General features: G+C 70.1%; 51 protein-coding genes (1 of these 51 running past the window's edge). 18 read left to right on the forward strand and 33 right to left on the reverse strand.

Annotation, left to right across the window (positions count from 1 at the left end; all coding sequences use genetic code 11):
- Positions 1–47: 47 nt before the first annotated feature.
- From D8Y23_RS01545 to D8Y23_RS01555, 3 genes are all read right to left on the reverse strand, one after another.
- Positions 48–608, reverse strand: a complete 561-nt coding sequence (locus D8Y23_RS01545) for a YceI family protein (protein WP_128216417.1) — start codon at positions 606–608, stop codon at positions 48–50.
- 149 nt (positions 609–757) lie between these two features.
- Positions 758–1,123 (reverse strand): FKBP-type peptidyl-prolyl cis-trans isomerase, encoded by a 366-nt coding sequence (locus D8Y23_RS01550; protein WP_077050208.1) that lies wholly within the window; start codon positions 1,121–1,123, stop codon positions 758–760.
- Between the two features lie 149 nt (positions 1,124–1,272).
- Complete coding sequence (locus D8Y23_RS01555; RefSeq protein ID WP_128216418.1) at positions 1,273–2,439, reverse strand: PrsW family intramembrane metalloprotease; 1,167 nt, start codon at positions 2,437–2,439, stop codon at positions 1,273–1,275.
- Between the two features lie 93 nt (positions 2,440–2,532).
- Between D8Y23_RS01555 and D8Y23_RS01560 the strand changes: the two genes are divergently transcribed.
- Complete coding sequence (locus D8Y23_RS01560) at positions 2,533–3,399, forward strand: fumarylacetoacetate hydrolase family protein (protein ID WP_128216419.1); 867 nt, start codon at positions 2,533–2,535, stop codon at positions 3,397–3,399.
- Positions 3,400–3,408: 9 nt separating this feature from the next.
- Here D8Y23_RS01560 and D8Y23_RS01565 read toward each other — a convergent pair whose 3' ends face one another.
- Together D8Y23_RS01565 and D8Y23_RS01570 are read right to left on the reverse strand one after the other, a co-directional pair.
- Positions 3,409–4,872: an aspartate ammonia-lyase gene (locus D8Y23_RS01565; protein ID WP_128216420.1), complete on the reverse strand. Its 1,464-nt coding sequence runs from the start codon at positions 4,870–4,872 to the stop codon at positions 3,409–3,411.
- 123 nt (positions 4,873–4,995) lie between these two features.
- On the reverse strand, positions 4,996–5,895 hold the full coding sequence (locus D8Y23_RS01570; RefSeq protein ID WP_128216421.1) for a phosphodiesterase: 900 nt from the start codon (positions 5,893–5,895) through the stop codon (positions 4,996–4,998).
- 93 nt (positions 5,896–5,988) lie between these two features.
- On the opposite strand from D8Y23_RS01570, the gene D8Y23_RS01575 reads away from it, so the two are divergent.
- From D8Y23_RS01575 to D8Y23_RS01580, 3 genes are all read left to right on the forward strand, one after another.
- Positions 5,989–8,103 carry a S9 family peptidase gene (locus D8Y23_RS01575; RefSeq protein ID WP_128216422.1) on the forward strand — a complete coding sequence of 705 codons (2,115 nt, stop codon included), beginning with the start codon at positions 5,989–5,991 and terminating at the stop codon, positions 8,101–8,103.
- Between the two features lie 154 nt (positions 8,104–8,257).
- Positions 8,258–8,467 (forward strand): hypothetical protein, encoded by a 210-nt coding sequence (locus D8Y23_RS16665; protein ID WP_164878099.1) that lies wholly within the window; start codon positions 8,258–8,260, stop codon positions 8,465–8,467.
- Positions 8,467–9,360 (forward strand): hypothetical protein, encoded by an 894-nt coding sequence (locus D8Y23_RS01580; protein WP_128216423.1) that lies wholly within the window; start codon positions 8,467–8,469, stop codon positions 9,358–9,360. Before D8Y23_RS16665 ends, D8Y23_RS01580 begins: the two co-directional genes overlap by 1 nt.
- A 227-nt stretch (positions 9,361–9,587) precedes the next feature.
- On the opposite strand, the gene D8Y23_RS01585 is transcribed toward D8Y23_RS01580, so the two are convergent.
- Both D8Y23_RS01585 and D8Y23_RS01590 read right to left on the reverse strand, forming a co-directional pair.
- A complete protein-coding gene (locus D8Y23_RS01585) occupies positions 9,588–10,616 on the reverse strand; it encodes a 6-phosphofructokinase (protein WP_128216424.1) in 1,029 nt (342 codons plus the stop codon).
- Between the two features lie 142 nt (positions 10,617–10,758).
- Positions 10,759–12,915, reverse strand: a complete 2,157-nt coding sequence (locus tag D8Y23_RS01590; protein WP_128216425.1) for a DEAD/DEAH box helicase — start codon at positions 12,913–12,915, stop codon at positions 10,759–10,761.
- Between the two features lie 243 nt (positions 12,916–13,158).
- Here D8Y23_RS01590 and D8Y23_RS01595 point away from each other — a divergent pair, with 243 nt between their 5' ends.
- A complete protein-coding gene (locus D8Y23_RS01595) occupies positions 13,159–14,526 on the forward strand; it encodes an MFS transporter (protein WP_128216426.1) in 1,368 nt (455 codons plus the stop codon).
- 35 nt (positions 14,527–14,561) lie between these two features.
- Here D8Y23_RS01595 and D8Y23_RS01600 read toward each other — a convergent pair whose 3' ends face one another.
- Genes D8Y23_RS01600 through D8Y23_RS01620 form a run of 5 tightly spaced genes read right to left on the reverse strand, consistent with a single transcriptional unit; the run spans position 14,562 to position 17,732 of the window.
- Complete coding sequence (locus D8Y23_RS01600; RefSeq protein WP_128216500.1) at positions 14,562–15,506, reverse strand: bifunctional riboflavin kinase/FAD synthetase; 945 nt, start codon at positions 15,504–15,506, stop codon at positions 14,562–14,564.
- Complete coding sequence (locus D8Y23_RS01605) at positions 15,503–15,922, reverse strand: hypothetical protein (RefSeq protein ID WP_128216427.1); 420 nt, start codon at positions 15,920–15,922, stop codon at positions 15,503–15,505. Before D8Y23_RS01605 ends, D8Y23_RS01600 begins: the two co-directional genes overlap by 4 nt.
- 45 nt (positions 15,923–15,967) lie before the next feature.
- Positions 15,968–16,336, reverse strand: coding sequence for a hypothetical protein (locus D8Y23_RS01610; RefSeq protein ID WP_128216428.1), 369 nt, complete (start codon positions 16,334–16,336; stop codon positions 15,968–15,970).
- Positions 16,333–17,226, reverse strand: coding sequence for a tRNA pseudouridine(55) synthase TruB (truB, locus tag D8Y23_RS01615; protein ID WP_128216429.1), 894 nt, complete (start codon positions 17,224–17,226; stop codon positions 16,333–16,335). The genes D8Y23_RS01610 and truB overlap by 4 nt, the downstream gene beginning before the upstream one ends.
- Positions 17,226–17,732 carry a hypothetical protein gene (locus tag D8Y23_RS01620; protein ID WP_128216430.1) on the reverse strand — a complete coding sequence of 169 codons (507 nt, stop codon included), beginning with the start codon at positions 17,730–17,732 and terminating at the stop codon, positions 17,226–17,228. The genes truB and D8Y23_RS01620 overlap by 1 nt, the downstream gene beginning before the upstream one ends.
- Before the next feature lie 53 nt (positions 17,733–17,785).
- Between D8Y23_RS01620 and D8Y23_RS01625 the strand changes: the two genes are divergently transcribed.
- On the forward strand, positions 17,786–18,652 hold the full coding sequence (locus D8Y23_RS01625) for an A/G-specific adenine glycosylase (RefSeq protein ID WP_128216431.1): 867 nt from the start codon (positions 17,786–17,788) through the stop codon (positions 18,650–18,652).
- A gap of 10 nt (positions 18,653–18,662) precedes the next feature.
- Here D8Y23_RS01625 and D8Y23_RS01630 read toward each other — a convergent pair whose 3' ends face one another.
- The 10 genes from D8Y23_RS01630 to D8Y23_RS01675 all read right to left on the reverse strand — a co-directional run bounded on the left by D8Y23_RS01630 (position 18,663) and on the right by D8Y23_RS01675 (position 31,805).
- Positions 18,663–19,646, reverse strand: a complete 984-nt coding sequence (locus D8Y23_RS01630) for a CPBP family intramembrane glutamic endopeptidase (protein ID WP_128216432.1) — start codon at positions 19,644–19,646, stop codon at positions 18,663–18,665.
- A 145-nt stretch (positions 19,647–19,791) separates the two neighbouring features.
- Complete coding sequence (gene rbfA / locus D8Y23_RS01635) at positions 19,792–20,241, reverse strand: 30S ribosome-binding factor RbfA (protein ID WP_128216433.1); 450 nt, start codon at positions 20,239–20,241, stop codon at positions 19,792–19,794.
- 196 nt (positions 20,242–20,437) lie between these two features.
- Positions 20,438–23,254, reverse strand: a complete 2,817-nt coding sequence (gene infB, locus D8Y23_RS01640) for a translation initiation factor IF-2 (RefSeq protein ID WP_205796721.1) — start codon at positions 23,252–23,254, stop codon at positions 20,438–20,440.
- A 94-nt stretch (positions 23,255–23,348) separates the two neighbouring features.
- A complete protein-coding gene (locus D8Y23_RS01645; protein ID WP_076490888.1) occupies positions 23,349–23,600 on the reverse strand; it encodes a YlxR family protein in 252 nt (83 codons plus the stop codon).
- Positions 23,601–23,634: 34 nt separating this feature from the next.
- Positions 23,635–24,624 carry a transcription termination factor NusA gene (nusA, locus tag D8Y23_RS01650; RefSeq protein WP_128216434.1) on the reverse strand — a complete coding sequence of 330 codons (990 nt, stop codon included), beginning with the start codon at positions 24,622–24,624 and terminating at the stop codon, positions 23,635–23,637.
- Between the two features lie 256 nt (positions 24,625–24,880).
- The gene (locus tag D8Y23_RS01655) at positions 24,881–27,385 is read right to left on the reverse strand and encodes a glycogen/starch/alpha-glucan phosphorylase (RefSeq protein ID WP_428844460.1); all 2,505 of its coding nucleotides are present in this window, start codon (positions 27,383–27,385) and stop codon (positions 24,881–24,883) included.
- A 101-nt stretch (positions 27,386–27,486) separates the two neighbouring features.
- A complete protein-coding gene (locus tag D8Y23_RS01660) occupies positions 27,487–28,308 on the reverse strand; it encodes an aldo/keto reductase (protein WP_128216435.1) in 822 nt (273 codons plus the stop codon).
- A gap of 29 nt (positions 28,309–28,337) precedes the next feature.
- Complete coding sequence (locus D8Y23_RS01665) at positions 28,338–30,134, reverse strand: proline--tRNA ligase (RefSeq protein WP_128216436.1); 1,797 nt, start codon at positions 30,132–30,134, stop codon at positions 28,338–28,340.
- Positions 30,135–30,168: 34 nt separating this feature from the next.
- Positions 30,169–31,260, reverse strand: coding sequence for a hypothetical protein (locus D8Y23_RS01670; protein ID WP_128216437.1), 1,092 nt, complete (start codon positions 31,258–31,260; stop codon positions 30,169–30,171).
- On the reverse strand, positions 31,257–31,805 hold the full coding sequence (locus tag D8Y23_RS01675; RefSeq protein ID WP_342672097.1) for a sigma-70 family RNA polymerase sigma factor: 549 nt from the start codon (positions 31,803–31,805) through the stop codon (positions 31,257–31,259). Before D8Y23_RS01675 ends, D8Y23_RS01670 begins: the two co-directional genes overlap by 4 nt.
- An 85-nt stretch (positions 31,806–31,890) precedes the next feature.
- Here D8Y23_RS01675 and D8Y23_RS01680 point away from each other — a divergent pair, with 85 nt between their 5' ends.
- Together D8Y23_RS01680 and pcp are read left to right on the forward strand one after the other, a co-directional pair.
- Positions 31,891–32,700 carry an NADH:ubiquinone oxidoreductase subunit 4 (chain M) gene (locus tag D8Y23_RS01680; RefSeq protein ID WP_128216439.1) on the forward strand — a complete coding sequence of 270 codons (810 nt, stop codon included), beginning with the start codon at positions 31,891–31,893 and terminating at the stop codon, positions 32,698–32,700.
- A 19-nt stretch (positions 32,701–32,719) separates the two neighbouring features.
- Positions 32,720–33,358, forward strand: a complete 639-nt coding sequence (gene pcp, locus D8Y23_RS01685) for a pyroglutamyl-peptidase I (protein ID WP_205796724.1) — start codon at positions 32,720–32,722, stop codon at positions 33,356–33,358.
- A 7-nt stretch (positions 33,359–33,365) separates the two neighbouring features.
- On the opposite strand, the gene D8Y23_RS01690 is transcribed toward pcp, so the two are convergent.
- Both D8Y23_RS01690 and ispG read right to left on the reverse strand, forming a co-directional pair.
- A complete protein-coding gene (locus D8Y23_RS01690) occupies positions 33,366–34,559 on the reverse strand; it encodes a benzoate/H(+) symporter BenE family transporter (protein ID WP_128216440.1) in 1,194 nt (397 codons plus the stop codon).
- Between the two features lie 68 nt (positions 34,560–34,627).
- Entirely contained in the window at positions 34,628–35,779 is a 1,152-nt protein-coding gene (gene ispG / locus D8Y23_RS01695; RefSeq protein ID WP_187288855.1) for a flavodoxin-dependent (E)-4-hydroxy-3-methylbut-2-enyl-diphosphate synthase, read from the reverse strand.
- Between the two features lie 204 nt (positions 35,780–35,983).
- Between ispG and D8Y23_RS01700 the strand changes: the two genes are divergently transcribed.
- Positions 35,984–37,882: an anthranilate synthase family protein gene (locus tag D8Y23_RS01700; protein ID WP_128216441.1), complete on the forward strand. Its 1,899-nt coding sequence runs from the start codon at positions 35,984–35,986 to the stop codon at positions 37,880–37,882.
- A 90-nt stretch (positions 37,883–37,972) separates the two neighbouring features.
- Here D8Y23_RS01700 and D8Y23_RS01705 read toward each other — a convergent pair whose 3' ends face one another.
- Positions 37,973–39,289: a M50 family metallopeptidase gene (locus tag D8Y23_RS01705; RefSeq protein ID WP_128216442.1), complete on the reverse strand. Its 1,317-nt coding sequence runs from the start codon at positions 39,287–39,289 to the stop codon at positions 37,973–37,975.
- An 87-nt stretch (positions 39,290–39,376) separates the two neighbouring features.
- Between D8Y23_RS01705 and D8Y23_RS01710 the strand changes: the two genes are divergently transcribed.
- A complete protein-coding gene (locus D8Y23_RS01710) occupies positions 39,377–41,035 on the forward strand; it encodes a Mur ligase family protein (protein ID WP_128216443.1) in 1,659 nt (552 codons plus the stop codon).
- A gap of 249 nt (positions 41,036–41,284) precedes the next feature.
- Here the strand turns inward: D8Y23_RS01710 and dxr are convergent, their stop codons facing one another.
- Both dxr and D8Y23_RS01720 read right to left on the reverse strand, forming a co-directional pair.
- Positions 41,285–42,367, reverse strand: a complete 1,083-nt coding sequence (gene dxr / locus D8Y23_RS01715) for a 1-deoxy-D-xylulose-5-phosphate reductoisomerase (RefSeq protein ID WP_128216444.1) — start codon at positions 42,365–42,367, stop codon at positions 41,285–41,287.
- 9 nt (positions 42,368–42,376) lie between these two features.
- Positions 42,377–43,342, reverse strand: a complete 966-nt coding sequence (locus tag D8Y23_RS01720; protein WP_128216445.1) for an FKBP-type peptidyl-prolyl cis-trans isomerase — start codon at positions 43,340–43,342, stop codon at positions 42,377–42,379.
- A gap of 159 nt (positions 43,343–43,501) precedes the next feature.
- On the opposite strand from D8Y23_RS01720, the gene D8Y23_RS01725 reads away from it, so the two are divergent.
- The 4 genes from D8Y23_RS01725 (at position 43,502) to dhaM (ending at position 46,637) form a co-directional block, all read left to right on the forward strand.
- The gene (locus D8Y23_RS01725) at positions 43,502–44,203 is read left to right on the forward strand and encodes a lysophospholipid acyltransferase family protein (protein ID WP_240663728.1); all 702 of its coding nucleotides are present in this window, start codon (positions 43,502–43,504) and stop codon (positions 44,201–44,203) included.
- An 87-nt stretch (positions 44,204–44,290) separates the two neighbouring features.
- Positions 44,291–45,286, forward strand: coding sequence for a dihydroxyacetone kinase subunit DhaK (gene dhaK, locus D8Y23_RS01730; protein WP_128216447.1), 996 nt, complete (start codon positions 44,291–44,293; stop codon positions 45,284–45,286).
- Positions 45,283–45,918 (forward strand): dihydroxyacetone kinase subunit DhaL, encoded by a 636-nt coding sequence (gene dhaL, locus D8Y23_RS01735; RefSeq protein ID WP_128216448.1) that lies wholly within the window; start codon positions 45,283–45,285, stop codon positions 45,916–45,918. The genes dhaK and dhaL overlap by 4 nt, the downstream gene beginning before the upstream one ends.
- On the forward strand, positions 45,915–46,637 hold the full coding sequence (gene dhaM / locus D8Y23_RS01740) for a dihydroxyacetone kinase phosphoryl donor subunit DhaM (protein WP_128216449.1): 723 nt from the start codon (positions 45,915–45,917) through the stop codon (positions 46,635–46,637). The genes dhaL and dhaM overlap by 4 nt, the downstream gene beginning before the upstream one ends.
- 12 nt (positions 46,638–46,649) lie before the next feature.
- On the opposite strand, the gene D8Y23_RS01745 is transcribed toward dhaM, so the two are convergent.
- Complete coding sequence (locus tag D8Y23_RS01745; RefSeq protein ID WP_128216450.1) at positions 46,650–47,615, reverse strand: sugar-binding transcriptional regulator; 966 nt, start codon at positions 47,613–47,615, stop codon at positions 46,650–46,652.
- 107 nt (positions 47,616–47,722) lie between these two features.
- On the opposite strand from D8Y23_RS01745, the gene D8Y23_RS01750 reads away from it, so the two are divergent.
- The 3 genes from D8Y23_RS01750 to glpK all read left to right on the forward strand — a co-directional run bounded on the left by D8Y23_RS01750 (position 47,723) and on the right by glpK (position 51,920).
- The gene (locus tag D8Y23_RS01750) at positions 47,723–49,441 is read left to right on the forward strand and encodes a glycerol-3-phosphate dehydrogenase/oxidase (RefSeq protein ID WP_128216451.1); all 1,719 of its coding nucleotides are present in this window, start codon (positions 47,723–47,725) and stop codon (positions 49,439–49,441) included.
- Positions 49,442–49,561: 120 nt separating this feature from the next.
- The gene (locus tag D8Y23_RS01755; RefSeq protein ID WP_128216452.1) at positions 49,562–50,320 is read left to right on the forward strand and encodes an MIP/aquaporin family protein; all 759 of its coding nucleotides are present in this window, start codon (positions 49,562–49,564) and stop codon (positions 50,318–50,320) included.
- Between the two features lie 88 nt (positions 50,321–50,408).
- A complete protein-coding gene (gene glpK / locus D8Y23_RS01760) occupies positions 50,409–51,920 on the forward strand; it encodes a glycerol kinase GlpK (RefSeq protein WP_128216453.1) in 1,512 nt (503 codons plus the stop codon).
- A 78-nt stretch (positions 51,921–51,998) separates the two neighbouring features.
- On the opposite strand, the gene D8Y23_RS01765 is transcribed toward glpK, so the two are convergent.
- Complete coding sequence (locus D8Y23_RS01765; RefSeq protein ID WP_128216454.1) at positions 51,999–52,469, reverse strand: OsmC family protein; 471 nt, start codon at positions 52,467–52,469, stop codon at positions 51,999–52,001.
- Between the two features lie 138 nt (positions 52,470–52,607).
- On the opposite strand from D8Y23_RS01765, the gene D8Y23_RS01770 reads away from it, so the two are divergent.
- On the forward strand, positions 52,608–53,591 hold the full coding sequence (locus D8Y23_RS01770) for an asparaginase (RefSeq protein WP_128216455.1): 984 nt from the start codon (positions 52,608–52,610) through the stop codon (positions 53,589–53,591).
- Between the two features lie 10 nt (positions 53,592–53,601).
- On the opposite strand, the gene D8Y23_RS01775 is transcribed toward D8Y23_RS01770, so the two are convergent.
- The 4 genes from D8Y23_RS01775 to yaaA form a co-directional block, all read right to left on the reverse strand.
- Positions 53,602–55,134 (reverse strand): APC family permease, encoded by a 1,533-nt coding sequence (locus tag D8Y23_RS01775; RefSeq protein WP_128216456.1) that lies wholly within the window; start codon positions 55,132–55,134, stop codon positions 53,602–53,604.
- 46 nt (positions 55,135–55,180) lie between these two features.
- The gene (locus D8Y23_RS01780) at positions 55,181–55,954 is read right to left on the reverse strand and encodes a PP2C family protein-serine/threonine phosphatase (protein WP_128216457.1); all 774 of its coding nucleotides are present in this window, start codon (positions 55,952–55,954) and stop codon (positions 55,181–55,183) included.
- Positions 55,955–56,117: 163 nt separating this feature from the next.
- Entirely contained in the window at positions 56,118–56,810 is a 693-nt protein-coding gene (locus tag D8Y23_RS16670) for a large exoprotein (RefSeq protein ID WP_164878101.1), read from the reverse strand.
- 116 nt (positions 56,811–56,926) lie between these two features.
- Positions 56,927–57,671, reverse strand: partial view of a peroxide stress protein YaaA gene (gene yaaA, locus D8Y23_RS01790; protein ID WP_128216459.1) — the 3' portion only. 5 nt of this gene lie beyond the right edge of the window; the window shows 745 of its 750 coding nt (coding positions 6–750); the start codon falls outside the window, past its right edge; it ends in the stop codon at positions 56,927–56,929.

Genomic DNA, 57,671 nt, shown 5'->3' on the forward strand with positions numbered 1-57,671 from the left:
GGGTCCCGGATGCCATGGCATCCGGGACCCCGCGACGGTTCAGGCGATCAGGCCTGGAGCGCGAACTGCAGGTCGAGCTCGATGGTGACGTCCTTGCCGACGAGCACGCCGCCGGTCTCGAGGGCGGCGTTCCAGGTGAGGCCGTACTCTTCTCGGTTGATGACCGTCTTGGCGGTCGCGCCGGCCTTGTAGTTGCCCCACGGATCGGTGCCGAAGCCGCCGAAGTCGATCGCGAAGGTGGCGGGCTTGCTGACGCCGCGGATGGTGAGCTCGCCGTCGACGAGGAAGTCGCCGTTCTCGACACGGGCGCCGGTGGAGCGGAAGTCCATCGTCGGGTAGGTCTCGATGTCGAAGAACTCCGCCGAGCGCAAGTGCTGGTCGCGGCCCTCGTCCTTGGTGTCGACCGAGGTGACGTCGACGGACGCCTCGACGGTGGCCTCGAGCGGGTTCTCGGGGGCGACGAGCGTCGCGCTCTTCATGCCGAAAGTGCCGCGGACCTTCGAGATCATCATGTGGCGCACGGTGAAGGTCACCTCGCTGTGCGAGGGGTCGAGCACCCAGGTGCCCGCCTTGTAGCCGGGGATCTCGAGCGTGGTCGTGTCGGTCATGTCACTCCTTGAGGTCTGGGGAGCCGGTTCGGCGTCCTGCCGATGCCCAACTCTCATTCATCCGAATGTATTCCACGATCACCGAAAAACACGAACCCGAGGGTGCCGCAGCTCCCTCGGGTTCGTGAACGGGCGGTGAAGACGCCGAGTCAGCCGACCTTGAGCAGGTCGATGATGAAGATGAGGGTCTTGCCCCCGAGGAAGTGGCCGCCGGCGGGGCCGTAGGCGAGGTGCGGCGGGATCACGAGTTCGCGGCGTCCGCCGACCTTCATGCCCGGGATGCCGTCCTGCCAGCCCTGGATCAGGCCGCGGAGGGGGAACTGGATGCTCTCGCCGCGCCCCCAGGACGAGTCGAACTCCTCGCCCGACTCGTACTCGACACCGGCGTAGTGCACGGTGACGGTGTCGCCGGGCTTCGCCTCGTCACCATCGCCGACGATGATGTCGCGGATGACGAGGTCGGAGGGGGCGGGACCGGTGGGAGCGTCGAACTCCGGCTTGGTGCGATCAGTCATGAGTCCATCCAAGCACGCGGGACGCCACCGGAAACCCCCTGGACAAAGACTCAGCGCCCGGTGCCGCGGCGATGCCTGCGTGTCTCCCGGGCGCTGAGTTGGCCTACATCGATGGTGCTCCCGGTCCGCGTCGCTGTCAAGACCCCCGGTCAGGGAGCCAGCAGGGCCGCACGCGCCGCCGTCGTCTGCTGCAGCAACGCGCGTTCCTGCGCGGCCGCGGTGGCGTCGCGTCCGGACAGCGCACGCTGTCGCGCGGCGGCGAGCGCCGTGGCATCCCGGATGAACGTCTTCATGACCGCGGAACGATCGCCCGGCAGGGAGCGCGCCCACGCCACCGACGACCGGCGTCCCGCGCCCGTGGCGAGCATGTCGACCTCGGACGCCGTGAACCAGCCCGCCGCGGCGTACTCGCCCAGCCGTGCCCGGGTGAGTCGCGCCTCCTCCCGCCGGAGAGCCAGGATGCCGAGGATGAACAGTACGAACAGGGGCACCTGCAGCGTCGCGTACAGCTCGAAGAAGTTGAAGAAGGTGGCCGAGCCGTTCCACAGCGCGTGGAGCACGATGGCCCCGACGAGCCCGGGGAGCGCGTACCGGAACGCCGCGCCCGTTCGCAGCGAACGCCGGGCGGCGAGACCGAAAGCGAACCCCGTGAGGCTGGTGAACATCACGTGGGCGAAGGGCGAGAGCACGGCACGCAGGAAGAAGACGCCGCTGACCTGGACCGCCCCGCCCTCGATGAAGCTGATCGCGAAGTACTGCACGTTCTCGGTGAACGCGAAGCCCGCGCCGATGAGAGCGCCGTACACGATGCCGTCGACCGGCCCGTCGAACCACCGACGCGCACCGACGTAGAGCAGCAGCAGGCCGATGCCCTTAGCTATCTCCTCGACGATCGGCGCCTGCACGACCGAGCTGAACGCATCACCCGGACCGCCGACGAGGAACGACAGGAGCGCGTCGACACCGAGCGCGATCGCGACGGAGGCGATGGCCCCCCACGCGACGGCGAACACCAGCAGTCGGCGGGGCTCGGGCTCCCAGCGATCGATCAGACGTACCGCGAACCACACGATCACGAACGGCACCGCCGCGAGGATCACCCCGACGATGGATGCCGCAGGCCCGAGGAACCTCAGGAAGTACAGCACGAGGAGCGCGAGGACGGGCACGAGCAGCGCCGCGACGACCCAGAGGAGCGCTCCCCTCCCCCGCGACCGCGCGGGGACGGCGACCGCGGGGGCGGCGGACGGCGGGGCGTCGGAGATGCGCGCGGGCTGGCCCGGCCCGGGCTGCCACAGCGGCGAGGGGTAGGTCATGCGCACAGCCTAGGGGCGCTGCTGCGCACTATCGGGAGGGTTGCCACGCTCCCGGACCGCTCTCCGCCGCGACCGGCCCGGTAGCGTAGAAGCATGCGCTTCGCCCACGTCCGTTCCCCGAAGGCGGCGGATGCCCCTCGCCTCGTCAGCGTCCACGGCGAGGAGTTCGCCTTCGTCGACGAGTTCTTCCCGGACGCGCCGGCGACTCTCGAGCACCTCATCGCGGGAGGCGACGAGCTGCTCGACCGGGTGCGCGAGGCCGCCGGCACCGCCCAGCGGCATCCGCTCGACGGGGTCCGATTCGCATCGGCCGTGCTCGCTCCCCCGACGATCCTCGCCGTCGGCCTCAACTACGCGGCGCACTCCGGCGAGCTGGGTCTGAAGACGGATGCCGGTCCCACGGTGTTCGTGCTGTGGCCGAACTCCCTGACGGCGCACCGCGAGACCACGTCGTGGCCGCGCGCGCTCAGCGAAGCGGTCGACTACGAGGCCGAGCTCGGCGTCATCATCGGCCGCCCCGGGCGTGACATCGCCGAAGCGGACGCGCTGGACCACGTGTGGGGATACACGGTCGTCAACGACATCACCGCACGCAACATCCAGTTCTCGGAAGCGCAGTGGTCGCGCTGCAAGTCCTTCGACGGCTTCACCCCGACGGGGCCCTTCGTCGTGACGGCCGACGAGATCCCCGACCCGCAGGACCTCCACATCTGGACGGTCGTCGACGGCCACACCGTGCAGGATGCCACGACCGGACAGATGGTGCGGTCGGTGGCGACGCTCGTGCACAAACTGTCGGAGTCGGCGACCCTGCTGCCCGGCACCCTGATCTCGACTGGCAGCCCCGGGGGCGCCGGCTACTCGCGCGACCCGCAGATCTTCCTTCGCGACCGCTCGACGGTCACGGTCGGCATCGACGGCATCGGCGAACTGACGACGCACTGCCGCATTCTCGACTGAGCGCCGAGCTCAGTCCTCCACGACGCTGTCTGCGGCGCGGATCACCGGGATCGCCTCGGTGATCGCCTGCAGGCCCGACAGGCGTGCGGGAGAGATCTGCTTCGTGACCTCCTCGCGGGTCATGAGCCCCGCCTCGACCACGAGGTCGGCGACGTTGCGGTGTGTCAGGAGCGCCGTCTTGGCCAGCGCGGCGGCAGCGGCGTAGCCGATGAACGGCGTGAGGGCCGTGACGACGCCGACCGACGAGCCGACCATCGCGCCGAGACGCTCACGGTTGGCCGTGATGCCGTCGACGCAGTTCACGCGCAGCGTCCACATCGCCTGTCGCATCCACGTGATCGATTGGAAGATCGAGTGCGCGATCACGGGCTCGAACGCGTTGAGCTGGAGCTGGCCACCCTCGACGGCCATGGTGACGGTCATGTCGGCCCCGACGACCGAGAACGCGACCTGGTTCACCACCTCGGGGATCACGGGATTCACCTTGCCGGGCATGATGCTCGAGCCCGCCTGGCGGGCCGGCAGGTTGATCTCCCCGAGACCGGCCTGCGGCCCGCTGGAGAGCAGACGCAGATCGTTGCAGATCTTCGACAGCTTGATCGCGTTGCGCTTGAGGGATGCCGAGAACGACATGAACGCGCCGGTGTCGCTCGTCGACTCCACGAGGTCGGTGGCGGTCTCGAGGTCCAGGCCCGTGATCTCCCGCAGGTGGCGCAGCACCGCGGGCCCGTACTCGGGATGTGCGGTGATCCCGGTGCCGATCGCGGTCGCGCCCATGTTGATCTCGAACAGCAGGTATGCGTTCTCCGTGAGGCGGTTGTAGTCCTCGCCGAGAGTCGTGGCGAAGCCGTGGAACTCCTGACCGAGCGTCATTGGCACGGCATCCTGGAGCTGGGTGCGCCCGACCTTCAGCACGTCGTGGAACTCTCGCGACTTGGCGAGGAACGACTGACGGAGCAGGCCCAGTTCCTCCAGAAGGCTGCGCAGCGTCAACGACAGGCCGATCTTGATCGCGGTCGGGTAGACGTCGTTGGTCGACTGGCTGCGGTTGGTGTCGTCGATCGGCGAGAGGAAGGCGTAGTCGCCCTTCTCGCGCCCCGCCATCTCGAGAGCGATGTTGGTGATGACCTCGTTGGCGTTCATGTTGGTCGAGGTGCCCGCGCCGCCCTGGATGACACCGACGACGAACTCGTCGTGGAACTCACCGTCGATCACGCGCTGCGCGGCTCGGTCGATCAGGTCGGCGGTGGCGGGTTCGAGCACCCCGATCTGCCGATTCGCGCGAGCCGAGGCCTGCTTGACCATCGCGAGGGCCACGACGAGATCGGGGTAGACCGAGATCGGTCGCTTCGCGATGGGGAAGTTCTCCAGCGCCCGCGCCGTGTGGATGCCCCAGTAGGCATCGGCGGGGATCTCGAGAGAGCCGAGCGAATCGGTCTCGATACGGGTGCGCGTCATTGCGTCCAAAGCCATGGGGGTGTCCTCGTGGGTCGTCACGGCGGTCAGGGATCCCCCGAGCCTAACGAGCGCGTCCCGGGGCGTCGCTGGACGCGGCGGCCTGTCGTGAGGTCGGCGCGCTCCCGCTCGTATAGCGGGTCAGCGCTTGCGCGAGAACGTCTCCAGACGTTGCTCCGGCGAGAGCTCCGCCATCCGAGCGACCCACGCGGGCGTGAAATGCTCGGCCGGCTCGGCATCCACGATCGGAACGACGGCGTGGGTGATGGTGTCGTCCCAGACGTGGACGAGGTGGAAGGACTGACCGGCATCCATCCCGTTGACTTCGTCCGCGGGGCGCGCCAGGTCCATCGTGTAGCACGACGCCGCCGAGACGCTCACGGGCACCCCCGCGAACGTGCCGGACGTGGAGTAGTGGAGGTGCCCGGCGAGGATCGCGCGCACGTCGGTGCCGGCGATCGCTGCCGCCAGGCCCGGCTGGTCGCGGAGCTCGAGGATGTCGAAGAACGGGATGTGTGTGGGAAGAGGCGGGTGGTGGAGCGCCAGGATGGTGCCGAGCGGGGCCGGCTCGGCGAGCTCGGTTCGCAGCCACTCCAACTGTGCGGTGTCGAGATCGCCGTGGTGCCACCCCGGCACCGTGCTGTCCAGCGCGATGAGGCGGAGACCCGCGAGGTCCCAGACCCCGGTGACGGGTTCTTCGGTCGCCTCCGCATCGAGCAGCCCTGCGCGCAACGCCGGACGCTCGTCGTGGTTGCCCGCGACCCACACCACCGGTGCACCGAGGCGCTCGGCCCACGGTTCCACCGCCTCGCGGAGTGCGCGGTAGGCGTCGGGCTCGCCGAGGTCGGCGAGGTCGCCGGTGAACACCACGGCATCCGGTCGCACCCCCGTCGCCTCGGCGGCGGCGAGTGTGCGGCGAAGGTGCGCGGCCGTGTCGTACCGCCCACCGAGCAGGCGGTCGCCGGCGAGGAGATGCGTGTCACTGAGATGGAGGATCACGCGCCGCGCGGGCGCATGCTGACCGAACTGCACCGATGCCATGCCCCCACCCTAGGAGGCACCGCCGACACCCGGTCGAGTTCGGTGGTGGCGAACACCGCACGGCGCGTCGGCGCCCCGGGCTAGCGTGGACGGGTGACCGACACCGACGCCCGCCCCCTCCCCCCTGTCGCCGCCCGACGCGTGACGACTCGCACCCATCACGGCGACACGTTCGACGACCCGTACGAGTGGCTCCGCGCCAAGGACGACGCCGATGTCGTGGCCCACCTCGAGGCCGAGAACGCCTATACCGACGCGCGGACCGCGCACCTGGCCTCCCTCCGTGACGAGATCTTCGGCGAGATCAAGGGTCGGACGCTCGAGACCGACCTCTCGGTCCCCGTCCGCCGCGGCGACTGGTGGTACTACGGGCGGACCGTGGCCGGGGCCCAGTACGGCATCCAGTGCCGGGCGCCGCTGGCCTCCCCCGACGACTGGACGCCGCCGCGGCTCTCTCCCGACGTCCCGGTCCCGGGTGAGCAGGTGCTGTTCGACGGCAACATCGAGGCCGAGGGCACCGAATTCTTCTCGCTCGGCAGCTTCGAGGTCTCGAACGACGGCACCCGCATGCTCTACGGCATCGACGTCGCGGGCGACGAGCGGTACACCGTGCGCGTGCGCGACCTCGTGACCGGCGAGACGCTCGCCGACGAGATCCCCGGCACCTTCTCGGGCGCGACGTTCTCGCCCGACGGACGCTTCATCGTCTACACCACCGTCGACGACGCGTGGCGCCCCGACACCGTGTGGCTGCACGAGATCGGCACGGGCGTGGATGCCGACGTGCAACTGTTCCACGAACCCGACGAGCGGTACTGGGTCGGCGCCGACTTCACCCGCAGCGACCGGTTCCTCGTCATCGGAGTCGGGTCCTCGATCACGTCGGAGGAGCGCCTCATCGACGCCGACGACCTCCGCGGCGAAGCCCGCGTGGTCTGGCCGCGGCGCGAGGGCGTGGAGTACTCGAGCGAGCACGCCGTCGTCGACGGCCAGGACGTGCTGTACATCCTGCACAACGACGGCGCGCTCGACTTCGAGCTCGTCCGGGTACCGGCATCCGATCCGCAGGGCGCCCGCGAGACCGTGATCCCCCACCGTCCGGGCGAACGCCTCCTCGGCGTCGACACGTTCCGCGACTGGGGCGTCGTCGCGTACCGCCGCGACGGTCTCGCACGCCTGGGCCTGCTGTCGTACGCCGAGGCGGCGGTGAGCGAGATCGCGTTCGACGAGCCGCTCTACAGCGTCGGTACCGGCGGCAACCCCGAGTGGGCGCCGCCCGTGCTGCGCGTGGGCTACGGCTCGTTCGTCACGCCGGGCACCGTCTACGACTACGTCATCGAGACCGGTGAGCTGCTGCTCCGCAAGCGGCAGCCGGTGCTCGGCGGCTTCGATCCCGCCGACTACGGTCAGGCGCGCGCGTGGGCCACGGCCGAAGACGGCACCCGAGTGCCGGTGTCGCTGGTGTGGAAGCGCTCGTTCGGTGAGCCCGGCGCTTCGCCGCGTCCGGTGCACCTGTACGGCTACGGCTCGTACGAGCACTCGATCGAGCCCGGGTTCTCGATTCCGCGGCTGTCCCTGCTCGACCGCGGAGTGATCTTCGCCGTGGCCCACGTGCGGGGCGGCGGCGAGATGGGCCGCCAGTGGTACGAGGACGGCAAGCTGCAGTCCAAGCGCAACACGTTCAGCGACTTCGTCGCGGTGGCGCGGCACCTCGTGGCATCCGGATACACCTCCCCCGATCGTCTCGTCGCCGAGGGCGGCAGCGCGGGCGGTCTGCTGATGGGCGCGGTCACGAACCTCGCCCCCGAGCTGTTCGCCGGCATCCTCGCCGACGTCCCGTTCGTGGACGCCCTGACCACGATCCTCGACCCCTCGCTGCCGCTCACCGTCATCGAGTGGGACGAGTGGGGCGACCCGCTGCACGACGCCGACGTCTACGCCTACATGAAGTCGTACACGCCGTACGAGAACGTTCGCGAGGGCGTGACGTACCCGCGCATCCTCGCCGTCACCTCGCTCAACGACACGCGCGTGCTGTACGTCGAGCCGGCCAAGTGGGTGCAGCGCCTGCGCGAGGTGGGTGCCGACGCGCTGCTGAAGTGCGAGATGGTGGCCGGCCACGGCGGCGTCAGCGGCCGTTACAACGCGTGGCGGGAACGGGCGTTCGAGCTGGCGTGGCTGTTGGACGTGCTGGGGCTGGCGAAGTAGGCGCGGGCGCCCGGGGCGCGCGTCCCAGTTCCTGCAGAAGCAGGCCGCCCCAGTCGCGCAAAGCGGGACATGCCGTGCGGAGCCGCCGCACCGCGACAGGGACCCGATGCCCCATGTCCCACTTCGTGCAAGAAGAGGTCGTCTCCGTCGCACAATGTGGGACACGGCATCGCTGCGTGGGCTCATCGGTCGCGGCCCCGCATCCATGTCCCACTTCGTGCAGAAGCAGGCCGTCCGCGTCGCACGAAGTGGGACGCGGCCCCGCAAGCGACTACTCCTCCCCCGCGCCGCGATCGGCTACATCATCCACGAATGGCGTCCCCGTCACTCCGGTGACCCGTGGCGCGCCGCCATGCTCGGGTGATGGTCGACGAACTTCGAATCTTCTCCGTTCGAGATGCCATTGCCGCCGGTCGCTCCCGATTCGCCTTGCGCCGCGTCGGTGTCAGAACGCCCTATCGCGGCATCCGCTCCTCCGCCGGGACACCCGCGTCGGACGACCTCCAGGCGCGCGCGGCGGAGTACGTTCCTCGCCTCCGGATCGGACAGTTCTTCAGCCACGAGACGGCGCTGGCATTGCTCGGCGCCCCTCTTCCTCCGTACCCCTATGTTCCTGGCATCCATGTGTCCGCCCATCGTCCGGCCCGCGAGCCCCGGGTGCCCGGCATCCACGGTCACCGCCTCCAGACGCGCAGTCCTGCCGTGCTCTCCACCTCCCAGGGCTGGCCCGTCGAGCATCCGGTGAGAGCGTGGCGGCAATGCGGGACGCTGTGGAGGCTCGACGACCTCGTCGCCGCCGCGGACTTCCTGCTCACCGACGCGAGGCCGAGGATCGAGGCGGACGAACTCGCCACCGAAATCGCCCGCATGGGCGACACGCGCGGGGGCGTACTCACGCGGGCTCTGGGTCTCAGCCGCTACGGACCGCGTTCGCCTTCCGAAACGCGGCTACGGCTGCTGCTGATACGCCACGGGCTCCCCGAACCCGAGATCTCCTGGGTGCTGCGAGACGCGAACGGCGTATTCGTCGCCGAGCTCGATCTCGCGTATCCGTCCTGGAAGGTCGCCGCGGAGTACGACGGGCGCGTCCATGCCGAGGATATGCGCCAGTTCGCTCGCGACGCCGACCGCTGGGATGCCATTCGGGAGTGCGGCTGGCAGCATGTGCGCATCCTCTTCCACCACATGCGCGGCGACGGAGCGGTTGCGGTCGGGAAAGTGCGGGAGGCGCTTCGGTGTGCCGGGTGGCGCCGGTGACGCCCGTCGTGTCCCACTTCGTGCAGGAATCTGAGACCAGATCCGCACGAAGTGGGACATGCCGTCGGACGTCGGCTCCCCGCGACAGCCAGACAACCGCCCATGTCCCACTTCGTGCAGAACAGAGCGAGAAAACGTGCACAAAGTGGGACATGCCGCAACGACCGCGGACCACGAACGACAACGCCCCGCCCCACCGAGGCGGGGCGAGGCGTCGGAAGCGCACCTCAGCCGAAGAGCGCGGCGGCCTCTTCGTAGCGGTACAGCGGAACGGTGTTGAGCTCGCCCAGCGCGTCGGCGAACGGAACGCGGATGATGTCGGTGCCGCGCATTGCGACCATCTGACCCCAGGCCTCGTCGGCGAGCGCGTCAGCGGCGTGCAACCCCAGGCGCGTGGCGAGCACACGGTCGAAGGCGGACGGCGATCCGCCGCGCTGGATGTGCCCGAGCACCGTGGCGCGGGTCTCGATGCCGGTGCGGCGCTCGATCTCGGGGGCCAGCAGCTCGCCGATGCCGCCGAGGCGGGGGCGGTTGAAGGCATCCAGGCCCTTGTCACTGAATGCCTCTTCCATGCCCGTGAGCTTGAAGCCCTCGGACACGACGACGAGCGGTGCGCGTCCACGATCGTGCGCGCGCGTGACCTGCTCGACGATCTCGTCGATGGACATCGGCACCTCGGGGATGCAGATGACGTGGGCGCCGGCGGCGATGCCGGCGTGAAGGGCGATCCAACCGACGTGGCGGCCCATGACCTCGGCGACCATGCAGCGCTGGTGCGAGTCGCCGGTGGTGCGCAGGCGGTCCATGGCATCCGTCGCGATGTTCACCGCGGTGTCGAAACCGAACGAGTAGTCGGTGGCTCGCAGGTCGTTGTCGATCGTCTTCGGCACGCCGAGGACGTTGATGCCGTCCTTCGACAGCCGGTCGGCCGCGGCGAGCGTGCCCTCGCCACCGATGGCCAGGATGCCGTCGATGCGATGCCCGTACAGCGTCTTGGAGATGTTGTCTGCTCCGCCGCGGACCCCCTCGTAGGGGTTGGTCCGGCTCGTGCCGAGGATCGTGCCACCGACCTTCGACAGGCCCTTCACCTCGTGGCGGGTGAGCGGGAAGAAGTCGCCGTCGACGACGCCGCGCCAGCCGTCGCGGATGCCGACGAACTCGATGTCGTGGTTCGTGGTGCCCTTGAGCACGACGCCACGGATGACGGCGTTCAGCCCGGGGCAGTCTCCGCCGCTGGTCAGGATGCCGATCTTCATGCTGTGAACCTCGCTAGTCGGGTGATCGAGTCGGCGACGCTGCCGCGTTCGACATTACTGCCCCACCCGCCGTGCTCGCCAAACGGGGTACGCGCCACAACGCCCGAACGCCCCGGCAGGACCGGGGCGTTCGGGAGAGGGGTCAGGCCCCGAGCGCCTGCCGCAGCAGGTGCATGAGCGCGGAGAGCTGCACCGAGTCGCTGGACCCCGGCTCGATGGCGAGGCCGTCCAGCGCGCGCTGCGCCAGGCCCTCCTTCGAGTCGATGAGTTCGGCGATCTTCGTGTCGATCGTGTGCGCGGCGATGATGCGCCACGCGGTGACCGGCTCTTCCTGACCGATGCGGTGCACGCGGTCGATGGCCTGCGTCTGCTCCGCGGCCGTCCACGAGAGCTCGGCGAGCACGACGTTGGACGCAGCCTGCATGTTCAGCCCGACGCCCGCGGCGGTGAGCGAACACACCGCGATCCCGACGGAGGGGTCGGTGTTGAACGCGTCGATCGCGGCCTGGCGGGCCGTGGAGGTCTGGTCACCGCGGACCGAGACGGAGCGAAGACCGGATGCCTTGAAGTGGGCCTCCGCGGCATCCATGACGTCGATGTGCTTGGCGAAGAAGACGACCTTGCCGACCGAGCGCTGCAGCTGCACGGCGTAGTCGGCGGCGAGGTGCGCCTTGGCTTGACCGATCCGCCGGACCATCGTGAACACGTTCTCGGAGCCGGTGCCAGCGGCCTTGCTCTCTTCGAGCTCGCCGTGGGCGACGAGCCGCACGATGTCCTCGTCGATCTCGCCGGGCGCGAGTCCGCGGTCGCCGCGGGCCTCGATGATGCGGCGGTACTTCGCCGCGAGGCGGGCGCCGAGTTCGCGCTCGGCCTGTCGGATCGACCGGCCGTACTCGTCGTCCAGCTCGACCGGGAGGTCGGCGACGAGCTTGTCGGGCAGATCGGCGGCGACGTCCTTCTTCTTGCGCCGGACGATGCCCATCGAGATGACGGCCTCGCGCGCCTCGGGGTAGAACGCCTTGTCCGCGGGCGTGAGGCCCGTGGCATCCAGCTTCTCCATGAGCTCGGGCCCCGGCTTCTCGCCGTTCGTCCAGCCGAGGAAACGCCAGATGGCGTCGAAGTCCTCGACGTCGTTGATCAGCGGGGTTCCGGTGAGCGCGAGCAGCAGCGGATCGCGCGTCTGCTGACGGACACGGGATGCCAGCGCGAGAACGTTCTGCGACCGCTGCGACGACAGGTTCTTGATGAAGTGCGCTTCATCGACCGCGATGCCCTTGAGGCCGATGGACGACAGCCACGACAGGTGGCGGTCGAGGATCTCGTAGTTGACGATGAAGACGTCGGCGAAGGCGTCGATGTCGGCGCCGCTGCCGGAGATCACCGTGGCACGGCGGTGCGGCGTCCAGCGGTGGACCTCGCGGGCCCAGTTCATCTTCACCACGTTGGGCACGACGACCAGGAGCGGGTACGCGTCCGCGACCGACGCGGCGAGCACCGACTCCGCGGTCTTGCCGAGACCGGGCTCGTCGGCGAGCAGGAACGAGCGGTGTCCTTGCCGGACGGCCTCGAGGAAGCGGGACTGATGCGGCATGACCTCGAGCCCGCGCGGCGAGAGCCGATCGAACTCGGGCACCGGCGGGAGCTCCATGCTGGCGGCCGAGCCGCCCGCGCCGGTCTCGAACGCCTTGTACAGCGGACCCATGAGCTCCCAACCGTCGAGCCGACGGCGGGGCGCGTCGCCGGTCGGGCGCGGGGTGAGATCGGGGGCGAGGAACGGGTTCGCCATCTGGCGGGCCTCGATGGATGCCGGAACGACCTGCTTCTCGGCGAGCGCCGCGGGCACGACGGGGGCTGCGGCGGGCGCGTTGTCGGTGATGATGAGCTCGTCCGGCGGCAGCTCCGCTCCGGACTCCAGCAGCCAGTCGCGACGCATGCGCCGGGCGACCGGCGACGTGGCCTGGTCGACTTCGAGCAGCTGGATCAGCGACGTATCGCGCGCGGCGGTCTTCGCCAGGATCGTGGCCACGCCGTCGAGTCGCTTGAGCAGCTCGGCGCGCGCGGCGTCGGTGATCTCGGGGTCGGCCTTCACGCGGGCGCGTTCCTCGCGGACGAGGAAGGCGATCACCTGGAACTTCACACGATTGGTCGGGCCGAGTTTGCCGCGCTGGGCCTTGGCCTCGACCTCGCGCACCTTGCGGGCGAGGATGGGGATGACGGGGGCCTCGTCGTCGCGACGGGATGACGAGGTCTTGCGGCGCCGTTGGCTCGAGCCTCGGGCGGCGGTTGCCGTGGTCGGCATGCTCCTCCTGAGCGTGTCGTCCGGATCTGTCCGGGACGTCCCGGCCGGTGGCCGGTGGATCAGTGACCCCGGAGAATGCCGCGAGACTCACCGCCGGAGCGGCAGCGTCTGCGACCCGCAACGCGTCTTCACCGGAACGGCTCGCGAGGGGGCGGGTGACGAGGTCGATACCATTCTAGCGCGTCGGCGAGCGGTGATGCCGTCGCCGCCCCCGCGCGCCGTGGCCGGACCTACGCTGAACTCATGACCGAACGGATGTCACGCGACCAGCGCGTCGTGCTGACCGTGGCGGTGCTGGCATCCTTCGTGTCCTTCCTCGACGGCACGGTGGTGAACGTCGCGCTCCCCGCGATCTCGCAGGAGCTCGGCGGCGGACTGTCGACGCAGCAGTGGGTGGTGGACGCGTACCTCGTGACCCTGGGCGCGTTCATCCTGGTCGCCGGTTCCATGAGCGATGTCCTGGGCCGCACTCTTGTGCTGCGCATCGGCCTGATCGGCTTCGGCATCACCTCCGTCGCGATCGCCGCCGCGCCGACGGCGGAGTTCCTGATCGTCGCGCGTGCCCTGCAGGGGGTCGCCGGGGCGCTTCTCGTCCCGAGCTCGCTCGCCCTCATCACCTCCACCTTCCGCGGCGCCGACCAGGCGCGGGCGATCGGCATCTGGACCGGAGCCACCACCGTGGCCATGATCGCGGGCCCCCTCATCGGCGGCATCTTCGTGGACGCGTTGTCGTGGCGCCTGGTGTTCCTGGTCAACGTGCTGCCGATCGGGGTGACGCTGTGGCTGCTCGCCCGGCGGGCGCACACCGAGGCTCGTCGACCGGGCGCCCACGTGGACGTCCTCGGTGCGGTGCTGTGCGCCGTGGGTCTCGGAGGGATCGTGTTCGCCCTCATCGAGCAGCCGAACCTCGGCTGGGGCTCGCCGGTGATCTGGATGCCGGCGGCGCTCGGGGTCGCGTCGTTCGCGGGGTTCCTCGTGCGCCAGCGTGTCGTACGCGAACCTCTGATGCCGCTCGACCTCTTCCGCTCCCGCAACTTCTGGGCGGGCAACCTCACCACGATGTTCGTCTACGCCGCGCTCTCGCTGAACGGCTTCGTGCTCAGCGTCTACCTGCAGCAGGGGGCGGGCCTGTCGGCGACCCTCGCCGGTCTCGCATCGCTGCCGAGCACGCTGCTGATGATCGCGTTGAGCTCGCGCATGGGGGCCCTGTCGGGTCGGATCGGCCCGCGGGTGTTCATGACGCTGGGCCCCGCGGTCATGGCCGTCGGTGCGCTGCTCCTGCTGACGGTGCGGCCGGAGTTCGACTACTGGACGCAGGTGCTCCCGGGGGTGATCGTGTTCGGTCTCGGTCTCACCGCGACCGTGTCGCCACTGACCGCGGCGGTGCTCGGCGCGATCGAGACGGAACGATCGGGCATCGCCTCGGCGGTGAACAACGCCGTGTCCCGCGTCGCCGGACTCCTCGCGATCGCCGCGGTCTCGGCCGTCGCCGGCGGTGCGCTGGACCTCGACGGTTTCTACCGCGCCGCGATCTTCACGGCCGTGCTGATGGCTCTCGGCGCAGCGACGTCGTTCCTCGGCATCCGGAACCATCTGTCGCGGCGCGACTGAGACGGGCGCATCAGCGCCGAACGCGGCGCCCCGGATCAGTGCAGGATGCGGCGCACGCGCTCGACGTCGTCCGCCATCTGGACGAGCAGCGCGTCGACGCCGTCGAATGCCGTCATGCCGCGGACGCGCTCGACGAAGCGCACCTCGACGTCGTGGCCGTAGAGGTCGAGATCCGTCTCGTCCAGGACATAGACCTCGACCTGGCGCGCGTGGACGTCGTCGAACGTCGGGTTCGTCCCGATGCTGATGGCCGCCGGGTAGCTGATGCGCCGGGTGCCCTCGACGTCGATGAGCCAGCCGGCGTAGACGCCGTCGGCGGGGACGAAGCCCTCGAGGTCGGGTGACAGGTTCGCCGTCGGGTACCCGAGCTCCCGCCCGCGCTTGAGCCCGTGCACGACCTCTCCCCACACCGAGGGCGCGCGCCCGAGCAGGCGCGCGGCGGTAGCGATGTCGCCGGCGGCGAGGGCCTCGCGGATCCAGGTCGACGACACCCTCCGGTCCGCGTGCACGGCACGGACGTCGTCGACCACGTCGACGCGGAAGCCGTGCTCCTGCCCCATCCGCACGAGCAGGTCGGGGTCGCCGGCCCCGCCCGCGCCGAAGCGGAAGTCGCGCCCGACGAGTACGGTGCGGGCGGCGAGTGCCTCTACCAGCACGCGACGCACGAAGGCGTCGGCCGGGACGGCGGCGAGCGTCTCGTCGAAGGTCAGCAACAGGGTGGCATCCACCCCGGCCCGCTCGAGGAGCTCGAGCTTCTGGTGCGGTCCGATGACATCGGGCGGGCACTTCTCGGGCCGCAGGACGCTGAGCGGGTTGCGGTCGAAGGTCACGGCGACGACCTGTGCGCCGTCCGCCGCCTCGACGCGAGCGCGGTCGATCACGGCGCGGTGGCCGGTGTGCACCCCGTCGAACTTGCCGATCGCGACGACCGAGGGACCGAACCCGGCGGGCACCTCCGCGGGGTCGCGGAAGACGATCACGACGTCGCCCGGCGGTTCCGGATCAGCCACCACAGGCCGAGGAAGGGCAGCACGAGCGGGATGAACAGGTACCCGATCCCGTAGACCGACCACACGGTCGGGTGCTGGAACAGCGCGGGCAGCGCCAGGCTGAGCGTGCCGACGACGAGCACCCCGACCAGCTCGAACACGATCGCGACCCACGCCACGCGATACCAGGCCGGACGCCCGGAGAAGATCAGGGCGAGCGTGGCCAGGATGTAGACCACGGCGGCGAGTGCGGAGAGGGTGTACGCCACGGGCGCGTCGTCGAACTCGCGAACGATCTGGACGAACGACCGCCCGGTGGCGGCGAGCGCCATGATGCCGTAGACGATCACGAGGACGCGGCCGATGCCGGTCATTCCGCGGGTGCGGGCGGGAGTGGTGGATGCCATGACCTTCCCATCCTAGGCGGCCGGGCCCGTGGCATCCCGGCGCGGTCAGGCCACCTGGACCGTCCAGATCACGTGCATGCGCCACACCATCACGGCGACCGCGAGCGCGGCCACGCCCATGATGACGGTGCTCCATCGGCTGCGTTCGATGAGCGCCCACGCGGCACCCGCGGGGGGCAGGAGAGCGGCCGAGACGAGGTAGGTCCAGAACTCCAGCAGGCTGCCCGTGGGCGGGTTCCCCGCGAACGGTGCGATGAGCGCGATCACGATCTGGACGATCAGGAGCACCTCGATCAGCGCGAGCGCACCGACCGTGAGGTCGGAGGGTCGGCGACCGATGAGGCCCGCGACGACGGCGATGAGGCCCGCCAGCACGGCGACCCCCACCTGGGTGAGTGTGTACCACAGGATCATCCCGCGACCTCCTCGGGCATGTTCATGACGCTCTTGAGCTGGGCCCCCCGACGCTCGACGATCCCCACGAGGCGTCCGTCGGGATCGATTGCCGCGGCGCGCTCTCCCGTCAGCCGACCACCGCCGTCGATCCGCTTGCCGTGGCGCAGGTCGCGGGCCTCGTCCGCCCCGACCGCGATCGCTCCGACGACCACCGCGGCGGCGGTCGCCGGGGTCACCAGCGCGTCCTCCGCGATGTCGTCGACCGATGCCGCGGCGGCGACGTCGAATGACCCGATGCGCGTGCGACGAAGAGCGATGAGGTGCCCGCCGACGCGGAGGGCTCGGCCGAGGTCACGGGCGAGCGCGCGGATGTACGTGCCGCTGGAGCAGTCCACGACTACGTCGAGCGCAATGGTCGCGCCCTCGCGCCGCGTCTCGCGCACGTCGAAACGCGACACCGTCACGCGGCGGGCCTTCAGCTCGACCGTCTCTCCGGCCCGGGCGAGGTCGTAGGCGCGGCGCCCCTGCACTTTGATGGCCGATACGCTGCTCGGCACCTGGTCGATCTCGCCGGTGAGCGCGGCGATGCCCTCTGTGATCGCGTCATCCGTCACGGCGGCGACCGCCGCGGCACCCGCTCGGAAGGTCTCGACCCCGTCGGCGTCGTCGCTGTCGGTCGCGGCCCCGAGCAGGATCGTGGCCTCATAGGTCTTGTCGGCCCCCACGATGTAGGTGAGCAGGCGCGTCGCTCCCTCGACGCCGAGCACGAGGAGACCGGTCGCCATCGGGTCGAGCGTGCCGGCGTGACCGATCTTGCGGGTGCCCAGCGCACGACGTGCGCGCGCGACGACGTCGTGGCTGGTGATGCCTCCGGGCTTGTCGACCAGGAGGATGCCGGCGCGGGCCATCAGCAGAAGTCGCCGAACACCTGCACGGGGTGCGCGGGGTCGGAGTTCTCGACGATGACGGACGCCGCAGCCTTCGGGCGGGCCGTCCGCAGGTAGGTCTTCTCGGCATCCGGAAGCTCCGGGCGCGGAGCGCCGATCGGCGGATGCGACTCGAGCCAGACGGAGAAGTTCCAGAGGCCCCGGAGCCCCGCCGCGTGCAGGAAGCGCCCGTCGAGGACGAGGACCGCCCCCGCGGGCGCGACATCACCCTCACCGAACGGCTCACCGGCGCGGAACGGCGCGACCAGGTCGTCCCGGACGTCGCCGCCCGCATCGTCGGCGAGCGTGACGCGGAAGACGGCCGTGCCATCCTCGCCCACCGCCGCGGCGAACGCATCGGCGAAGGCCGTCGCGGATTCGGCGTCCAGAGCGTCGATCCCCACCACGACACGACCGGAACCGGCGTTCTGACGCATCAGGTCGCGCAGGCTCCGCTGCAGGGTCTCGACGGGGTTCTCGCTCGACATGCCTCCAGCCTAGGCTCGGCCGCCGCGCCCGCGCGGGATCTTAGAGTGGAGGGATGCCAGGAATCGCCGCGCCGCTCATCGCGTGGTACGGACGGAACGCGAGAGACCTCCCCTGGCGGCGTCCCGGGTTCGGCGCGTGGGGCACCCTCGTCAGCGAGTTCATGCTGCAGCAGACGCCGGTGGCCCGGGTGATCCCGCACCTCGAGGCGTGGCTCACCCGCTGGCCGACGCCGGCCGACCTCGCCGCCGCCGCGCCCGCCGCCGCCGTGACGCAGTGGGCGAACCTCGGCTATCCGCGGCGCGCGCTGTGGCTGCACCGGGCGGCCGTCGAGATCCGCGACCGCCATGACGGCCTCGTTCCGCGCGACGTCGATGCGCTCCTCGCCCTCACCGGGATCGGCGACTACACCGCCCGTGCCGTCGCGGTGTTCGCATACGGGGACAGGCATCCGGTCGTGGACACGAACACGCGCCGCGTCCTCGCCCGCGCGGTGGCCGGCCTCGCGCAGCCCGGGCCGCCGGGGAAGGGCGATCTCGCGCGGATGTCGGCGGAGCTGCCTTCCGACGTCGATGAGGCGGCGGTCGTCAACGCCGCGGCCATGGAGCTCGGGGCGCTCGTGTGCACCGCCCGCGCCCCGAAGTGCGACGCCTGCCCACTGGCGGCGCAGTGCGCGTGGCGCGCGGCCGGGTATCCGGCATCCGAGGATCGCCGCCGGCGTCAGGCGACGTACGAGGGCAGCGACCGTCAGGCGCGCGGAGCCGTGCTGAAGGTGCTGCGCGACGCCGACCCCGCTGCCGTCCGTCTCGACGACGTCGTCCCGAAGTGGCCCGACGCGGCGCAACGCGACCGCGCCATCGATTCCCTCATCGCCGACGGCCTGGCCGAGGCCGCGGACGGCGCGCTCTTCCTCCCCCGCTGATCGGTCCGGCTCAGATTGGCGGAGCGCTCGGGACCGCGTCGGTTCGGGCCGGGTCGGGACCGAGCCGCGCGTTCGATCGATCGGACCGGAATTGCCCCGTGACCGCCAGGATGCCGATGACCGCGGCGAACACGCCCCACATGACGACACCGAGCGGACCGGCGATGACGGGTGACGGCGTCGCGGAGTCCGCGGCGATGAAGAGCGCGCCGAGCCCCGCGGAGGCGTTGAAGGCTCCGTGCGCGAACACGGCCGGCCACACCGACGCCGTGCGCAGCCGGGTCCAGCCCAGCAGGATCCCGAAGAACACGCAGGCCACGATCATCATGAGCACGCCGAACGGGTTGGGTTCGAGGAAGTTGTAGCCGAGCAGGATCAGCGGCGCGTGCCAGAACCCCCACAACGCCCCCGAGACGACCAGGGCCGGCCACACGCCGAGCGGCCTCAGCGCGGGGAGCAGGAATCCGCGCCAGCCCAGTTCCTCGCCGAACGCGAACGGGGCGTTGATGACGGCACCGATCGGGATGGCCGCCAACTGAATCGCCGCCAGGAGAGCGATGGGCGGGAGCGGCGTCCCCGCGGGCACGGCCGCCTCGATGGTTCGAGCGAACCCCGAGAACCCGATCGGGTCGAAGGTTGCGAGGCCGAGGGCTCCGACGATGACGAGGCCGAGGGCGATCAGCAGCGGAGCGGCGACGATGACGGCCACACTCGTCCAGATCGTGCGCGCAGCGGGACGCAGCGGCCACATCCCGAGGTCGCGCAGCACGACGCGCGCTCCCCGGCGCCCGCGGGTGCGGCCCTGCACGAGGAGCGCGGCGACGACACCGAGCGAGGGCGTGAACATCATCGCGGCCGCGAACACCCCGAGGAACGGGTCGGCGAGACCCAGCCCTCGCAGCCACAGCGGCAGCGCGACGAGCCAGGACAGGGCGACGGACGTGACGGCGAAGACACCGATGGAGAGCCAGTCCGGGCGAGACGAAGCGGTCATGCCCCGAGCCTAGGAAGGGCGGGATGCCACCACCTCCCCCGCGCGAGGGAGCCCGCCGGTCCGCCCCTCGGCGGATCCTGATCGCACGAAGAAACGGCCGGATGCCGCCCGAGGGCATGGCATCCGGCCGTCGACGACGGCGACGTCAGTCGCGCTCGTCGTCCTCGTCGTCGTCCAGCTCGCGCGGCTTGACGTAGGGGTCGGCTTCGCCGGCGTAGGAAGCGCTCGCGGCCAGGCCCGCCACCGACTGGTCGCGCTCGCGCGCCTCGCGCAGCAGCGCCGAGATGTGGTCGGCGTTCTCGGGGATTGCGTCGAGGATGAACTCCAGCGTCGGCGTGAGCCGTGTGTTGAGGTTCTTGCCGACCTCGCTCCGCAGCATCCCGGTCGCCGACTTCAAAGCCGCCGCCGTGTCGGCACGGTGCGCCTCGTCGCCCATGACGGTGTAGAACACCGAGGCGTGCTGCAGGTCGCCCGTCACGCGGACATCGGTGATGGTGACGAATCCGAGTCGCGGGTCGCGCAGACCCTTCTCGAGGCGCTCCGCGAGGACCACGCGGATGCGGTCGGCCACACGGGCCTGTCGTTCCCCTGCCACTTCCTTCTCCTTCTTCTTTACCGCCGTGGATGACGCAGCGGGTGCGCGTCCCGTCGAGGATGCCGCCCAGCGTAGGCCGGAGGGGTGTGCACCTCCGAGAGCATCGGGGTAGGGGCCCTGCTCTGCTCTCGGAGGTGCACACCCCGCAGGCCGAAGCGGGAGCCGCGTCCGAAGACGCGACCCCCGCCCGATGTGATCAGCCTCGCGGCTTCTCGACCATTTCGGTCGTCTCGATCTCGTCGCCGATCTGGATGTCGTTGAACTTGCCGAGTCCGATACCGGCCTCGAAGTCCGTGCGGACCTCGGTGACATCGTCCTTGAACCGGCGCAGCGACTCGATCGCCAGACCATCGGCCAGCACCACGCCGTCGCGGATGACGCGCGCCTTGGCGTTTCGCGTGATCGTTCCCGACCGCACGATGACACCGGCGATGTTGCCGAACTTCGAGGAGCGGAACACCTCGCGGATCTCGGCGACACCCGACTGGACCTCTTCGAACTCCGGCTTGAGCAGGCCCTTGAGCGACTGCTCGACGTCGTCGATCGCGTTGTAGATGACCGAGTAGAACCGGACGTCCACGCCCTCACGGGCGGCACGCTCGCGGGCCTTGGTGTCGGGGCGGACGTTGAAGCCGATCACGATCGCGTTGTCGATCGTGGCCAGGTTGATGTCCGACTCCGTGATGGCACCCACACCGCGGTGGATGATGCGCAGCTGGACGCTGTCGTCGACCTCGATCTTGAGCAGCGACTCCTCGAGCGCCTCGACGGCACCCGACACGTCACCCTTGATGATGAGGTTGAGCGACTCGACCTTGCCCTCTTCGAGAGCGCGGGTGAAGTCCTCGAGCGAGATGCGCTTGCGAGCCTTGGCCAGCTGGGCGTTGCGCTCGGCGGCCTCACGCTTCTCGGCGATCTGACGCGCGGTGCGGTCTTCCTCGGTGACGATGAAGACGTCGCCGGCGCGCGGGACCGAGTTGAGGCCCTGCACCTGGACGGGGCGCGAGGGGTAGGCCTCGTCGACCGCGTCGCCGTTCTCGTCCATCATCGCGCGGACGCGGCCGTAGGCCGTGCCGGCGACGATCGCGTCGCCGACGCGCAGCGTGCCCGACTGGATGAGGACGGTGGCGACCGAACCGCGACCCTTGTCGAGCTTCGCCTCGATCGCGACACCGCGGGCAGCCTTGTTCGGGTTGGCCGTCAGGTCGAGACCGGCATCGGCCGTCAGCAGCACGGCGTCCAGGAGGGCCTGGATGTTCGTGCCCTGGCGGGCCGAGACGTCGACGAACATGACGTCGCCGCCGTACTCCTCGGCGACCAGACCGTACTCGGTGAGCTGCTGGCGCACCTTGGCAGGGTTGGCATCCGGCTTGTCGACCTTGTTGACCGCCACCACAATCGGCACGTTCGCCGCCTGAGCGTGGTTCAGCGCCTCGACCGTCTGGGGCATGATGCCGTCGTCGGCCGCGACCACGAGGATCGCGATGTCGGTCACCTGCGCACCGCGGGCACGCATGGCGGTGAACGCCTCGTGACCCGGGGTGTCGATGAAGGTGATCGCGCGCTCGATGCCGTCGTGCTCGGTCCAGATCTGGTACGCACCGATGTGCTGGGTGATGCCACCGGCCTCGCCCGCCACGACGTTCGTCTGGCGGATGGCGTCGAGCAGTCGCGTCTTACCGTGGTCGACGTGACCCATGACGGTGACCACGGGAGGACGGATCTCGAGGTCGTCCTCGCTCTCGGCCTCCAGCTCGGCGTCGAGGTCGAGGCCGAAGCCCTCGAGGAGCTCTTTGTCCTCGTCCTCGGGCGAGACCATCTGGATCTTGTAGCCGAGCTCCTCGCCGAGCACCTCGAAGGTGGCCTCGTCGAGCGACTCGGTGGCTGTGGCCATCTCACCCAGGTTGAACAGGATGGTCACGAGCGTGCCGGGCTGCACGGTGTAGCCGCGCAGAGCCTCGAGTTTGTCCGCGAAGTCGGCGATCGAGGCGCCGCGACGCAGGCGGATGATCTCGCCGTTGCCCTTCGAGACGTTGACGCCGCCGACGACCGGCGCCGACCGCATCTCGAATTCCTGCCGCTTCGCCCGACGCGACTTGCGCTGCTTGGACTTGCCGCCGCCCTTACCGAACGCGCCTGCGGTACCGCCACCGGGGCCACGGCCACGACCGCCACCACCGCCGGGTCGACCGGCGAAACCGCCGCCGCCCGCACCGGGCGCGCCACCGGGACGCTGGAAGCCGCCACCGGCACCGCCGGGACGACCGGGGCCGCCGGGACGCTGCTGGAACGGAGCGCCGGGACGACCGCCGCCACCGGGACGACCGGCACCGCCGGGACGCGGAGCGCCGGGGCGCGGGGCGCCAGGGCGCGGAGCCTGAGGACGCGGGATGTTGCCGGGCGTCGGGCGCTGGCCCATGCCCTGCGCCGACGCGAAGGGGTTGTTGCCGGGACGCGGACCCGCGGGACGCTGCCCCATGCCCTGCGCCGAGGCGAAGGGGTTGTTACCGGGGCGTGCGCCGCCCGGACGCGGGGGCGCGCTGGGGCCGGGCTTCGGGCCGCCGGGCTTGGGTGCCTGCGACGCGGGGGTCTGCGCCGCGGGTGCCGACGGAGCCGGAGCCGACGAGGCGGGCTTGGCCGGAGCCGCGGGGGCGGACGCAGCCGGAGCAGGCGCCGCCGGAGCGGATGCCGCAGGCGCAGCCGGAGCGCTCTCGGCAGCCGCCGGGCGAGCCGGGCCGGGCGTGGGGCCGGACGGACGAGCACCGGGCGTCGCCGCGGGGCGAGCCGGGCCGGGACGGGCGCCCGGGCGCGCCGCAGCGGCGGCGGGCTTGGCATCCGAGGATCCCGAAGCGCCCTCGGCCGCGAAGGCGGCGCGGAGCTTACGGGCCACCGGGGGTTCGATGGTCGACGAGGGGCTCTTGACGAACTCGCCGAGCTCCTTCAGCTTCGCAAGCGCGACCTTGCTGTCGACGCCGAGCTCGGAGGCGATCTCGTGCACGCGTGGTTTTGCCACAATTCTCCTGTCTGAGGGGTCTACCCCGGACAGGGCAGACCGTTAGTTGCGGACGGGTCTCATTTCGAGCCGTTCACTTCGTGTCCATAGCCGTTCAGCCGTTTCGCTGGAGGGTTGATTCGAAGGTCTGCGTGTCAAGCGGGCCTGACACACGCAATGCTCGTACGAAGGCGCGGCGCGCGAGAGCTTTCCCGACGCACGCGTCCGTCTCGTGCACCCACGCACCCCGTCCCGGCAGGACCGCCCGCTCGTCTCTGACGAGGACCGACCCCTCCGCGACCACGCGCAGAAGCGATGATCGGGGGGCGCGTGCGCGGCATCCGACGCACGTTCGTACAGGTTCCATGGTACACCTCGCCGTCACCGCGGCGATCGGACGCTCAGTTGTCTTCGAGGATGCTGTCCGGCTGGATGTCGATCTTCGCGCCGGTCAGTTTGGCCGCCAGACGGGCATTCTGGCCTTCCTTGCCGATGGCCAGCGACAGCTGGTAGTCGGGCACGAGGGCACGGACGGCCTTGGTGGTGGCGTCGAGGACGAAGCTCGAGGTCACCTTCGCCGGCGACAGCGCGTTGGCGACGAACTTCGGCAGCTCGGCGTCGTAGTCGATGATGTCGATCTTCTCGCCCGCGAGTTCTTCGGTGACGGCGCGCACGCGGCGGCCCAGCTCGCCGATGCACGCGCCCTTGGCGTTGACCGTCGGGTCGTTGGCCTTGACCGCGATCTTCGAGCGGTGACCCGCCTCCCGGGCGAGGGACACGATCTCGACGAGGCCGGCGGCGATCTCGGGCACCTCGAGCGCGAAGAGCTTGCGCACCAGCCCGGGGTGGGTACGCGACACCGTGATCTGCGGACCCTTGTTCCCCTTGGCGACCGAGGTCACGTAGACGCGCAGGCGCGAGCCGTGCGCGTAGGTCTCGCCCGGAACCTGCTCCTCGGGCGGCAGGATCGCCTCGACGGTGCCGAGGTCGACGTGCACCATGCGCGGGTTCGGACCCTGCTGCACGACACCGGCGACGATGTCGCCTTCCTTGCCCTTGAACTCCCCCAGCACGGCGTCATCGGCGATGTCGCGCAGACGCTGGCTGATGACCTGCTTCGCGGCGAACGCGGCGATACGACCGAAGTCGTCGGGAGCCTGCTCCTCTTCGCCGACGACGACGCCCTCGTCGTCGAGGACGGGGGTGAAGATCCCGACGTGGCCGCTCTTGCGGTCGAGTTCGGCGCGCGCGCCGGCGGGGATCTCACCGGTGGGCGAGATGTGCTTGGCGTAGGCGGTGAGGATCGCCTGCTCGATGATCCGCGCGAGTTCGTCGAAGGGGATCTCCTTCTCGCGTTCGATCGTCTTCAGAAGTGCGAGATCGATGTCCACAAGACCCTCCGTATTCAGCTCTCGTCGACGCGAATGGCGCCGACAACCCTCCTACGATACCCGGGATGCCGCCTCCCCCGCGACCCTCGGGCGCATACGGCATCCGGTCGCCACCGACACGACTCCCGCACATCCAGCGGTTCGCCGGATCGAGCCCGGCGGGCGCCGCACTCCGCAGGAGTTGTGCGCAGAACGCGGCCGTCGCGGCCAACCGGAACGACGGATGCCACGACCCCGAGGCCGTGGCATCCGGTGCTCAGTTGACCGGGGTGGCGTGCCAGATCCGGTCGAGGTAGTCGCGCATCGCACGGTCGGAGGAGAAGAAGCCGCTGCGCGCGACGTTGAGGATGGCCGAACGCACCCAGGCGTCCTGGTCGGCGTACGCGAGATCGACCCGCTCCTGCGCGTCGATGTACGAGCCGAAGTCGGCGAGCGCCATGAAGCGGTCGTCGTAGAGGAGGTTGGAGATCAGCGGCTCGAACACCGTCCGGTCCCCGCCCGAGAACGTGCCCGCGGCGATCAGGTCGATGGCCCGCCGGAGACGCTCGTCCTCCTGGTAGAAGTCGGCGGGACGGTATCCCTCGGCCCACAGGGCCTCCACCTCGGGCTCACTCATGCCGAAGAGGAAGAAGTTGTCGTCGCCGACGAGCTGTCGTATCTCGACGTTCGCGCCGTCGTCGGTTCCGATCGTGAGGGCGCCGTTCAGCGCCAGCTTCATGTTGCCGGTACCCGACGCCTCTTTGCCGGCGAGCGAGATCTGCTCCGACAGGTCGGCGGCCGGGATGATGCTCTCGGCGAGGGTCACGTTGTAGTTCGCGGGGTACAGCACCTTCAGCCGTCCCTCGACGCGGGGGTCGGCATTCACCACTTCACCCACCGCGTTGATGAGGTGGATGATGTGCTTCGCCATCGCATACCCGGGCGCCGCCTTCGCGCCGAACAGGAACGTGCGCGACTGGACGTCCGCCACGTTCACGCGCCCCGACACGATGCCGTCGTAGGCGCTCACGATGTGCAGGACCTTGAGCGTCTGGCGCTTGTACTCGTGCAGGCGCTTGATCATGACGTCGAGGAGATGCCCGTCGTCGAGGGTCGTGCCGTCACGCGCGGCCAGCACGTGGCTGAGCCGGCGCTTGTTGGCGGCTTTGACCGCCGCGAAGCGCTCACGGAATTCCGGGTCGTCGGCGAACGCCTCGAGGCCCCGGAGGCGCTCGAGGTCGACGGTCCAGCCGGCGCCGAGCGTCTCGGTGATGAGTGTCGAGAGCTCGGGGTTCGCCAGGCGCAGGAACCGCCGCGGAGTGACGCCGTTGGTGACGTTCGTGAACTTCTCCGGCCACATCTTGGCGAAGTCCTTGAGGACGTTGTCGCGCAAGAGCTGCGAATGCAGCTCGGCGACACCGTTGACCTTGGAGCCGGCGACCGTGGCGAGGTACGCCATCCGCACCGAGCGGTAGGGGTGCTCTCCGATGATGGACATGTCGCGGATGAGCATCTCGTCGTCGCCGAAGCGCTCGCGCACCTCGAGCAGGAACTCGTCGTTGATGCGGTAGATGATCTCGAGGTGGCGCGGCAGGAGCCGGCCCAGCAGGTCGACCGACCACACCTCCAGCGCCTCCGGCAGCAGCGTGTGGCACGTGTACGCGAAGCACTTCTGCGTGATCGCCCACGCGGCATCCCATTCCATGCCCTTGTCGTCGATGAGCACCCGCATGAGCTCGGGCACGCCGATCACGGGGTGGGTGTCGTTGAGCTGGAAGATGACACGTTCGGGGAGGTTGGCGAGATCGAAGCCCTTGGGCAGCACGTTCTCGACGAAGTCGGCGATGGATGCCGCGACGAAGAAGTACTGCTGCTGGAGCCGCAGCTCCTTGCCCTGGGGGGTGGAATCCTCCGGGTACAGCACCTTGGAGATGTTCTCGGCGAAGGTCTGCGCGCGCACCGACTCGACGTAATCGCCGGAGTTGAACGTGTGGAGGTCGAATGCGTTCGTGGCCACTGCTCGCCACAGGCGCAGGGTGTTGACGCGGCCGTTGTGGTAGCCCGGGACCATCATGTTGTACGGCACCGCCAGGACGTTCCAGTCGGGCACCCAGCGCGTGCGTTCGACACCGTCGTCGTCGTACGTCTCGGTGCGGCCGCCGAAGGAGATCGTCTGCGCCGCCTCCGGGTGCGGGAAGTCCCACGGCGAACCGAGCCGCAGCCACGCGTCGGGCTGCTCGACCTGCTGCCCGTCGGCGAACGCCTGGCGGAAGATGCCGTACTCGTATCGGATGCCGTAGCCGATTGTGGGGATGCTCATCGTCGCGAGCGAGTCGATGAAGCACGCGGCGAGGCGGCCGAGACCGCCGTTGCCGAGTCCGGGCTCGATCTCCAGCGCCCGCAGGTCGTCGATATCGATCCCGCACTGCGCGAGCGCCTCGGTCGCGATGTCGGTCAGCCGCGCGGCGAGCAGATTGTTGTCGAGTTGGCGGCCGAGCAAGTACTCGGCCGAGAGGTAGCACACCGTCTTGGACTGCTGCCTGCTCTGCTGGGCCTGATCGTCGAGCCAGCGCGCCATCAGGTAGTCGCGGACGGTCCCCGCGAGTGCCAGGTAGCGGTCGTTGTCGTCGGATGCCGACAGCGCGACGCCCTGGTCGAAGTTCAGGTTCTGCAGGAACCGGCGGACGAAGCCGTCGACCGACGCCGGAGGGGCCGCCACGGGGGCGAGCGCGAGCGGGTGAGTCGGGCGGAGCTCGGACGCGGAGGAAGTGTTCTCGGGCACGGTTCGACCGTAATGAGAAGCGCCCGTGCGCGCCAAGAGGCAACGGGATCGACACAGGAACTTCACCCCGCCGCCGCATGCCCGAGGCGTCGCGGCGAGCTTCAGTCGAGGTCGGGGTTCCGGCCCGTGCGCTCGCCCGTGTCGAGCGTCGCGATCCGGGCGTGGTCGTCGCTGTCCAGCGTGAAGTCGAACACCTGGCCGTTCTCGCGCAGGCGATCCAGCGACACCGACTTGGGGAAGACGACGAGCCCACGGTCGAGGTGCCAGCGGATCACGACCTGCGCCGCCGTCTTGCCGTAGCGCGCCGCGATCTCGGAGAGCACCGGTTCGTCGAGCAGTCCGCCGCGCGCGAGCGGCGCCCACGATTCGGTCACGATCCCGTGCTCCATGTTCCACTCGACGAGCTCGCGCTGCGGGAACCGAGGATGCAGTTCCACCTGATCGATGACGGGCAAGACGCCCGTCTCGTTGCGGAGGCGCTCGATGTGCACGGGCGAGAAGTTGCTGACGCCGATCGAGGTGACGCGGCCCTCCTCCTGCAGACGCACCAGCGCCCGCCAGGTGTCGACGTAACGGTCCGCGCTCGGGATCGGCCAGTGGATCAGGTAGAGGTCGACCCGGTCGAGTCCGAGGCGCTCGGCGCTCGCGTCGAAGGCGCGGAGCGTCGCGTCGAAGCCCTGGTCGTCGTTCCAGACCTTGGTCGTGACGAACACGTCCTCCGGGGCCAGACCGGACGCGCGAAGGCCCTCGCCCACCTCGCGCTCGTTGCCGTACAGCGCCGCCGTGTCGATGTGCCGATAGCCCGCGGCGAGCGCCCCGGCGACGAGATCCGCGGTGACCTCGGCGGGCACCTTATAGGTTCCGACGCCGAGCTGAGGAATGGAGGAGCCGTCGGCCAGGGGGATGCGGGGCGCTGCGATCATGGCATCCACGCTATCCGCCGCCTGAGGCATCAGGCCGTGAGCCGCGCGAGGGCCTCGGCAACGGGGAGCGTCTCGCGCTCGCCGGTGCGGCGGTCCCACAGCTCGACCTCGCCATCGGCGGCACCGCGCCCGACGATGAGGATGCGCGGGATGCCGACGAGCTCGGCGTCGCCGAACTTCACGCCCGGCGAGACCTTGGGGCGATCGTCATACAGGACGTCGAGTCCCGCCGCCTGGAGCTGCTCGGACACCGACGCCGCGAGGTCGAACGCGACCGCATCGCGGCCGGTCGCGACCACGTGCACGTCGAACGGTGCGACCGACGCGGGCCAGATGAGGCCCTTCTCGTCGTTGTTGAGCTCGGCGATGATCGCGAGGATACGGGTCACGCCGATGCCGTACGAGCCCATCGTGACGGTCGCGAGCTTGCCGTTCTCGTCGAGCACCTTGAGACCCAGGGCCTCGGCGTACTTGCGACCGAGCTGGAACACGTGCCCGATCTCCATGCCGCGGGCGAGCTCCACCGGGCCCGAACCGTCGGGGGCCGGGTCGCCGGGGCGCACGGTCGCGGCCTCGACGAATCCGTCGCCCACGAAGTCGCGGCCGGCGACCAGCGCGTGCACGTGCTTCTGGTCGATGTTGGCGCCGGTGATCCACGCGGTCCCGTCGACCACGCGCGGGTCGAGCAGGTACCGGATGCCGGTCGCCGACTCCTCGCCGAGCACGGGGCCCGTGGGCGACCAGGGCCCGATGTAGCCCTTCACCAGGAGCGGGTGCTTCGCGAAGTCCGCCTCGGTGGCGGCCTCGACCTCGGCGGGGGCGAAGGCCACCTCGACGCGCTTGTCGTCGATGTCGCGATCGCCGGGGATGCCGACGACGACGATCTCACGCGTGCCGTCGAGGTGGGTGAGCGCGAGCACGACGTTCTTGAGCGTGTGCGCGGCCGTCCACTCCGCCGCGTCCGCTGTGGCCGGGCCGGCGATGCCGGGCGCGGGGGCGTCCAGGTGCGCGTGCGCGTGGTCGACGAGGGTCGCGATCGTGGGGGTGTTCGGCGAATCGAAGATCACCGGCGCGGGCAGTCCCTCGATGGGGAGCGGTTCGGGCACCTCGGTCGTGAACGCCTCGACGTTCGCGGCGTACCCGCCGGCCGAGCGGACGAAGGTGTCCTCGCCGATGGGCGTCGGGTGCAGGAACTCCTCCGACTTCGACCCGCCCATCGCGCCGGCGTCGGCGGCGACGATGACGTATTCGAGCCCGAGGCGCTGGAAGATGCGCTCGTACGCGTCGCGTTGCGCCTGGTACGAGGCATCCAGTCCCGCGTCGGTCGCGTCGAACGAGTACGCGTCCTTCATCGTGAATTCGCGGCCGCGCAGGAGACCGGCGCGGGGACGCGCCTCATCGCGGTACTTTTCCTGGATCTGGTAGATCGTCAGCGGCAGGTCCTTGTACGACGAATACAGATCCTTCACCAGGAGCGTGAACATCTCCTCGTGCGTGGGGGCGAGGAGGTAGTCGGCGCCCTTGCGGTCCTGCAGGCGGAACAGCGCATCACCGTACTCCTCCCAGCGGCCGGTGACCTCGTAGGGCTCACGGGGCAGCAGCGCCGGGAAGTGCACCTCGAACGCTCCGGCGTTCCCCATCTCCTCGCGCACGACCGTCTCGATCTTGGCCTTGACCCTCAGCCCCAGCGGGAGCCACGCGAAGACGCCCGGGGCGTTGCGACGGATGTAGCCGGCGCGCACGAGCAGGCGGTGGCTCGTGACCTCGGCATCCGAGGGATCTTCGCGGAGCGTGCGGAGGAAGTAGTTCGAGAGACGGGTGACCACGATCATCGAGTCTAGAGCGGTGGATGCCACCGCCTCAGCCGAGCGTGGCCAGGACGGCCGCGGCAGCCTGCGACATCTCTTCCTGCGACATGCTCCGGGTTCCGACCGTCAGGACGTTCGGACCCGATTGCACGAGCACGAGCGCCGCCGACGCGGTGAAGTCGGGGAAGTACCAAGCGGCATCCGCGCCATCGACCGGGATCGGGGTTCCGCCGCGCCGGGCGATCTCGTCGAGATCAGGGGACGCGCCCGGTCCGAACATGAAGTCGACCACCGTGGCCGTGCCCTCGGGCGCGGACAGGTTGTCCACGGCGCAGTAGGCGGCGGCACCCCGTTCGCTCATCACCTGCCAGCTGAACCCGCGCGGGTAGTAGTCGCCGCGGTGATCGACGACGTCCCCGCGACCACGGGTGCGGTCGACGGCATCGCGGACGTCGGAGCATTCCGGAACGACCCACGCCCCGACCGGGAGCGATCGAGCTGTCCCGGGCGACAGTGCGGCGCGCTCGCCGACTGCTGCGGCGAGCGCCGTCAGCTCCTCGGCGCGCGAGGCCCACACGAGCACCGCGGCATCGTCGAAGCGTTGCGCGTAGTCGCACGAGTACCCGTCGGTACAGTCCGGGACGACGCCGACCTCGGCTCGCACGTTCTCGGGGACGACCGCCCACGGAAAGACCGCGACGCCGACGGCCTGGTACCCGTCACCCGTCGCCACCCATTGACAGGAGACACCCCCGAGAACACTCGCGCTCTGCGCCGACAACCCGTTCGACAAGGCCATGGGAACGCCGACGACGGATGACACCGCGTCCTCCGTCAGCACGGCGGCGCAGTCCCCATCGAAGGCGACGGACGGGGCGACCGTGGTGGGCGAGGGGGTCGGGGTCGGCGTCGGGCTCGGGGCGACCGATTCCGTCAGGGTGGGCGAGGGCGTGGTCGCGATCTGCGGGGCCGACAGAGTCGACGTCGCCACCGCACCCCCCGCGATCGCCGCCACCAGCACCGCCGCGACCGATCCAGCGATCCACGCGTTCCGATGCGCACCCGCCGGCTTGATGTCACGGGCACCACCGAGAATGCGAGAACGCATCGCCGCGCGCTCGTCGGGTGTCAATTCGTCGTTCACGACGCCGCCCCTTCCCACGCGAGCTCGTCGCGCAACTTCGCCTTGGCTCGCGACAGACGAGACTTCACCGTTCCTGCGGGGATCCCCAGGGTCTGTGCGACCTCGCGCTCGGAGAAGCCCTCCAACACCGCCAGAACCATCACCGACTGCTCCCGCTCGGGCAGACGCTTCAGCGCCGCCATCACGCCGCTGTCGTCGTGATCGTGCGACACCGGCTCCGCGACCGGCGCGCGATCAAGCAGCGTCCGGTAGCGACGCGCCGAACGCTCCAGATTCCGCGCGCAATGCGCCACCGTGTTCACCAACCACGGCAACGGCGACCCGTCCACCAGACGCACAGACGCCCGCTTCCGCCACAACTCGAAGAACGCCACCGTCACGGCATCCTTCGCATCCTCTCGGTGCGTCAGCAGCCGCGATGCATGGCGAAACAGCCGCCCCTCGTACCGGTCGAACAGCCCCGCGAGAGCGAGCTCATCCCCCTCGCGCACACGTGCCCACAGCCCGGCGTCGTCATCTTCCACACTCCGTAGTGTCCGGGACACGGGAATCGGTTCCCTCCCGCCGTGCCGGTTCGATAACGAAACAACAACGCGCCTCCGTGCCCCGGCGGCACCCTAGGGCGAGGGCATGCGTCCCCGCTGGATCGCCCTCCTCAGCGCGTCGATCGCCGTCCTGACGGGCGTCATGGTGTGGGTGGCGGTCGGTGCCGGTATCGGGATCGGCGGCGGTTTCCCGGGCATGCGCGGGAGCGACGTGGAGTCGTCCGAGTTCACCGCGACCGCGTTCTTCACGGTCTCCCCGGACGGTGGGCTCACCCCCGAGCCCGGAGAGCGGGCGCGCCGCGTCTGGGACGAACTCATCCGCGTCACGACGGTCGAGTTCGCGGCATCCGAGATCAGGGAGTACCAGGTCGGAGACGACGCCGACAGCGACACCCTCGCCTACGTTGCGAGCGCGTCGGACGACCCGACGAAATGGGCGTTCGCCGCGAACCTCGCCTACGCCGACGACGATGATCTGCTCCTGTCGACCCTCGTCCACGAGTACGCGCACCTGCTGAGCCTCGGTGAGGACGACGCCGATCCGTCGGCCGTGGAATGCGAGACCGAATGGACCGGGTCCGGATGCCTCCTACAGGATGCCGATCTCGAACGTTTCGCCCAGCAGTTCTGGTCCGACTACACCGACGCTCCCGCGCGCGACAACGTCGACTCCGACGTGGCGTGGGACTTCTACCGAGCGCACGAGGACGACTTCGTCAGCGACTACGCCGCGACGAACGCCTCCGAGGACTTCGCCGAGACGTTCGCGACGTACGTCATCGAGCCCAGCGGTCCACGGGCGGGGATCATCGCGGAGAAGTTCGCGTTCTTCGACGCGCTGCCGGAGTACGCCGGCGCGCGTGAGCGCATCCGCGCGGAGTTCGGACTCGGCTGAACCGACGTAGCGTGAAGGGGTGACCACGATCCTCCTCACGGGCTTCGAGCCTTTCGCCGACGATCCGACCAACCCGTCCGGGGACGCCGTCCGCCTCATCGCCGAGCGCTGGTCCGGCCCCGAGGCGCTCGTGGTGGAGGTGCTGCCGGTCATCTTCGCGAAAGCGTCCGCGCGCCTCGGAGCGCTGATCGCCCAGCACTCCCCGACTGTCATCGTGGCCGTGGGCCTCGCAGGCGGCCGCACCGCCGTGACGCCGGAGCGGGTGGCCATCAACCTCGCGGACGCGCGGATTCCCGACAACGACGGCGGCCGGCCTCTGGATCGACCGATCATCGACGGCGGTCCGGCCGCCTACTTCGCCACGCTCCCGGTGAAGGCGATGACCGCCGCGATCGCTGAAGCGGGTGTCCCGGCGGCCCTCTCCCACTCCGCCGGCACGTTCGTCTGCAACCACGTGATGTTCACGGCGCTGCACGAAACCGCCGACATCGACGGCATCCGGGCCGGTTTCGTCCACGTGCCCTACGCAACGCAGGACGCTCCGGAGGGCGCCTTCTCCCTCCCCCTCAACGAAATCGTTCGCGGGCTCGAGGCCGCTCTTCGTGCAGCGATCGACTCGCCGGTGGACGCGACTCTCCCGGGCGGAACGCTGCACTGAGTGTCGCTCAGGCCGCGCGCCGCCGTCCGAGGTGCAGGGCGGCCCGGACCACCAGCCCGGCCAGCAGCGCCCAGAACGCCGCGCTCACCCCGGCCACCGCCACGCCCGAGGCCGCGACCAGGAATGTCACGACCGCCGGCATCCGCTCGCCCGGATCGTCGATCGCCTGCTGGATCGCCGACCCGAACGCGGCGAACAACGCCACTCCCGCGACGGCGGGGATCACGCCGGCCGGCGCGAGCAGCACCAGCGCCGCGAACGCCGACGACAGTACCGCGAGCACGAGGTACGACCCGCCCGCCGAGATACTCGCGAGCCACCGCCGCTGGGGGTCGGGGTGGGCGTCGGGGCCGGCCGCGATGGCGGCACTGATCGCCCCGAGGTTGATGGCGTGTGCGCCGGCGGGGGCAGCGAGGGCCGAGCCGAGACCCGTCACGATCATCGCCGGGCGCCAGGGCACCGTGTAGCCGAGGCTGCGCATCACGGCAACGCCGGGCACGTTCTGCGACGCCATGGTCACCACGAACAGGGGCAGCCCGATGCCGACCACTGAGCCGAAAGTCAGGGTGGGCATCACGAACTCGATGCGCGGAACCAGGGTCGCGGCATCCACCTGGACGCCCGACCGGAAGATCCCGATGACGATCACCGCCGTGGCCGCCGCGAACGCCAGCGGCACGGCCCACCGCGGCAGCAGTCGCGCGGCGACGAGCCACACGACGAGCACGGGTGCGACACCCCACGGGTCGGACACCAGGCCCGTGAACGGCGCCACGCACAGGGGCAGGAGCACACCGGCCAGCATCGCCTGGGCGATCGACGGCGGGATGCGGGCGATGAGCGCGCCGAGCGGTGGGAAGAAGCCCGCGAGCAGGATCAGGGCCGCCGAGACCAGGAATCCGCCGACGACCGCCGGCCAGCCGCCGTCCACGGCGCCGGTGGCCGCCAGGAGCGCGACTCCGGGAGTGGACCACGCGATCGTGATGGGCATGCGGTACCGCGCGCCGACGAAGAGGCATCCGAGTCCGACGACGACGCACAGGGCCAGCAGCCCGCTGGCGGCCTGATCGGCGGTCGCGCCGACCGCGCGGAGGCCGGTGAGGACGACGGCGAACGTGCTCGTGAATCCGACGAGGGCCGTCACCACACCGGCGATGATCGGGCGGGACGCGGGCGCGCCGGGAGAATGGGAAGCGGTCATACGGCTCCCGACGCTACCGGGTTCGGCGCCGCCAGCATGCGGGCCACCGCCGCACGGGTGGCCTGGCGTCAGGCCGTGATGACCTGGGCCGTGCCGGGAGCGGCGTTCGGGCCCATCTCGTCGGCGAGGCGGTTGGCCTCTTCGATGAGCGTCTGCACGATGTCCGCCTCGGGCACGGTCTTGATGACCTGACCCTTGACGAAGATCTGCCCCTTGCCGTTGCCGGACGCAACGCCGAGGTCGGCCTCGCGGGCCTCACCCGGGCCGTTGACGACGCAGCCCATGACGGCGACGCGCAGCGGCACGGTCATGTCCTTCAGGCCCTCGGTGACGTTGTCGGCGAGGGTGTAGACGTCGACCTGCGCGCGACCGCACGAGGGGCACGAGACGATCTCGAGCTTGCGCTCGCGCAGGTTCAGCGACTGCAGGATCTGGTGGCCGACCTTGACCTCCTCTGCCGGCGGCGCCGAGAGCGAGACGCGGATCGTGTCGCCGATGCCCTCGGACAGCAGGATGCCGAAGGCCGTGGCGCTCTTGATCGTCCCCTGGAACGCGGGCCCCGCCTCGGTGACACCGAGGTGGAGGGGCCAGTCGCCCCGCTCGGCGAGCAGGCGGTACGCCTTCACCATGACGATGGGGTCGTTGTGCTTGACCGAGATCTTGAAGTCGTGGAAGTCGTGCTCTTCGAACAGCGACGCCTCCCACACGGCGCTCTCCACGAGCGCCTCAGGGGTGGCCTTGCCGTACTTCTCGAGCAGACGCCGGTCGAGCGAGCCGGCGTTGACGCCGATGCGGAGCGACACGCCCGCATCCTTCGCGGCCTTCGCGATCGCGCCGACCTGGTCATCGAACTTGCGGATGTTCCCGGGGTTCACGCGCACCGCGCCGCACCCGGCGTCGATCGCCTGGAAGACGTACTTCGGCTGGAAGTGGATGTCGGCGATGACCGGGATCTGACTCTTCTTGGCGATGATGTGCAGCACGTCGGCGTCGTCCTGCGACGGGACGGCGACGCGCACGATCTCACAGCCGGATGCCGTCAACTCGGCGATCTGCTGGAGCGTGGCGTTGATGTTGGTCGTCGGCGTCGTGGTCATCGACTGGACGCTGACGGGAGCGTCACCGCCGACGAGGACCTTGCCGACCTTGATCTGGCGGGTCTTGCGACGGGGAGCGAGGACCTCCGGTACGCGGGGCATCCCGATGTTCACTGCAGGCACGCCCTCAGCCTACGCCGCCGCACCCGAGCGGGGGCTGAAGGGGGCTCTGTGGTAGCTTCGTCGCCATGCGCGCGTATTCCAGCTGGTGGCTCACCGTCTAGGCGGTGAGCACGCGTGCGACAGACCGCCCTCCCTCGGGATTCGGGCGGTCTTCGTGTTTCCGGACGCCGCCCGGGACCCTCGATCACTGACGGAAGTACTTCGATGACCGGGCCCGACCCCTCCTCCTTGATCCACGACCTCCTCGACGGCACCGCGCCCTTCGCATTGATCGCGCGCGACGACGCCACCGTCGAGGTCCTCACCGGCACCGTGGTCGACGTCGAACTGCTCGCCGACATTCCGCTGGTAGACGCCGACGGCACCCGCCGGGAGGTGTTGGCGCTCGTCCCCTACCGCCAGGTGCGCGAGCGCGGGTTCATCGCCCACGACGACGGCGCGCCGCTGCGCTGCCTGGTGATCGAGGAGCGGATGCCACTCCCCCGCGCCGCGGTGCTGGCATCCCTTCCCTCGGCCCCCGTCGCACTGCAGGACGCCGGGTTCGACATCGACGACGAGGCGTACGCCGACATCGTCCGGCGGGTGATCGCGGACGAGATCGGCCGCGGCGAGGGGGCGAACTTCGTCATTCGGCGCGACTTCGTCGCCGGGGTGGACGCCGACCCGCGCGTCGCGGCGCTGACCTGGTTTCGCGCGCTGCTCGAGCACGAGAAGGGCGCGTACTGGACCTTCGCGGTCGTGACCCCCGGCCACATCGCGGTGGGGGCGAGCCCCGAGGCGCACGTCAGCGCCCGCGACGGCATCGTCACGATGAATCCCATCTCGGGCACGTTCCGCCACCCGCAGGGCGGCGCGACGGCCGACACGCTCGCGGAGTTCCTGCGTTCCACCAAGGAGACCGAGGAGCTCTTCATGGTGGTCGACGAGGAGTTGAAGATGATGAGCGCCGTCTGCAGCGACGGCGGGCGCATCACCGGGCCGCACCTCAAGGAGATGTCGCGCCTCACGCACACCGAGTACATGCTGCGGGGCCGGAGCACGCTCGACCCGCGCGACATCCTCCGCGAAACGATGTTCGCCCCGACCGTCACGGGCTCGCCGATGCAGAACGCCTGCACCGTCATCGCCCGGCACGAGACGGCCCCGCGCGGCTACTACTCCGGCGTCGCCGCGCTGTTCACACCGAACGGCGCGACCGAGGGCCCCACGCATGATCTGGACGCCCCGATCCTCATCCGCACCGCGTACCTCGTCGACGGTCGGCTTCGCGTCCCCGTCGGTGCCACGCTCGTGCGCCACTCCGACCCGTACGGCGAGGTCGGCGAGACGCACGGCAAGGCCGCGGGCGTCCTGGGCGCCATCGGCGCGATCCCGCGCGACGTGCCGACGCTCCCGGCCGACGCCGACCCCGACGCTCCGGTCGCCCCGCGTCGCCCCCTCGCCGAGGATCCCGCGATCGCTGAGCTCCTGGCATCCCGCAACGAGCGCCTCGCGCCGTTCTGGATGAACCCGCAGGATCCCGACGGTTCCGGGCCTTTCGCGGGCCGCACCGCTCTCGTCGTCGATGCCGAGGACCGCTTCACGACGATGCTCGCCCATCAGCTGCGCCACCTGGGCCTGGATGCCCGGATCGTGCACTGGTCCGAGGCGACGGACGCGGACGTGGATGCCGCCGACCTCGTGGTCGCCGGCCCCGGTCCGGGCGATCCGCGGGATGACGCGAGCGACCGCATCTCCGCGATGCATCACGTGGTGTCACGCCGCCTTTCGCGCCGCGCACCGCTTCTCGCGGTGTGCCTGAGTCACCAGGTGCTGGCCGACCAACTGGGCATCGACCTCGCCCCGCTCCCCCAGCCGCACCAGGGGCTGCAGAAGAGCGTCGACGTGTTCGGCGAGCGCGCGTCCATCGGGTTCTACAACACGTTCACCGCGCGGCTCCCCCAGACGCTGCCCGACGGCGTCGAGGTCGCAGCAGACCCCGTAACGGGTGACGTCTACGCCCTCCGCGGCGAGCGGTTCTCGAGTGTGCAGGGCCACCTCGAGTCGATCCTGTCGCGCGACGGCATGCGCACCCTCGAGCGTCTGATCGCCGCCGCCCTCTGACGCGTTGCGCGTGCGCAACTCCTGCAGATCGGGCTCGATCTGCCGTCACTCAACGCGGCGCCGCTCTTCTGCAGGAGTTGTGTCCACGCGTCACAGCAGCTGGACCGGGTTGAAGACGTCGGCGAGGAACAGGATGCCGCCCATCCCGATGAGGAGGATGACCACGACGAAGGTCACGGGCACGAGTTTCGTGGCATCCACGGGTCGGGCGACCGTGCCTCGCAGGCGGGCGAACCAGCGCTTCAGGCCGTCCCACAGCGCGACGACGACGTGCCCGCCGTCCAGCGGAAGCAGCGGGATGAGATTGAACACGAACAGCGCGATGTTCAACGCCGCGAGCAGGCCGATGATCGCCTGCACCCGGGCGAGGATCGGGGCGTCGATCGCGGCGAACTCGCCGGCGAGGCGGCCCGCGCCCACGACGCTGAGCGGGCCGTTGGGGTCACGCGGCTGACCGGTGAACAGGTCGACCGCGGTGTCATAGACGCGAACGGGAAGCTGCGACATGATCTGCGCGACCTGGCCCACCTGCTGGATCGTGGCCTCGGGGCCTGCCCAGATCGGCTGCGGCATGAGCGCCGACTGCGGGCTGAGGCCCGCGAAGCCGACCGTTCGGAATTCCGGCTGTCCCGTGGCGTCCAGGACCGGGCGGCCGTTGGCATCCGTCACCGCGAGATCCGTCTCAATGGGCGTGATGGTCACCGTCTGTTCGGCCCCGTCGCGCTCGACGATGATCGGCAGGGACTGACCCGGCGAACGTTGGATGATCGCCGCGGCCTCCTCGAAGGTGGACACCGGAGTCCCCCCGATCGAGACCAGGACATCGCCGGGCAGGATGCCGCCCGCCGCCGCCGGGGCGACCGGGTCGGCCGGCGTGCAGTCGTTGCGGTTCTCGCTCGCGGGGATCACGCACTGCGAGACAGACGCGACGGTCGTCGTTCCCTGCGTGACGCCGATGGCGCTCACGGCGATGGCCGACAGCACGAAGGCGAGCAGGAGGTTCATCACAGGCCCGCCGAGCATGATGACGATGCGCTTCCAGACGGAGAGTTTGTAGAAGACCCGTTCGTCGCCGGCAATCATCGTCTCGGCGTTGGCGTCGCGGGCGTCTTGGATCATCGTGGCGAACAGCCGCGATCGCCGGGTGGGCTGCACGTCGCCCGCGGGAGCGGGCGGGTACATGCCCGACATCGAGATGAATCCGCCGAGCGGGAGGAGCTTGACCCCGTACTCGGTCTCGCCGATGCGGCGCGACCACAGGGTGGGCCCGAAGCCGATCATGTACTGGCCGACGCGCACGCCGAACAGCTTGGCGGGCACGAGGTGCCCGATCTCGTGCAGGGCGATCGAGACGGCCAGGCCAATCACGAGCACGAGCACGCCGATGAGGAAGGCGATCGCGGTCACTCGCCGACGATACCGCCGTTGCCCTTTGAACCTCCCGTGCGGTGGCGGTGCGGGGGCTGTGCGGGGTCGGATGAGACAATGGCAGGGATGCCGATCGACACGCCCTCCCACCTCCCGCCCGTCCTGCGACCGGCGCACCCGCCGCGCCGCGACCTCTCGGAGTTGGCCCGCCGTTTCGGCGAGCGCAGCATCGGCGACGTCGAGGGCACCGTCCTCACCGGCATCACCCTGGCGACGGCGGATCTCCGCGCCGGCGAGGCGTTCGTAGCCATCCGCGGCGTGAACCGGCACGGCGCCGAGTTCGCGGTGGCTGCCGCCGAACGCGGCGCGACCGCCGTGGTGACCGACGATGCGGGCGCCGAGATCGCCGCGGCCGCGGGGCTGCCGATCGTCGTCGTCGCCGATCCGCGCGCGCTCCTGGGCGATCTGTCGGCCTGGGTCTACGGCACGGGCCCCGACGACGACCTTCCGCAGTTGCTGGCGACGACCGGCACCAACGGAAAGACGAGCGTGTCGCACCTGCTCGAAGGCATCCTGGGCCAGCTCGGCGTCGTCACGGGCCTGTCGTCCACGGCCGAGCGCCACATCGCGGGCGAGGTCATCGTGTCGCGGCTCACGACGCCCGAGGCATCCGAGTTCCACGCGCTGCTCGCGCTCATGCGCGAGCGCGGTGTCGAGGCCGTCGCGGTCGAGGTGAGCGCGCAGGCGCTGACGCGGCATCGTGTCGACGGGCTCGTCTTCGACGTCGCCGGGTTCACCAACCTCACCCACGACCACCTCGACGACTACGCCGATATGCGCGAGTACTTCGAGGCGAAGCTCCCGCTGTTCCGCGCCGATCGTTCGCGGCGCGGCGTCGTCTGCCTCGACTCCCCCGCGGGCGCCGAGATCGCCGCCCGCGCCGACATCCCGGTCGTGACGATCATCACGCCCGCGATCGCCGCCGACCCGGCCGCCGACGCCGACTGGACCGTCGACATCGTCGAGGAACGCCAGGACGGCACGGAGTTCACGCTGCGCGACCGCGGGGGACGTTCGCTGACGACCGTCGTCCCGGTGATCGGTCGGCACATGGCGGCGAACGCGGGCCTCGCGATCGTGATGCTGCTCGAGGCCGGCCACACGTGGGAGGCGCTGACCGAGGCCCTCGACGGTCGCCGGATCGCGGCATCCCTTCCGGGGCGGACGCAGCTCGTCTCCGGGCCCGACGGGCCGGCGGTCTACGTCGACTTCGGCCACTCCCCCGACGCGTTCGAGAAGACGCTCGCCGCGGTGCGGCGCGTGACGCCGGGCCGTGTCGTCATGCTCTTCGGCGCCGACGGCGACCGCGACGCGACGAAGCGCCACGACATGGGGCGCACGGCGGTCGAGGGCAGTGACGTCCTCATCGTCACCGACCACCACCCCCGACACGAGGATCCGGATGCCATCCGCGCGGTGCTCGTGGAGGGGGCTCGCCGCGCGCGCCCCGACGCCGAGATCCATGAATCCACGCCGCCCGAGCGCGCGATCCTCGAGGCGGTGGCGCTCGTCGGCGAGGGTGACGCGATCCTCTGGGCCGGCCCCGGCCACCAGGACTATCGCGACATCCGCGGCATCCGGACCCCGTACTCGGCCCGCGAGCTGTCGCGCCGCGCGCTCCGCGCCGCCGGCTGGCCGGTGCCCGACCCGGCCTGGCCGGTGCCGTACCCGGCCGACCGCACGCCGTCGTCCGACCCCGAACGCCCGGTCGACTTCCCCGCCTGAGTCCGCGAGCTCATCCGCCGCGGCCGCGGTGCGCGCAACTCCTGCAGCGTGTGTGCAACGCGCGCGGCGAGGGCCGCGGCATCCGGTCCCGCCGGAGTTGTGTCGGCGGCCAGCCGAGGGCACGCCGCGCCCGGGGCACCCGCACAAGTCCTGCGCAACGGGGCACCGCACACACCCTGGCGGCCCGGGCGGAGGGTTCCGCCGGAGTTGTGCGGGCGGGAGATCGAGTGGGAGCCCGCACCGGGCGGGTCAGAGGGCGGCGATGACGGCGTCGGCCGTACGGCGGGCCCACGCCTCGGCGTCGGCCAGCGACTCCCGGCTCAGTGCGGTGGGCGCATCGTGGCGCTCGACGACATGCTCGATGACCTCGACGATGCCGAGGAAGCTCAGCCGACCCTCGTGGAAGGCGTCCACCGCCTGCTCGTTCGCGGCGTTGAACACCGCCGGGTAGGTGCCGCCGGCGCGGCCGACCCGCTTGGCGAGGGCGACGGAGCCGAACGCCTCTTCGTCGAGCGGTTCGAACGTCCACTGCGTCGCGGCCGTCCAGTCCAGCGGCGCGCCGACGCCGGAGATCCGGTGGGGCCAGTCGAGGCCCAGGGAGATGGGCAGCCGCATATCGGGCGGCGACGCCTGCGCGATCGTCGAGCCGTCGAGGAACTCGACCATCGAGTGCACGATCGACTGCGGGTGCACCACGACCTCGATGTGCTCGTACGGGACGTCGAAGAGCAGGTGCGCCTCGATGACCTCGAGGCCCTTGTTCACCAGCGTCGCGGAGTTCGTCGTCACGACCCGCCCCATGTCCCAGGTGGGGTGGGCGAGGGCCTGGGCGGGGGTGACGTCGATGAGTTCGCCCCGCGAGCGACCGCGGAACGGACCCCCGGATGCCGTGAGCACGAGCCGGCGCACCTCGCGGGCTTCGCCCGAGCGGAGCGCCTGCGCGATCGCGGAGTGCTCGGAGTCGACCGGGACGATCTGACCGGGAGCGGCCAGGCGCGTGACGAGGTCGCCGCCCACGATGAGGGATTCCTTGTTCGCCAGCGCGAGCGTCCGGCCCGCCTCGAGCGCCGCGAGGGTGGGACCGAGCCCCACCGACCCGGTGATGCCGTTGAGCACCACGTCAGCGTCGATGTCCCGCACGAGCTGTTCGGCCTCGACGGCTCCGAGGGCGACGTCGTCGACGCCGAACTCCGCCGCCTGCGCCTCCACGCCCGCGCGGTCGCTGCCCGCGGCGAGACCGACGACCTCGAACCGGTCCGAGTTGGCCCGGATCACATCGAGGGCCTGGGTGCCGATCGAACCGGTGGAGCCGAGGATGACGACGCGACGCATCCGCTCAGCCTACTGAGCAGCTGCCGCCGCGTGCTGGACACCGAGGATGTCGACGACGAACACGAGCGGAGCGTTGGCGGGGATATCCCCCTGGCCCGCCTCGCCGTACCCGTCGGAGGCCGGCATGACCACGAGGACCTGCGAGCCGACGGTCTGGCCCTCGAGCGCCTTCCGGAAGCCCTGCACGACGCCCGTGGTGGAGAACTGAGCGGGCTCGCCGCGTTCCCAGCTGGAGTCGAAGACGGTGCCGCCGTCGTACAGCGCGCCGGTGTACTGCACGATGACCTGGTCACCGGGGTTCACGACGTCGCCGTCGCCCTCGCGGAGGTTCGCGACCCGCGTTTCGGTCGGAGCCGGCGCGTCGGGCATGGTGATGGTCGGCGCACCGGAGTCGTCGAAGGTCACGGTGGGCAAGCCCTCCTCGGGCGCTACCTCGGTGCCCTCCGCGCGGGTCGGGAGCTCCTCGATGGCGTCGGCGACGAGGATGAACGCCGGGGAGCCCTCGCCGAGCGCCCCTGCCGGGAAAGCGGAGACCGTGCGCGAACCGATGGTGGCGCACTCGAGCGCGGCGCCGAAGATCTGCTGCGACGAGATGAGCGTGTCCATCCCGTCGGGCGCCGTCGTCTGGGTCTCGAGCTGGACCTCACCCGAAGAGGCATCCACGAGGGTGAAATTGGCCTTCAGGACGTCGCCGGAACGGACCTGCTCGCCGGGTCCTTCGACGAGCGTCGTGCGCTCGAGGCCCTCCGGCGCATAGCCGTCCGGGAGCGTGACCTCGACCTTGCCCTGGAAGTCGCCCGACACCTGCACGTCGCTCGACACCTCTCCCGCGGAGAGCGCGCTCTGACAGGCGGACGCGTCGGCGGAGCCGCTGGCGTCCGGCGTCGAGCTGTCGTTCGACGAGCCCGTGCACCCCGCGAGGAGAAGCACCGCTGCGGCGGCGACGGACAGGGAAGCGATCGGGCGGATGCGCACGGCGGACCTCTCGAAGAGAACAGGGACGTGCCCCATCATCCCCCATCCGGCTTTGGTGCCGCTGGGAGCCCCATGCACAGCGGCGTATGCCGCGGGCAGTAGCCTCGTCGAGTGAGTTCCGACGAACCGGGCGGCACCCCCGCCGCCCCTCCGAAGCAGATGGGCGCGGCCTACGGTCTCGGACGCTTCTTCATCGCCCCGCTCGCGCGAGCGATCTATCGCCCCCGCGTGGAGGGGCGTGAGAACGTCCCGCGGACGGGCCCGGTGATCTTCGCGAGCAACCATCTCTCGTTCATCGACTCCGTCGCCATTCCCGTGGCCTCCCCCCGCCCCGTCCACTTCCTCGCCAAATCGTCCTACTTCGAGAAGTGGGCGTCACGGCAGTTCTTCACCGCGATCGGCGCCATCGCGGTCGAGCGCGGTGCCGGGCAAGCCGCTCTCGACGCCCTCGACCAGCAGCGGGCTCTCCTGGAGGACGGCCGAGCGGTGGCCCTCTACCCTGAGGGCACCCGCTCCCTCGACGGGCGTCTGTACAAGGGCCGCACCGGTGTGGCCTTCCTTGCTCTGCAGACCGGCGCCCCGGTCGTCCCGGTGGGCCTCATCGGCACCGACAAGGTCATGCCCGTCGGCGCCAAGGTCCCCACCACGAAGGAACGGATCACGGTCCGCTTCGGCGAGCCCCTCGATCTGTCCCCGCACGGTCCGGCCTCGTCCGGACGCGCGCGACGCGGCGCGACCGACGAGATCATGGCCGCGATCCACGCGCTGAGCGAGCAGGAACTCGCCAACGCCTACAACGAGGTGCCGGCCCAGAATCCGATCGACCGCATCAAGCAGGTCCTCCCGCACGAGCGCATCTGAGCGCACGCCCTTGACGTGGCGGCCCCTGGCGAGCAGGGTCGGAAGAGGTGGGCCCGAACCCGCCGCAGCCACGACGAGGAGGCACCCGTGAAGAAGTTCGTCAACGACCCGGCAGACGTGCTGGCGGAGGCTCTGCGCGGCATCCACGCCGCTCATCCCGACCTTCGCATCGACACCGAGAACCGCGTCATCCTGCGGGCCGAACCGACGCGCGACGGCAAGGTCGCGCTCGTCTCGGGCGGCGGATCGGGCCATGAGCCGATGCACGGCGGATTCGTCGGGCGTGGCATGCTCGACGCCGCCGCGGCCGGCGAGGTGTTCACCTCCCCCACCCCCGACCAGGTGCTGGCGGCGACCCAGGCCGTGGATTCCGGCGCGGGCGTGCTGCACATCGTGAAGAACTACACCGGCGATGTGCTGAACTTCGAGATGGCCGTCGAACTCGCCGCCGCCGAGGGCGTACGGGTCGAATCCGTCGTCGTCGCCGATGACGTGGCCGTGCAGGATTCCACGTGGACGGCGGGGCGCCGCGGGACCGGCACCACCGTGATCCTCGAGAAGATCGTGGGCGCTCTGGCCGAGGAGGGGGCCGACCTCGACGCGGTCGCCGCCCTCGCCCGCCACGTCGCAGATGCCGGGCGCTCGATGGGCGTGGCCCTCACGAGCTGCACGGTGCCCGCCGTCGGACACCCCACGTTCGAGCTCCCCGAGGACGAGATGGAGGTGGGCGTCGGCATCCACGGCGAGCCCGGCCGCAGCCGCGTGAAGCTCGCCACCGCTCGGGAGGTCGCGAAGCTCATGGTCGACCCGATCGTCCACGACTTCGGCGCGCCCGTCGGACCCGCCATCGTGCTGCTGTCGGGTCTCGGCGGCACCCCGCTGATCGAGCAGTACCTGCTGTACGGCGAGATCGCGCCGCTGTTGGCCGAGGCCGGGGTCGACGTGCAGCGCGTGCTGGTCGGCGACTACATCACGAGCCTCGACATGGCCGGAGCATCGCTCACCGTCGTGAAGGCCGACGACGAGTTCCTGCGCCTGTGGGACGCCCCGGTGGTGACCCCCGGCCTCCGGTGGGGCGCATGAGCGGCGCCGTCTCGACCGACGACCTCGTCGCCTGGATCCGGGCGTTCCGGGATGCCGTGCGGGAACACCGCGACGACCTCACGGCCTTGGACTCGGCGATCGGCGACGCCGACCACGGGTCGAACATGGCGCGAGGGCTCGATGCCGTCGTGGCGAAGCTGGAGACCACCCCGGCCTCGGCGCCCGACCTGTTCAAGACCGTGGGGATGACCCTCGTGTCGTCGGTGGGCGGCGCGAGCGGGCCGCTCTACGGCACGTTCTTCCTCCGGATGGGGCCTCCCCTGTCCGACAGCGTGGACGCCGCATCTCTGGGGGCCGCGCTGCGCGCCGGCGTGGACGGAGTGGTCGCGCGCGGCAAAGCCGAACCCGGCGACAAGACGATGATCGACGCTCAGCTGCCCGCCGTCGCCGCGTGGGATGACGCGGTCGACGGCGGCGCCGACGCCGCGGACGCGGCGACCGCCGCGGCGGAAGCCGCCGCACGGGGCCGCGACGCCACCGAGCCGCTCGTCGCCCGCAAGGGACGCGCGAGCTACCTGGGCGAGCGCAGCGCCGGGCACATCGATCCGGGCGCAGCCTCGTCGGCGCTGCTGTTCCAGGCGCTGAGCGACACCCTGGCGGCCCGCCGGTGATCGGAATCGTCGCGGTCTCGCACAGCCGGCCGCTCGCCGAGGCCGCCGTCGACCTCGCGCTGCAGATGGGCGGCGACGAACCGCCCTCCGTCCGCGTCGCCGCGGGCGGTCCGGACGGGGATCTGGGAACGGATGCCACGGCGATCGCCGAGGCCATCGATGCGGCCGACTCCGGTGAGGGCGTGCTGGTGCTGATGGATCTGGGCTCGGCTCTGCTGAGTGCGGAGATGGCGCTGGAGTTCAGCGCGGCGCCCGAGCGGGTCGTGCTGAGCCCGGCGCCGTTCGTCGAGGGTCTTGTGAGCGCGGTCGTGACGGCGGCGGGTGGCGGGGCGCTGGGAGAAGTCGCCGCAGAGGTGGCCCGCGCCGCGGACGCGAAGCGCGCTCAGCTCGGAGCGACCGAGGCCGTCGCGCCCGCGCCGTCCCCCGCCGCACCGACGGATGACGCCCTCTCGTTCGAGACCACGGTGATCAATCCGTCGGGTCTGCACGCCCGACCGGCCGCGACCTTCGTCAAAGCGGCGTCCCGCTACGACGCCGACGTCCAGATCGAAGAGGTGGGCGGCGAAGCGCCCGCCGTCTCGGCCCGCAGTCTGCTGGCGCTCATGGCGCTCGGTGTCCGTCAGGGTGCGCGCGTGCGGGTGAGCGCCTCGGGACCTCAGGCGAAGGACGCCCTCGACGACCTGCGGTCCCTGATCGACGACGGTTTCGGAGAGGTCTGACCGCGGCGACGGTCAGCGCGTGACGCTGAGGAGGCGGCGGGCGAGGGCTTCCTCGACCACCAGTTCTGTCACGAGTCCCGCGGCGAGCGCACCGCGCAGGGCGCTCAGCTTCGACAAGCTCGACACGACGCAGAATCGACGCGGGATGCGGCGCACGGTGTCGAGGTCCGGTCCGCTGGAGCGGGCATTGAGCTCGGGGATGTCGCACGATCCGTCGACGCGATAGAACACGGTCGCGCAGTCGCCGACGACGCCCTCGCGTTCAATCACCGCACCGTCACGATCGTCGAAGTAGTCGCCGCTGTACACGTGCGAAGGGACCTCGGCGTGCGGGGACCCCAGACCGAACACGAACAGGCCCACTCGCTGCTGGATCTCCAGGACCGAGCGCACCGATCGTTCGCGCCACATCGCCTGCTTGGTGCGGGGGTCGTCGAACAGTGCCGGTACCGGGAATTGGTGCACCGACGACGACCACGCGGCACCGAGACGAGAGAGGATCTCCCCCGCATACGGGATGCCGGAGGTCCGGAGGTTCGCGGCCCCGTTCATCTGCACGATGTGGGTGTCGTGCACGTCCTTCGCAGGGACGTGCCGAGCGATCGCCGAGAGGGTGGACCCCCACGCGATCCCGATCGTCATCGACGACTCGATGCGCTCGACGAGGATGCGCGCCGCGGTCAGCGCCGTGCGCTCGAGGCGCTCCGCCTCGGACGTGCGCGCGGGGGTCGGGACGACGTGCGCGGTGATGCCGAAACGATCGGAGATGCGCTGCGCCATCTGTCCGCGCGCGTCATCGGGCGAGCTGATCGAGATGGTCACGAGCCCGACGTCGCGAGCGTGCTGGAGCAGCCGGGAGACGGACGACCGGGATACCCGCATCTCGTGGGCGATGGCATCCATCGTGAGGTCCTGCATGTAGTACAGCTGCGCCGCGCGCAGCGCGTCTCGGGAACGTTCCTCCGTTTGCGTCGTCATCGTCTCCCTCTCGTCGCTTGCCTATTCTGCACGTTTGTTCAAGGGGCTTGCAACAACGTGCAGTGGCGCGCATCCTCGTTGTACCTCAACGAAAGGTCGCAGTCGACATGTCGTCCCCCTCTTCTTCGCTCCGCGCCGACGTCCAGGCGCTCCGTGACGCCGAAGACCTCGACGTCCTCATCATCGGAGGGGGCATCAACGGCCTCGCCACCCTCCGCGACCTCGCCCTCCAGGGCGTGAAGGTCGCACTCGTCGAGCGCGGCGACTTCGTCTCGGGCGCATCCTCGGCGTCCAGCCACATGGTGCACGGTGGCATCCGCTACCTCGAGAACGGCGAGTTCCGTCTCGTGAAGGAGGCGGTCACCGAGCGCAACGACCTGCTCAAAACGGCTCCGCACTACGTCAAGCCGCTCGAGACCACGATCCCGATCTACAAGACGTTCTCGGGCATTCTCTCGGCCCCCTTCCGCCTTCTCGTCACCCACGGTCGCGGCAAGCCCAGCGAGCGCGGCGCGCTGCTGATCAAGGTCGGTCTCATCATGTACGACACCTTCTCGCGCGACGGCGGCACCGTCCCGCGGCACAAGTTCTTCGGGAAGAAGAAGTCGCTGGCCGACCTCCCCCGCCTGAACCCCGACCTCGCCTACACCGCGACCTACTTCGACGCCTCAATGCACGATCCCGAGCGCATCGCCCTCGACGTGCTGCACGACGGCATCATCGCCGGCGGCGGACGCACCCAGGCCGTCAACTACGTCTCGGCCGTGGGCGCCGATGAGAACGGCGTGCGCGTGCGTGACGAGGTCTCCGGCGAGGAGTTCTCGGTCACGGCCAAGGTCATCCTGAACACCTCCGGCCCCTGGACCGACCTCACAAATTGCGCCATGGGACTGCCGACGGAGTTCATGGGGGGAACCAAGGGTTCGCACATCGTCCTCGACAACCCGGAGTTGCTCGCGGCGACCGGCGGACGAGAGATCTTCTTCGAGCACTCCGACGGTCGCATCGTGCTGATCTACCCGCTCAAGGACCGCGTCCTCGTCGGTACCACGGATATCGACGCCGACCCGGGTCAGCCGGTGGTCTGCACGGACGACGAGATCGAGTACTTCTTCGACCTCATCGGCGCCGTCTTCCCGACGGTCGCGGTCGAACGGTCGCAGATCGTGTACACGTTCTCCGGCATCCGTCCGCTGCCCCGACACGACGACACGGCGCCGGGCTTCGTCTCCCGCGACTACCGCATCGTCGAGAACGAGATCGGCGGCACCCCGGCCATGAGCCTCGTGGGCGGCAAGTGGACCACGTTCCGCGCCCTCGCCGAGCACCTCAGCATGAAGACGCTGCAGCGGCTGCGCCGCCCCCACCGCGTCAGCACGCAGGGCCTCCCCATCGGCGGCGGCAAGGCGTTCCCCACCTCGCCTGAAGAGCGTCGCCGCTGGGTGGCCGCGCGCACGAATGCCCACCCGGCCGCCGTCGTGGATGCCATGCTCGAGCGCTACGGCACGCGCGCCGACGCGATCCTCGACGTCCTGCCCGCCGAGCCGACCGCGCTCGAGCACGCTCCCGGTTACTACCGCGAAGAGCTCGTTTGGATCGCCGAGAACGAGCAGGTCGTGCACCTCATCGACGTGCTCCTGCGCCGGACGCACCTCGCCTTCGTGGGAGGGATGACCGAGCGCACTCTCCGCGAGGTCGCTGACACCGTCGCGGCTCCGCTCGGGTGGGACGCGGCGCGCGTGGACGAGGAGATCGCCGCCGCCACAGAGACGCTGCGCACGGCGCACCGGGTGGATCTCGCCGAGGCCGGCGTGGCCCGAATCTGAGAGAACGTGCGGGCGCGCCTTCTGTTGCGCGCCCGCACGGCGGCCATACATTCGGGGTAACCGAGCCGCGAAACGTCCGAGCCGATGGCGGCCGGGCACAACAGAAAGGTCGATGACGACATGCAAGAAGTGAATCTGGGGCTGTACTTCCTCTCGGAGGTCGTCGGCACCGCCATGCTGATCCTGCTGGGTTGTGGCGTGGTCGCCAACGTGGCGCTGGCCAAGACCAAGGGCAATGCCGGTGGATTCCTGATGGTGAACTGGGGATGGGGCCTCGCGGTCTTCGCCGGTGTCATCGTCTCCGCCTACTCCGGTGCGCAGCTGAACCCGGCCGTGTCCATCGGACTCCTGGTCCACGGCGACATCTCGATCGCACAGTTCTTCGTGGCCGTCGCCGCGCAGCTGATCGGCGCCATCATCGGTGCCGTGCTCGCGTGGGCGTCGTACAAGCAGCACTTCGACGATGAGCCGGACCCCGCCGCCAAGCTCGGCGTTTTCTCGACGGGACCGGCGATCCGTTCCTACGGCTTCAACTTCCTCACCGAGGTCATCGCGACCTTCGTCCTGGTGTTCGTCATCTTCGGCTTCCGCGACTACGGTGTCGCCGACATCGGCGTCCCGGGCGGCATCGGTGGCCTCGCCGCCGTCCCGGTGGCCCTGCTCGTGGTCGGTATCGGCGCCTCCCTCGGTGGCCCGACCGGGTACGCGATCAACCCCGCCCGTGACCTCGGACCCCGCATCGCGCACGCCCTCCTGCCGATCAAGGGCAAGGGTTCCAGCGACTGGGGCTATTCGTGGGTCCCCGTCGCCGGCCCCCTGGTCGGAGGCGCGCTCGCCGGGCTGCTGGCCCCCGTGCTCCTGGGCTTCGTCGCCGCCTGATCCCCGGCGGGGGCGTCGCACCGACGCCCTCGCCCCTCCCTCCGTTCCCCTCCGATCCACCTCAACCCACTGACAAAGGAGTCCATCCATGGCCGACTACGTCCTCGCCATCGACCAGGGCACGACCTCGACGCGCGCGATGATCTTCAACAAGTCCGGCGGCGTCGTCTCCGTCGGACAGAAGGAGCACGAGCAGATCTTCCCCAAGGCCGGGTGGGTCGAGCACGACCCGCTGGAGATCTGGCGCAACACGCAGGAAGTGATCGGTCTGGCCCTCAGCCGCGCCGACATCACCCGCCACGACATCGCCGCGGTCGGCATCACCAACCAGCGCGAGACCGCCGTGGTCTGGGACAAGAACTCGGGCAAGCCGGTCTACAACGCCATCGTGTGGCAGGACACGCGCACGCAGTCGATCGTCGACCGCCTCGCCGATGGCGACACCGAGCGCTACAAGAGCATCGTGGGCCTGCCGCTGGCGACGTACTTCTCGGGCACGAAGATCGTGTGGATCCTTGAGAACGTCGACGGTGCGCGCGAGAAGGCCGAGGCCGGCGACCTGCTGTTCGGCACCACCGACACCTGGGTGCTGTGGAACCTCACCGGCGGTATCGACGGTGGCGTCCACGCGACCGACGTCACCAACGCCAGCCGCACGCTCTTCATGGACCTCGAGACGCTCGAGTGGCGCGACGACATCCTCGCCGACTTCGGTGTGCCCAAGTCGATGCTCCCCCAGATCCGCTCCTCCTCCGAGGTGTACGGAACCGTCGAGTCGTCCTCGCTCCTGCGCGAGACCCCCGTGGCCGGCATCCTCGGCGACCAGCAGGCGGCCACGTTCGGTCAGGCCGCCTTCGACCCGGGTGAGAGCAAGAACACCTACGGCACCGGCAACTTCCTCATCTTCCAGACGGGTGAGGAGATCGTCCACTCCAAGAACGGCCTGCTGACGACCCTCGGGTACAAGCTCGGCGACCAGCCGGCGCGTTACGCTCTCGAGGGCTCGATCGCCGTGACCGGTTCGCTCATCCAGTGGCTGCGCGACCAGCTCGGCATCATCTCCTCGGCCCCTGAGGTCGAGGCCCTGGCGCGCACCGTCGACGACAACGGCGGCGTGTACTTCGTGCCGGCGTTCTCGGGCCTGTTCGCTCCGTACTGGCGTCCCGACGCCCGTGGCGCGATCGTCGGCATGACGCGGTTCGTCAACAAGGGGCACATCGCCCGCGCTGCTCTGGAGGCCACCGCCTTCCAGACCCGTGAAGTCCTCGAGGCCGTCAACGCCGACTCGGGCGTCGACCTCACCGAGCTCAAGGTCGACGGCGGGATGACCGCGAACGATGAGCTGATGCAGTTCCAGGCCGACATCCTCGGTGTGCCGGTCGTCCGTCCCGTCGTCGCCGAGACCACCGCGCTCGGCGCGGCGTACGCGGCCGGCCTCGCGGTTGGCTTCTGGGACAACCTCGATGACCTCCGCGCCAACTGGCAGGAGGACAACCGCTGGGAGCCCGACATGGACTCCGACGAGCGCGACCGCGAGCTGCGCCTGTGGAAGAAGGCCGTGACCAAGTCGATGGACTGGGTCGACGAGGACGTGCGCTGAGCGCTCCCCTCAGAACGGAACCCCGTCGGCTTCGCGCCGGCGGGGTTCCGTCGTCTGCGGCCCTGCGACGGCGACGCGTCAGGCCGCTATGACCACCGGCTCGTGCCGCACCGGGAAGTTGACCGAGTTTGCGATGAAGCACCATTCGCGCGCCTGGCGATGCGCCGCGATCGCGGCCTCCACCATGGACTCCTCCGCCACCACGACCTGTGGGCGCAGCAGGACATCCGTGAACGCGCCCCCACCCTTGCCGTCCTCGACGAGCGTTCCGCTGGCATCGTCTCGGTAGGACACCACGACCACGTCCGTCTTCACGCACGCGTACAGGTACGACAGCAGGTGACATTCGCTCAGAGCGGCCAACAGCAACTCCTCGGGGTTCCACTTGGCGGGATCACCCCGGAACGGCGTGTCCGCCGACGCCTCGAGCAGGGGCTTGCCGTCGACCACGAGCGAGACCGATCGGTCGTAGTCGCGGTACCCGCTCGTGCCGGTCCCCCGGTCTCCGGTCCACGTGGCCTGCAAGCGGTACTGGTGCTCTCCGATCATGGTTCCATCCTGCTCCCTCCCCCGCGCGCCGTCGCGTGAGTCGCCCGGATTCGTGGCCTCACGAGGCCGAGAAGCGACGAACCTCGGCGACCCACGCCCGCATCTCACCGGCACGGACCCGCCGGATACGATGGAGGGATGCCTGCCACAGCCCCGGATGCCGTCGAGCTCGCCGTCGTCGAACGCAGCGGATTCATCGAGTCGCGCCACCACGGGGTCGCCGTGGTTCTGGCGCCCGACGGGTCCGAGCACCTCGCCCTGGGCGACCCGTCGGCGCACTTCCTGCCCCGCTCGAGCATGAAGCCGCTGCAGGCGCTGGCGTGCCTCTCGGCGGGGGCGGACCTCGTCGGCGAACGCCTCGCCCTGTCGATGGCGAGCCACTGCGGCACCGAGCGGCACGTCGAGGTGGCCCGTGGCATCCTGGAATCCGCCGGGCTGACCGAAGACGACCTCGGCTGCCCCGCCGCCTGGCCGACCGACACGCAGAGCCGCGACGAGCTCGTCCGCGACCACGGCGTTCCCTCTCCCCTGCGAATGAACTGTTCGGGCAAGCATGCCGCGATGCTGTTGACCTGCGTGACGAACGGGTGGACGACGGCGGACTACCTCGACCCGCAGCACCCGCTGCAGGTGCACATCCGAGAGGTCATCGAGCGGCTGGTCGGCGAGCGGATCACCACGACCGCGATCGACGGGTGCGGCGCCCCGGTGTACGCGATGAGCCTGACCGGCCTCGCGCGCGCCATCCAGCGCCTCGCGACCTCGTCCGAGCGGTCGCCGTTCGCCCTCCACCGCAGCGCGGGCACCCTCGTGCGCGCCGTGCGCGAGAACCCCTGGGCGATCGATGGCCCCGGCCGACCCGACACGATCGTGATCGAACGGCTCGGCGTCTTCTCCAAGATGGGTGCCGAGGGCGTGCAGGTGATGGCCGCGCCGAACGGCACGACGGTCGCCCTCAAGATGCTCGACGGTTCCAATCGCGCGGGTCACGCCGTCGCGCTCCGTCTGCTGGAGCGCGCGGGCGCCCTCGAGGCCGCTGCGGTCGCGGACGCCCTGTCCGCGCTGCCCCTCACCGTTCTCGGGGGCGGTCAGCAGGTCGGCGTCATCCGCGCCGCCGTCTGAACAAGGACGGTCAGAGACCGCCGTCGACCGACCGCGGGTAGGCGATCGGTTCGTCGGGCACGAGCACCTCGGTGTCGCGGTTCAGGCTCTCGCCGCGGAAGAACGGCCGGGACCGCGGGAACGCGTACCAGAGCAGCATCAGCACGACGCCGATCGCGAGCGAGCCGATCCCCAGCACGAACGTGCCCCCGATCCCGAACAGGACGGTGTAGCCGTACTCCGGGTCGTACATGTCGATCGCCGACTGGACGAACGCGTAGGTGAGCATCAGCGCGCCGAGAAGGGGCAGGATGCCGCGATACACGAGGTTCCTGGCCGACGTGAACAGGTCGCGACGGAAGTACCAGACGCACGCGTAGCCCGTGATGGCGTAGTAGAACGCGATCGCGAGTCCGAGCGACAGGATCGAGTCCTGCAGGATGTTGTCGCTGATGAGCGTCATACCCACGTAGTAGATGCTCGCGACGATGCCCATGACCAGTGTCGAGAACGACGGTGTCTGGAACCGCGGGTGCACCGTGCTGAATCGCTGCGGGAGCGCCTTGTAGGCGGCCATGGCGAGCGTGCCGCGGGCGGTCGGAAGGATCGTGGTCTGCGTCGACGACACAGCCGAGATGAGGACCGCCACGATGAGGATCCAGCCGAACGGTCCGAAGAGCCCGTCCTTGAGCGCGAGGAACACGTCGTCGGCGTTGTCGGCGTTCGCCAAGCCGGTGCCGTCCTCACCGACACCGGCGTACATCATCGCGGCCACGGTCACGGCGACGTACGTACCGAGCAGGATGACCGTGGTCAACAGCGCCGCGCGGCCCGGAATGCGCTTCGGGTCCTTCGTCTCCTCGTTGAGGGCGAGGCACGTGTCCCAGCCCCAGTAGATGAACAGCGCGAGCAGAACCGCCTCGGTGAAGCCGCTCCAGTCGGTGAAGCCGAACGGGTTGAACCACGCGAGGTCGAAGGGCGTCGGATTCGGAGCCGTGCCGTCGAAGAACTTCCACAGGGCGACGACGACGAACAGGGCCAGCACGAGGTACTGCACCCCGAGCAGGATGTTCTGGATGCGCTCGCCGATCTCGACACCGCGGTAGCTGACGTAGGTCATCGCGGCGATGAATGCGACACCCGTCGCCGTGACCAGGGGGACGTTCTCCGCGAGAGACCCGTCGCCGATCAGCGACCACAGATAGATGCCCGCGATCTGGGCGAGGTTGGCGAGCACCACCATGCCCGCAACCGCGACCCCCCAGCCGCCCATCCAACCCACCCACGGCCCGAAGGCCTTCGTCCCCCACGTGAACGTCGTGCCGCAGTCGGGCACGTCGTTGTTCAACTCGCGGTAGGCGAACGCGATGAAGAGCATCGGGATGAACGCGATGATGAACGCGATGGGAGCCGAGGCGCCCACCGCGAGGACGACGAAACCGAGAGTGGCGACGAGCGAGTACACCGGCGCGGTGGAGGCGAGACCGATGACGGTCGAGCCCCAGAGGCCCAGGGTTCCCGCGGCCAGGCCCTTGCCGGCCGTCCGTTCGGGTGCGGAGGTCATCTGCTGAACGTAGAAGTCAGCAGGCCCCCGGGTCAAGCACCGCCGGTCAGGCGGCGCGTCGGGTGACGTCGAGCACGACAATGGTGATGTTGTCGCGGCCGCCGTTCTCGAGCGCCGCCGCCATCATGGCCTCGACAGCATCGGCCGGGTCGGGGTTCGCCTCGAGGAAGTGACGGATGCCGAAATCGGTGAGTTCCTTCGTCAGCCCGTCCGAGCAGATGACGAAGCGGTCGCCGTCGAGCACCTCGAGGCGGAGGTAGTCGGGTTTGACGCTGTCACTCGGTCCGACGGCACGCGTGATCACGTTCCCGTAGGGGTGGTTCTCGGCCTCTTCCGGGCTCAGCCGGCCGGCGGCGATGAGCTCTTGCACGACCGAGTGGTCGGTCGTGATCTGGACGATGTCGTCATCGCGCAGGAGATAGACACGGGAGTCGCCGATGTTCAACGTCACCCAGTGCGGTTCGTCACCGGCCGCTTCGAGGTACAGGCCCGTGAGGGTCGTTCCCGTCCCCTCGTCGGTGGTCCCGGGGTGGGCGACGATGTCTTTCACCGCGCGCGAAAGGGCCTTCTCGATGTTCTTCGGGGAGACGGTGCCGCCCTCGACGACCGCGCGCAGCCGTTCGACGGTACTGGCGCTCGCGATCTCGCCTCCCAGGTGCCCGCCCATCCCGTCGGCGACGACGAAGAGCGGGAACTCCGCCAGGACGGCGTCCTGGTTGACCTCGCGACGTTTGCCGGTGTCGGTGGTCGCCGCCCAGGAGAGGTCGAGCGCGCCGCCCGTGACCGGGACAGTCCGCGAATGGGTGGTCACCTCGGGCACGAACGATCCTCCGGTTGGCCGACATCTTCGCCGGCGGGAACGCACGGCTCTGTCATCCTAGTCGACACGCGGACGTCGCCTCGGGACGCCGCCGGGCGCGGCGCCGGCGGCCCGGATCCCCCTGGGCTCCCCGCCGTTCACGCGGGGAGCCCACGGCGTGCGGTCAGGACTGGGGACCCGCCGGCGGAGGCGGCGTCGGTCCTGCCGGCGGCGCGGGTGGCGGCGGCGTGGTGCCGGCCGCCGGTGGCGTCTGCGGCGGGCTGTAGGGCTGAGCGGGCGGTGCGTAACCGGCGGCCGGCGCACCGTAGCCTCCTGTGGCGGGCGGTGCCTGCACCTGCTGACCGGGCTGTACCGGGATGCCGTTCCAGACCGTCTTGTCCGCGAGGAACGAGTTCGCCCACGGCGAGGGCTGGATGTTCGGGTTCCAGGGGTTGCTGCCGAAGGCGAGGATGCCGAGCCAGATCCACTGGCCGAGCGGCCCGAGGATGAACAACAGCAGGATCGGCCAGTCGCGGCCGAACTTCGCGTTCACCCGGTACGCCACCATGATCAAGGCGACGAACAGTGCCAGACCCGCCAGGTACTGCAGGACCGGGATGGCCGAGGCGACCACGAGCCCGAGGATCACCCACGGCGAGAAGTCGCCGAGCTTGGCCAGGACGAGGTAGTTGTAGATCGGCACCCAGGCGCGCCACTTGCCCTGTACGCCCGCCTTCTCGAAGACCTTCGACAGAAGGAAGGCACTGATGACGTAGGCCACGATGGCGAAGAGGAAGCCGAAGAGGCCGAGGATCAGGAAGGCAGCGGCCGACGCGGCGTCGCCGGCGCCGTAGTCGTAGTAAGCCAGATGGATCATGACGAAGTTCCTCTCGGGTCGGGTGCACACGGGCGCCCGAATTACGGACGGGAGTCTCCCGTGTAGGTCATGGTAGCGAACCTGAATGTTCGCTGAAAGTACCCGGTTCGCGAAGGTCAGACCAGCACTTCCACCTCGCCCGCTGCCCCGTCGCGCACCACGACCCCGGACGACCGCGCCCAGTGGAGCAAGTCGGCCCGGGACGCGATGTCCGCCCGCATGGTGGCCAGCGCGCGCGTGAGCTCACCCTTCGCTCTCTTGTTGAGGTGGTTGAGCGCCCGCACCGTTCCATCCGCACCCGCGGAGACCACGCGGACGTACACCCCGTCGACGCCTGCCGGGACAGGGCCGAGGGCGGCGTACGCCTCGGACCGGAGATCCAGGACGAAGCCCGGCGTGACTTCTCGGATCGCCGTGGACACGGCATCCCTCCAGATGTTCCGCGGCGACGGCGCACCGGGAAGCGAGGTCGACGCCGAGAGGCGGTACATCGGAATTCCATCGAGCGCCCCCACCGGGCCGAACGGCGCCGAATGGATGAGGACGTGAGCACCCAGCCACGAACGGGCGCTCGCGTCGAGGGTCTCGGCATCCAGGGCATCGAAGAGCACGCCTGTATACCGATCGACCGCGGGGAGCGTGGGCGCAGACCGCAGGGCGGCATTGTGGGCGACCTCGTGTCGGCGGCGCGCGCTGAGCTTGAGCACGCGAAGGGACGCCTCTTCGTCGGCGCTCAGCGCGACCAATGCGTCCACGACCTCCTCGCGCTGCGCGCGGAGTGACGGGAGGGCGAGCATGCCCAGGTCGATCGGAGCGCCGTCGCCGGCGGGGCGTTTGGTCTCGGACGGGGGAAGGAGAACG

Origin of the sequence: Microbacterium enclense (assembly GCF_004022425.1) — a bacterium.
In the GTDB taxonomy this organism is placed as follows: Bacteria; Actinomycetota; Actinomycetes; order Actinomycetales; family Microbacteriaceae; genus Microbacterium; species Microbacterium enclense_A.

Coding starts and splice junctions, on each gene's coding strand:
- D8Y23_RS01710 (WP_128216443.1), top strand. CDS start 39,377: ATGCCGATCGACACGCCCTCCCACCTCCCGCCCGTCCTGCGACCGGCG.
- D8Y23_RS01755 (WP_128216452.1), top strand. CDS start 49,562: ATGCAAGAAGTGAATCTGGGGCTGTACTTCCTCTCGGAGGTCGTCGGC.
- D8Y23_RS01700 (WP_128216441.1), top strand. CDS start 35,984: ATGACCGGGCCCGACCCCTCCTCCTTGATCCACGACCTCCTCGACGGC.
- D8Y23_RS01610 (WP_128216428.1), bottom strand. CDS start 16,336: ATGATCCTGTGGTACACACTCACCCAGGTGGGGGTCGCCGTGCTGGCG.
- D8Y23_RS01625 (WP_128216431.1), top strand. CDS start 17,786: ATGCCAGGAATCGCCGCGCCGCTCATCGCGTGGTACGGACGGAACGCG.
- D8Y23_RS01765 (WP_128216454.1), bottom strand. CDS start 52,469: ATGATCGGAGAGCACCAGTACCGCTTGCAGGCCACGTGGACCGGAGAC.
- D8Y23_RS01545 (WP_128216417.1), bottom strand. CDS start 608: ATGACCGACACGACCACGCTCGAGATCCCCGGCTACAAGGCGGGCACC.
- D8Y23_RS01585 (WP_128216424.1), bottom strand. CDS start 10,616: ATGAAGATCGGCATCCTGACCAGCGGCGGAGACTGCCCCGGGCTGAAC.
- D8Y23_RS01570 (WP_128216421.1), bottom strand. CDS start 5,895: ATGGCATCGGTGCAGTTCGGTCAGCATGCGCCCGCGCGGCGCGTGATC.
- D8Y23_RS16665 (WP_164878099.1), top strand. CDS start 8,258: ATGTGGGACACGGCATCGCTGCGTGGGCTCATCGGTCGCGGCCCCGCA.
- D8Y23_RS01645 (WP_076490888.1), bottom strand. CDS start 23,600: ATGGAACCTGTACGAACGTGCGTCGGATGCCGCGCACGCGCCCCCCGA.
- D8Y23_RS01725 (WP_240663728.1), top strand. CDS start 43,502: ATGGGCGCGGCCTACGGTCTCGGACGCTTCTTCATCGCCCCGCTCGCG.
- D8Y23_RS01690 (WP_128216440.1), bottom strand. CDS start 34,559: ATGACCGCTTCCCATTCTCCCGGCGCGCCCGCGTCCCGCCCGATCATC.
- D8Y23_RS01630 (WP_128216432.1), bottom strand. CDS start 19,646: ATGACCGCTTCGTCTCGCCCGGACTGGCTCTCCATCGGTGTCTTCGCC.
- D8Y23_RS01680 (WP_128216439.1), top strand. CDS start 31,891: ATGCGTCCCCGCTGGATCGCCCTCCTCAGCGCGTCGATCGCCGTCCTG.
- D8Y23_RS01560 (WP_128216419.1), top strand. CDS start 2,533: ATGCGCTTCGCCCACGTCCGTTCCCCGAAGGCGGCGGATGCCCCTCGC.
- D8Y23_RS01595 (WP_128216426.1), top strand. CDS start 13,159: ATGACCGAACGGATGTCACGCGACCAGCGCGTCGTGCTGACCGTGGCG.
- D8Y23_RS01660 (WP_128216435.1), bottom strand. CDS start 28,308: ATGATCGCAGCGCCCCGCATCCCCCTGGCCGACGGCTCCTCCATTCCT.
- D8Y23_RS01555 (WP_128216418.1), bottom strand. CDS start 2,439: ATGACCTACCCCTCGCCGCTGTGGCAGCCCGGGCCGGGCCAGCCCGCG.
- D8Y23_RS01770 (WP_128216455.1), top strand. CDS start 52,608: ATGCCTGCCACAGCCCCGGATGCCGTCGAGCTCGCCGTCGTCGAACGC.
- truB (WP_128216429.1), bottom strand. CDS start 17,226: ATGGCCCGCGCCGGCATCCTCCTGGTCGACAAGCCCGGAGGCATCACC.
- D8Y23_RS01750 (WP_128216451.1), top strand. CDS start 47,723: ATGTCGTCCCCCTCTTCTTCGCTCCGCGCCGACGTCCAGGCGCTCCGT.
- dhaL (WP_128216448.1), top strand. CDS start 45,283: ATGAGCGGCGCCGTCTCGACCGACGACCTCGTCGCCTGGATCCGGGCG.
- glpK (WP_128216453.1), top strand. CDS start 50,409: ATGGCCGACTACGTCCTCGCCATCGACCAGGGCACGACCTCGACGCGC.
- D8Y23_RS01565 (WP_128216420.1), bottom strand. CDS start 4,872: ATGGCTTTGGACGCAATGACGCGCACCCGTATCGAGACCGATTCGCTC.
- D8Y23_RS01775 (WP_128216456.1), bottom strand. CDS start 55,134: ATGACCTCCGCACCCGAACGGACGGCCGGCAAGGGCCTGGCCGCGGGA.
- D8Y23_RS16670 (WP_164878101.1), bottom strand. CDS start 56,810: ATGATCCATCTGGCTTACTACGACTACGGCGCCGGCGACGCCGCGTCG.
- D8Y23_RS01590 (WP_128216425.1), bottom strand. CDS start 12,915: ATGCCGACCACGGCAACCGCCGCCCGAGGCTCGAGCCAACGGCGCCGC.
- D8Y23_RS01580 (WP_128216423.1), top strand. CDS start 8,467: ATGGTCGACGAACTTCGAATCTTCTCCGTTCGAGATGCCATTGCCGCC.
- D8Y23_RS01745 (WP_128216450.1), bottom strand. CDS start 47,615: ATGACGACGCAAACGGAGGAACGTTCCCGAGACGCGCTGCGCGCGGCG.
- dxr (WP_128216444.1), bottom strand. CDS start 42,367: ATGCGTCGCGTCGTCATCCTCGGCTCCACCGGTTCGATCGGCACCCAG.
- D8Y23_RS01620 (WP_128216430.1), bottom strand. CDS start 17,732: ATGTCGAGCGAGAACCCCGTCGAGACCCTGCAGCGGAGCCTGCGCGAC.
- D8Y23_RS01550 (WP_077050208.1), bottom strand. CDS start 1,123: ATGACTGATCGCACCAAGCCGGAGTTCGACGCTCCCACCGGTCCCGCC.
- D8Y23_RS01605 (WP_128216427.1), bottom strand. CDS start 15,922: ATGGCATCCACCACTCCCGCCCGCACCCGCGGAATGACCGGCATCGGC.